Raw genomic sequence first — 55,460 nt, 5'->3', positions numbered from 1 at the left:
CGCGGATGTCGTCCAGGACGAGGTGCGGATCGACATCGCCGACAACGGCGTGGGCGTGCCGCATGACATGCAGGGCCGCATCTTCGATCTGTTCACTCAGTCGAAGGGGCCTGACGATCGCTCGCGCGAAGGTCTCGGCATCGGCCTGGCTCTCGTAAAGCAGTTGGTCGAGATGCATGACGGAGCCGTCGAACTGGCCAGCGACGGCCCCGGTCGAGGCAGTTGTTTCACCCTGCGTTTTCCGCTCGCCGCCTGACCGCGTTCACGCGTCCGATGCGCTCTTCGCCGCGTCGCGAAAGCGCCATTTCATAACCAGGACCGCCGACGCCATCACGAGGGCGGAGGCGTTGGCGACGGTCACAGGCCAGGCCGAGGTCATCACGCCGTAGATCGTCCACAGGATGAAGCAACTGACGGTCAGGGAATAGGTTTTGAGGCTCACCGCCGAGGCGTCCCTCTCCTTCCAGATCTTGTACGCCTGCGGGGCAAAGCTCGTAATCGAGCAGATTGCTGCAGCCGAGCCGATAAGGGTTGCAACATCGCCAGTCATGATGGGCCAACGTCATGTTAGCGACGCTGTTCCCAAGGTGCATGTTCGCCGCTGAGGTCAATGTAGTGACGATCGCCTCAGCGCCGCCGACAACGATCCTAATGGATCGGAGCCTTTTCCGATTGCGCCGGGGTGGGTCGATGGGTCGATAAAAGCCATCTACGCTTGCGCCTGTAGCGAGAACAGGGACTGACGCGGCCGATCTCGCGCCGCCGTCCCACCGCGACCGCCCGCTTACTCTGGAGGCGACTCCAGGTAGGCCTTGTCGAACTCGGCCAGGGCGGCCAGCCCGCCCCAATCCTTCAGATGAACAAGAGCCCCCTTCCACTCCACGAGACCTTCTCGTCGAAGCTCCGCCACGACGCGGTTCACATGGACGGTCGAAAGCCCAAGGATATCCGCTATCTCCGCCTGGGTCATAGGCAACTGGAAGCAGCAGTCTTTCGCGCGGCCCACCAGTTCCAGTCGGCAGTAGAGTTCACACAGGAACCAGGCCAGGCGCTCCTTTGCGCTCTGGGCGCCGAGCGCAAGAATCCACTCGCGGCTCACGGCGCCGTCGACCAGGGTGTCCAGCCACAGGCTTCTGACCAGGTCGCCGTCGGCGTCGATCAACCGATCAAGGCGAGCATGGGGAATTGAGGCCGCCCGACAGTCCGTCAGGGCCACGACGCCCTGCCGCTGACGCTTCTTCAACAAAGAGCCGAGATTGACGAAATCGCCTGGGAGACAAATCTCGGTGAATTGGCGCCGCCCATTCCGCAACACGCGGTAGCGAGCCGCAAACCCGTTCAAAAGCAGGAGGCAGGAGGAGGCCTTGACGCCCTGTACGATGAGGTCGTCCCTCGCAGGGATGAGCGCCAAGGGATTGAACGCTTCACTGAGCTTGCGGAGGGTTGCTGGAGACACGCTCCTGCGCCGCGTCAGCTTGATCGTGATCAGATCGTGGAGTTCGTCGCCGGACCACATCCCCTCTTCGCCTTCCCGCTCCACACTTCGCGCATTTCCATCGCCGCCGCTCATGCGACGCGGCGTCGATAACGTCCTCGACGCCCAGGCGTTGCTTTAACGGTTCCCCTTCGCATGGGTCGGATCGCCTGGCGCCATGCCGAGAGACGCCGATCAGCAGAGTCATCCTAGGTTCAGGCTCGGGCGTATAGGTTTCCGTCATGGCCCTCTACGATTTCCTCGTCGCCGGTCTGGAGGTGGATCAGGTCCACGAAGCCGAGGCTTCGACGGACGCCGAGGCGCGTCGTCAAGGGTTTCGCTTCGCCGGCGATCTGATCAAGGAGCGCGAGATCCTGAGCCGGGAATCCGTCGCCTTCGAAGTGAGAGTGAAGACGAAGGACGGCCGCCAGATCTGCGCGGTCAATGTGAGGCTGGATTAGGATTCCCGAAATGGGCCTCGGACGATCGGCCGGTTGCTCTAACAGGACATGACGGTTGGCATGGTATCGGACGACGTTTGTGTTACACATTAACAATGCCTTCTTCCCGATCGACCGCCTCGCCGTCCTTCTTCAACCAGGAGATGGCGGACGCCTACGACCATCGGAACCGCGCCCTCGTTCCGATCTCCAATTGCCTCCACTTCCTGACGGGCCTGGTCCTGGCCGAATGTCCGAGCGAAGCGCGAGTGCTGTGCGTCGGCGTGGGAACGGGCGCTGAAATCCTCTCCCTGGCCCAAGCGCGTCCAGGATGGTTTTTCGTCGGGGTCGATCCCTCCGCCGAGATGCTGAATGTCGGCCGGGACCGGTTAAAGGAAGCGGGCGTTCTGGAGCGATGCGAGCTTATCCAGGGCTACGCCGAGGACGCGCCCCCCGGCCCATTCGACGCCGCGGTCAGCCTGTTGGTCGCCCATTTCATCAGACGGGAACAACGGCCGGCCTTCTACAGCGCCATTCATGATCGACTGAAGCGGGGCGGTCGCTTCGTCAGCGCCGAAATCAGCGCCGATCTCGAAGATGCGGCGTTTCCAGACATGTTGAAGGACTGGAAGCAGGTCCAGACCCTGATGGGCGCGACCCCCGAATCGTCGGCCAGGCTGGAGAGCATGCTGCGCGACGCGCTGGGGGTTCTGCCGGCGGCAGAGACCGAGGCCCTTTGGCGGGCAGCAGGGTTTGCGACGCCCGTGTCCTTCTTCCAGGCCTTCATGATCCGAGGCTGGCACGCAATGAAGGCGTAGGCCGGACGCGATCCGGGCCGGGACGCTGGCCGGCCTTTGCTGACGCAGTCGCAATGGCCGGCCGTCGGTTGGAAGCCCCCAAACTTATGGAACAGCCTGCCGGGCTGGACTACAGCGCCCCTTGAACCGTCTCCGCGGCCATCCAAATAGCGACCGCCTTCACTCTTCACTGGAGATGCTTCGATGCGAACCGTCGTTGTAGAACCCTTTGGCGACGTCTGGGCCGTCCGCGTGGATGACGTCGAGCCTCAGCTGTTTGCGCGCGGGCGCGCCGCGGAAGACGTCGCCAAGACCGTGGCGGAGCGGCTGGCGGCCGCCGGCGACCACGTCGAGATCCATCTGTTCCTACGGAACGGCCAAAAGGCGGCGCGATTTGTTTGCCTACCTCCCCTTTCAGCCGAGGACTCTCCTCTGCTGATCGGAGGAAGCCTGCTGGCCCAGGCGGCGGCGAACGTCGACGATACCGACCAGCGCGTAAACGCCTGACGGCCAAGGCGGAGTGCAGCAGGGAGAAGGGGGCGCCAGAAGAGCGCTGCGGACTCGCCCTTCCCTATGCTGCCCAGGAGGGATTTATCCAGGTCGCCGAGCCGGTCCGTCGATGCGGCCGGTCGAGGGCTGGACAGCCATGCAAATTGTAAAATAGTAACATCGTTCACGACGGGAGGCGGAACGTGCCGGGGCGGCCCAGACGAACGGGACGGATGACAGAGGCGGTCCTGATCGCCCTGTGTCTTGCGATCTTCGGCATCCTTTACTGGATTGCGACCGGATAACGTGAAGCGGGCCGGCTTCGGCTGTCATTCCGCAGTTGGTCGAAGAGCCGCCCCCGTGGAACCCATCGCCCTCGGGACGGCTAAGGATTGTCTTCCGCGCGGAAGTCTGCGGCCCGGAGCGCACCCCTCCTGAGCACCGCTCCGGGCCGCAACCCCTGACGAGAAAGGCGCGACCGAGAGGAACCAGGCCGGGCTTAAGCAGTTTGCCGGGCATCCCCTTCTTCCTGGCGCCGGGAGATCGTCTTTGCGCAAACAAAAATCTCCCATCCCCCGCTGGTGGCGTCTAGCCGGGTGGGAGGGGGCGCTGCTGCTCGGAACGCTTTCGTTCATAGGGATCGTCGGGTGCGCCTACATGGGCTGGATGGGCTGAGACGGAACCCCGGATGGTCCTCGGGCTTTAAGGAGGCGCATTCCGGCGCTGGCGTGCGATGCGGCCCGGCGCGCAGCCACGCACCCCCTGCGGCGCACCGGGCCGCAACCAATTCCGGCGCAGCTTGTTGGCTTCGCATGACTGGATTTGGCGGACACCTGCTCGCGGCGCTCGATCGCCTATTCAAACGCCTGACCGGGAACGAGCGCCTCCTCTAGGCGGCCTCCGTCCCTCGACTGCGGCGGCGTGCGGGCTGAAATATCAAAAGCGCTGCCGTTAATCATCACAGGTTAAACGCGCAAAGCGCTTGGAGATCTAAGCTCGCCCAGTCGCTCGCCTCCTGAGCGGGCCTGCTCCAGTCCCTCGCGCACCTCCTGAAAGAGCGGGGCTGGACCGACGGTAGAGGAACGCGACTTGCCCAGACGTCCCCAATGGCGACCCAGCTTCGGCGAATGGTCGGTGGTGATTGCGATTTTGGCCCTACTCGCGATCGCCGCTTCCTCGGCCTTCGAGTGATCGGACAGACTCATTGACGTCGGCCGCCAGGTCGTCGGCCGTGCGGCGAGGTTGCTTTCAGGTGGCCATGACGACAAGGAGACCACCCCATGGCGGAACGTCGATTTTCGCAATGGCGCAACCTCGGCCTGGCGGCCCCGGTGATCTTTGCCGCTAGTCGAGCGCGGCGGCCTTCGCCTGTCCAGCTGGCATCCGAGTGTCGTCTGCGGGGCTTCGCCGTCGCGGGCGTCGCCACCGGCTCCCTGATAAGGTTTCTGGCCGTGCTGTCGGCCTTGCAACGCCTGCGTCCCGTCTGCTGCTAGCCCGGGCCGATCTTCCGTAGAGAGAAGCTTGGGAGGTCGTGGCGCCGACAGCGACGGCGACACCATCAATGTGATCGCTGGCCCGGCCGGCGGATGTGGCTCCCGCCCGTGCGAGCGTTTCTTCTGTAGGCAAATGAAGACCCCTCGCCGGCGCCTGGGGCCTCCAACGAGGGGCTTCGCGGTTCAACAGAGGGCAGCTCCAGGGGTTAGAGAGCTGCGATGGGCCAACTCACGGGAATGAGAACGGTTCCGAACGCCAAGGACATGCCCTCCGAAGCGAGAGCACGCCTGAGGCGCGTCTGCAGGAAACTTCAAGCGCCAAAGGCCGCTCTCCGAACACCCGCCAAACCGGAGGCCCTGCAATCCGGGCTCGCTCCCCTCTCGAAGCCGAGCTGTCAGGCTCGTTAGGCCCGCCTGAGTCCCAATGCGGCAGATCGGTTTTCTTATGCTCGCCTAACAAGTCCAGCATGCTGAGGCGCGCCTTCGTGTCCCGCCGGTCGTCGACGGAGCCGTCATATCCGGCCACCGCCGATGGCGACGTCCAAAGCGCGCGGCCCGCTGTAGAGCTGTCCTCCGGACAGTTCGCTCTTTCAGCCCGCCGACGCGTTTGTTCAAGTCGTGGATACCTCGGAGAGCGCCGATGACCTGCGGGACCGCCTACCACCCTCTCTTTCGTTTCGCCCTGTTCGGGCACCACTCCGCCTTCTGCGCGGAGATCGCGGCGGCCACGGACGACGACGCATACAGGGAAGCTCTGCGCTTCATGGGCGAGCTGTTGAAAGAGGGCGACACCGTGAGGGACGACGGCTTTTCGTATCGGGTCACGGTGACCGCGATCGACGGCCGCCGAATCTGCGACATCACAAGCTGCGGCGCAAACCACGCGAGCCGAGATTGACCGCGTCGGACGCGTACGCCCGAGCGCCCGCTCGGATGCAACGCCGCAGGCGCTGGAGCCTTATCTAGAAGGCCTAGCGTCGGATCGACGACGGCCGGTTTCAAAGCTTGAGCGCCTCCTCGTTTGGTTAGGACCGTCAGGAAATCCGCATGTTCTTCCCCACCCGCCGGCCCAGGTCGTCCGCGCCGCCGCTCCCGGCCGGCCGTCGCAAGCCAAGCCATCCGGCCGCCCGGCTCGAAGGCGACCTGATGGAAGGAGCGCATGATCACAGCGATCGCCGCCCTGGACCTAGCCCCGCCGACATGGGGATTGGGCAGCGGCGCGCGGCCCTGGTCGCCCTTCTCGACCTGCTGGCGGCCGCCGGGTACGATTTCGTGAGCCCGACCCCCGCCACCCACAGACGGGTGGCGTCCCGGCGGGAGCGCGCCCGCGCCGCCAACCTGCGAGACATCTTCGGCTGGGGGCGCCCCTTCGACCCGAACGACCTCGACCCTACCCTCCTTGCCACGATGTCGAGCGGCGGGCTCCTCGTCGACGAGGGCGCGTCGCTTCGATCCGCTGTCAGGGTCAGTGCGCTTGACGGGCGCCTGCACCTGCACTCCGCCCGGAGCGACGCCCCCGACGCCGTCTTCCTTGGACCGGACAGCTACCGCTTCGTCCGCTTCCTGACCTCCGCGCTATGCGGTACGCAGCCGCGCTCGATCCTCGACGTCGGCGCCGGCGCCGGCGCCGGCGCGCTGGCGCTGGCCGCACGCTTGCCGCATTCCAGGGTCGTGGCCGGGGACGTGAACCCCTTCGCCCTTGCTCTCCTCGCCGCCAATGCCGCCCACGCCCGCCTGTCGATTGAACTTGTCGCGGGCTCTGGGCCCGAGGCCGCAGCCGGCGAGTTCGATCTCATCATCGCCAACCCGCCCTATCTGGCCGACGGCGAGCACCGGACCTATCGCGATGGAGGCGGCGCCTTGGGCATGGACCTCGCCTTGGCGTGGGTCTCTGTTGGACTGCATCGCCTGCGTCCGCGGGGGCGCTTCGTGCTCTACACGGGCAGCCCGATCATCGAAGGCCGAGATCTGCTGCGCATCGAGCTCAAGCGGCTCGCCGCCGAGGCAGGCGCGAGCATGACTTATGAGGAGATCGACCCGGATGTCTTCGGGGGGATGCTGGCGCACGAAGGCTATCGAGAGGTCGAAAGGATCGCGGCCATCGGCGCTGTCCTGTCTCGCCAGGCCGCGCCGCGAAGGTTATTCGCCACCCGGGGCCTTCGCCCTTAGACCGCTTGGGCTTCGGTGAAGGCGGCGTTCCTTATGCCAGCCTTCGGTCGCATCCGCGTGAGGAGGAACGGGATTCCGGAGCGCCGGTTAAACCTCTGAAGGCCTTAATAGAGGGCGTGGCTAGAGAGTATGTGCACAGGTCCATGACGCAGATCGACGTAAGTTCGCCAGAGCCCCAGCTCTGCCTCCGATGCGCGGGATCAGGCATCTTCGACACGGGCGTCTGCCACATGTGCGACGGGTCCGGGAAGGCGCAGATCGACACCGACCTTTCAGCCGCCGCCGAGCAAAAGTCGAATCCCAGATCGCAGCCGAATTCTTCCGCTCGCCTCGCGGCCCAGCGCTGATGGACGACGGCCTTTACAAGATCGGCTTCAGGACACGGCTGGGATCGGGCTATGGGGTAGTCGTGCTCCAGGGCGGGCGCATCATCGGCGGCGACAGCAGCTCGTTCTATGTCGGCTCCTATGTCATTCACGGAGCGAGGTTCAAGGCCAGCCTGCAGCTCGATCGGCATACCATCATCCCTGTCCTGCGATCCGTGTTCGGCGTCGAGCGTGCGCGTATCGAGCTGGAAGGCGATATCCTCGGCCAGGACGCGCTCATGTCGGGGTCTTCGCCCGATGCGCCCGAAGTGAGTTTCGAGGCCGTGATGAGCAGACTGGCCTAGACGGCGCGCCGTCGTTTACGGCCAGATCAACAACGACCGCCTCCGCCGATCGAGGCTGCGCCTTCGCAATCGCCTTCCATCACCAGGCGACCGACCACTTCTGCTCCGCCCTGCAGGGCCATGAGCTTGTCTTCAGCGTCCTCCCAGTCCTCCGCTTCCAACTGAAGAGAAAAGCAACGCTCGCCCTGCTGGTAGTCCACGAGAAACATCGGCATCGCCTATCCTACCACCAACCAGGCTGAGGGACGTTCTCGAGCCGCGAGACGGCGAGCGACGCTCCAGGCGAAGGCCCGTTTCGCCGCAGCTTTATCATCATAGCGGCGCGGCTTGTCCGTCCCCTCTCCGGTCAGGCGATACCACGCCTCCCGTAGTCTTGAGCCGGGCTGGATGCGTTCAAGTCTGACGCCCACGCGGGAGCGTAACAGGCGTTTTCTTTTCATTTCTCCGTCCTCCTGCCCCCGCGCGAGGCGGCGAAGGCGGCGCAAAGCGCCCGCGCCGCCTCCCCTGCGCGCCTTATCGATATCGAGCGCGCTCCGCAGCGATCTCGTCGGTTGTATAGGGCGCCCCGGCGGGGTCAAAGCGCGTCCAGCCCGTCTGGCGGTAGGCGGCCCCTCGAGCGGCGGCGTCCCAGCCGCGGCTCTCGTCCAGGATCGCCTGCGCCCGGGCCCGCTCCGTTTCATTGACGCGAACGCTGACAAGGGTTCCGCCCCGACGCACGCCTTCGGCGTAGACGTGGGCGTCATCGTCATCATGACCCGCCTCCTTAAGCGCGCCGAGAATTCCGCCGACCGCCCCGCCCGCAGCGGCGCCCGCGGCCCCCGCAACCGCCGCCGACGCGAGCCAGCCTGCTGCCACCACGGGGCCCAGGCCCGGCACCGCCAGCATGCCCAGGCCTGCGAGAACGCCGGCGCCCACGCCGAGCGCGCCGCCGGTCGCCGCCCCCTTGCCCGCGCCTTCTGCGACGTCGTTCTCGCCGTCGCCGTTCATGTCACCGGGCGACCGCCCGTGATGTCGGTGGCTCTCGTGCCAGTTGTCGGCGTTATTGGAGATGACGCTGATGTCAGCCGCTCCAAAGCCAGCGGCTTCGAGGGCGGACACGGCGTCCATCGCTTCGGTGTGAGTATCGTAGAGTCGCGTGATAGTGGACATGGAAATCTCCTTCAGCATCAGGAAGCGGGCGACGCGCTGACGACGCCTTTGTAGTCTACGGAAACCCTCGACTCGACGCCGTCCTTGACGGCGGTCGCCGTCCAGACGCCGTCTTCGCCCTGGCTCAAACCGCCGACCTGGGCGTAGCCCTGTTTCTCAATGGCGCTTCTCGCCTGCCCCTCGGTAAAGGAATTTGCGCCCGGCGTGATCGTCCCCTCTGCAGCGTTCTCCGTCGTGTCGACGGCGGGGTTCCGAGGTGTCTCCGACGCGGACACCACAGGCCCTTCGACAGGGGATTGGGCGTCGCGGTTATCTCCGCACGCTCCAAGCAGAACGACGGCTCCGATCAGACCTATGGAAGCTCTCATGGGTTTCTCCTTTGATGAGGTGTTGTGGGAAGCCGCCCGGATTCAAAGCGTTCCGCCGCGTCGAAGACTTTCCCGCGGACCGTAAGGTTCCGGGTCATCCAGCCCGCTCCGAGGTCCGCGCTTCGCACGCCTCCACGGCCGAAACGCCATCTCGCCTCGACGCCAGTCGATACAAGGCATGCTCGTCGTCGAAGACTTCAGCGGAAGAAAAGGTCCGGCTGACGGCGAGCCGCCGCCGCGCCTCGGCCATGGCGGCCGCGGCGTCCTCCACCGTGACGCATTCGACGCGCAGGACGCCCGTCCCCGATCCACTGTAGCGAATGGTGAAGTGAGGCATGTCGCGGCTCCTCTGTGACGGTGAAGCAAGAGCCCGCCGCGCGACCTGTTCCTTGGGTCGCCTAGGGGACCCATGCGGAAGCAGGCTGGCGCTCGAGAGCCGAATCCTCTTTCGCGCTGGCATCCCCGTTTCGAGACACGGCCGGGACACGGCCTCAGCAAAGTCGATCGGAGCTGGCTCCCACGATCTCGAATCCAAGCCCTGGAAGAGCAGCATCACCTTTGCAACTCGGCGCGACACCTATCCCTGCCGCAATTCGCGTTGATGGGTATAGGCGAGGCGAACACCGGCGAGACAGTCATGGCGCCAGGTTCTGGAACGCCTCCTCGCCCCCTCAACTTCTCTCCTGGGAATAAGAGGACAGAGCCATGACCGAGACCCCACGTGATCCGCCTGAACATCTCAACAATGAGGACGGCGACCTGACGCCGGTCAAAGCCGACACAGTATCGAGGGGTGATCCAGCCGAACGGCTTCGCGGCGTCGGCCAGGAGAACATCTCCGCCCGTCCGGCCAAGCCGAAATCATCGGACCCGCCCCCTGCCCCGCCGGAGTTGGACGACGACGCCACACAGATGAAGAAGATCGAGGACGCCGCCGGTACGGAGCCTTCACCGCCTGGCGTCGCCGAGCCGGAGGGCGCACGCGAACTGCCCAGGCCGCCGCTTGCGGATCCGACCTGATGGCTCCGCGGCTTAAGCTGTTCGAATGGTCGGACGGCTTCCACACCTTCACCGTGGCGGCCAGCTCGCGACCGAAGGCGTTAGCCGCTTGGGGCAGCGGTCAGGATCTCTTCGCCACCGGCCTGGCCAAGGAAATCGACGACAGCCCCGACGCTGAGGCCGCCAAGGCTTCGCCCGGCACGGTGGTTGAGCGCAGGCTCGACGTGATGCTGCCAGCGAGCGTTCCGAAGAAGGGCGCGGCGAAGAAGACGAAGCAGCCCAGCGCCGCCGATCGGAAACGCGTGGAGGAAGCCCAATTAGCCCTGGACGACCTCGACACCATGCACGGTCAGGCCGCACGGCGGCTGGATGAAGAGCTGCAAGCCCTCAGAGCGCGCAGGGAAGAGGAACGGGCGGCCTATGAAGCGCAGCGCGAGAAACTACAGGCTCGCCTGGAGAGGGCTCGCGCTAAGCTCTAGCCCTCATCGTCATCGTCTTCGTCGTCCTCGGCCTCGAAATCCGCGAACACGAGCTGCATCTCAACCCTCACCTCGTCCATGGTCTGCTGGACCCAGGCGTGAAGGGCGCGGACGGTCTTCTCGGCTGATACGGCGTCCGGCGAGAACAGGCGCTCCATGACGTCCGTCAGAGCCTGGTTCCGGCCCATGAGCACGCCAGCCCGATAGATGGGGTCGTCTGAGGGGTCGATGTCGTCGTCTTCGTCCATGTGCGACCTTCTGGCGCGCTAACACTCTTGTGAGTTGCGCGCTCGCGTAACGGTTGTGATCCTCTCGCCCGGAGATAGTCTCCATCGGGAGAGTTATATGTCCGTAAAAGCTCTAGGCGTCGCGATGGCTGCGCTCACGATGAATGTTGTGGCCGCGGGTGCGGCGCCCATGCCGCCAGCCGTCGCTGCCGCGCAATCGGGTGAAGATCAGTATTGCCTCGGCTTCGATAACTGCTGGCCCATCGCCTACTCCTACGAAGTCTACTCAGACTCCAGCATGACCACCCTAATCCATGCCGCGTCGGACAGTTGCAATGGGGGGCCGTTCGTAACGTCTCCCTGGCTTCCGGCGGGATATGTCGTCAAGACGCGCATGTACGTTTGCGCCGGCTTCGGCCCGTACCTGCCGCCTGACTGGTAACCCTGCGCGGCGCTTCGCCGTCAACAAATCCCTTCAATGGGATCAGCGGCCCGGCTTGAGGACAGTCCCCCGGTTCTCGCTGGGCCGCTTCGATTCGCGAAGTAGCTCGGCAGTAGGAACCAGTGAACCTCCCACCGCTTGGTTTCAGGCAACAAACAGGGAGATGACTATGACCGACGTTCAACCGAACGATCCGAACCGCAATCCCCGCGAAGCGCCCGACCTGGACGGCGATGAAGTCGAAGCCGGCCGCCGGGCTCGCAAGAGCGGAGCCAATCAAGACCCGCTGGCGAACAACAATCCGGCCGACCGGAGCCCATCGCCTTCGACCGGCGGCGACGGCGCCGCGGGTGCCGGCGGGCCGAAGGGCTTTGGCACAGGCGCCTGATCAGCAAGAATGGGTGGCTGGCCGAATCTCCGGAGCGGCGCCCATTCGACCGATTGATTGTCGGTGGCGGGGCTCTTGCGCCGCCGCACAGCTTGAGCGCCGCCCTGACCGCCTCTCTCCCGATCGGCGCGGGTGCGATCTCGCATTTCACCAGAGAGGCGCGCAACCATCGGGCTCACGCTGTGCAAATCTGACGCCGTCAGGCTGGTCGGCTAGGCCGCCGCGCGCGTGTCGCACCTGCGACCGCGGCAACGCCAAGACCTGCAACGACAAGATCCTCGACGATCCCGCTGCGGGTCTGGCCAATGCGCCGCAGCGCGGCCTTTCGGCCGGCCAGCGTCAGATAGGACAGCGGTATGGCGACGCCCACAGCCAGGGCGGCGCCGCGCCGCTCGCGCCCCCTCGGCGCCAGGGCGCCGCCGGCGATCCCGGCGCTCGCGATCCGCGCAAGCAGGCCGAGGAATACCGTACGATCCGGCGCGGACTTCATCTTGTCGCCTAGCAGTTCGCCAACGCCCATCGCCAGCGCACCGAACCTGAATAACGGACGATCGAGCAGAACGAGTCTGCCCGGCGTGGCGCGGCGGCCTAGCCGCGCTGCGGCGATGACGGCCATGGGCGTCATCGAACGCGCGCTGGCGGCGGCGCCGATCAGGGCCGAGGGAAGCAGATCGAGGAAGCGCATGAAGGCTCAACCCTCTCCGACCGGGCGGGTTGCGTCGGCCGTCTCACGGAGCCTCCATCCATCCTCGCACAGTTCCGGCGAGGACCGCCACGGCGCCGAAAAGCGCAATGAGCTAATCTGAGATCGCCACTGCGCCCGCGTTGAGCGTCAACACGGTCCCGCGTGAAGAGAACACGATTAAGTTGGCGAGCGGTCAGGAGCCTCCTCTCGTTCCTTATAGAAGAATCGCACCATCTCAAACAAAGCTCCTACTTCTCGATTTGGCAGGAAGCAGATCGTTCGAAACGCCTCCGCGAATCGGAGCCACTCGGGGGATTGAAATCCTTCCCCCATAAAAACTTCGTCGGAAAGCGGCAGATAGTGCCCAGCTTGGGCGATTCGGTTTTTCGTCGTTGATAACGGTGTTGCGGCGAATGCGCTGAAGGTGTTCAGAAGCGCCGCTGCAACGTCAACCGCACTGCGCGACCGATGGGGTCTTGTAGATCCCGGCCATAGCCAGGCGCTGGCGCACCATCCCCTAGGCGTGCTTGAGGCCTTTCATCGAACAGATTTGAAACCTCCAGGCTCACTTGTAGGCCCCCAGCCCTTCGGCGCATCGCTTCAGCATCAACGGCGGATGTCGCGCGAGTAGAGGGCATCTGAAAACTCAGCTTCAAATCCATTGATGCGAATGGCTTCAACAGCAAGTCCGTCGGCCCATCGGCGCCACTCAACCGTCGCGTGCGATAACCGTCTTGCCATCGCGCTGAAGCGTCTAGCGCCCAACGCCCGCGTCGTGCATCGATCAGCAAACGCGCGTCCTGCCTCGACACTCCGCCCCCGTCTCCCTTCAGTCGATTCAGCTCAGGGAGTCCGTTCGCCAGCGACAACGTGTTGCGCAAACGATAGCTATGACTCAGCGACACCCGCAGAATCGTCGCTTCGTCGCCAACAGCCCCAGAGGGGCGCGGCAGATTGAAGTTCAAACTGCTGGTCAGGCCTTCCGTCAGGTTGGCGCCGAAGTTAAGCGGGCGATAATCAACAGAGATCAGCCGCCCATCCAGATCTCGACGGAATCGCTCTGGAAAGGCCGCTTCGACATCCTCTGTCAGGTCTGGCAGGGAGCCGACCCCGTTCGTCGTCCTGTCGCGTTGATAGCCCAGGTTGGCGGATAGACTCCACCGCGTGAACGGTCCAAGCGACGTCGTCAGCGAAAGACGCTCCGAGCGCGGCTGTCGCAAGTCGGGGTTTCCTCCCATGATCGGTACGATCTCCACCGCTTGGCCGTTGCGGAAGTCGAACACTACTCGCGGCGTGTCATGATACAGGGGCTCGGACCTCAGATTGTTCGAAATGCCGTCGTTCGCAGCGGACCAGAGGCCATTAAGGCGCACCTTCTGACGCGGAACCCAGGTCAAGGCCGCGCTCATCTCATCGCCGGATCCTGCGCCCGTGTCCCGAACGCCGCCGCCTACCGTCGCCAGCAGATCGCCTAAGCCCCGCAACACGCCTTCACGCGCGCCCGCCTTGGCCAGCGGAACGGCCAAAGAGCCCCTCGCCTCCCGAGTCTGAAAGCGGCTTGTTGCGCGGCCCTGTTCGCGCTCGACCGTCGAGCGACTATCCATGAAATTGCCGTTGAAATTGGCGACCAGGGGACCGGCGGGCAGTTCCATCAACGTCCGCCCGACGGATCCGCTCAGGCCCATCATGCGGTTTTCACCACGTGTATCGCCAAAGCCGCTCTCGCGCGCTCGCGACGCCTGGCCAGTCGCATTCACCTGGACCCGCCACCCCTTCGCCTCGCCGCTGAGTCCGAAAGCTCCGCCCAGGCTGTTATTTCGCCTCAGACTCGCAACGATCTCGTCGCCGAAGCGAACGCGCGACGAGCTTTCCCTAGCCTGACCGTTCAAACTGACCACAGACGACCATTCGCCGAGCGGACGCGTCGCAGTCAGGTTCACCGCAGCCAGATCGACGCCGGGGCGCAGGGTGACCGCGTCACCCGCAAGCCTCTCGCCTTCCCCTCGATCGCGTTCATCGGCCCGCAGAGCGGTGTCGCGCAAAACGCGCGCGCCCATCTGCAAGGTCCGTTCGCCATTAATCGACGAGCGGCGCAGATCAATTGCCAGCGACGACATTCCGCTCTGTGTCGGCCGCTGTCCGGATACCTGACCGTCATGGCTTCGAAACTGCCGCTGCAAGACCAGGTTCACCACCCTTTGCCCCGGCGCGCCTCCATAAAGGGCCCCCGCCTCGGCAGGCAGCACCTCGGCCCGAATAAGGGCGTCCGGTGGGAAACCGGTGAAGGCGCCGGGATTGGCGACGCGCTTGCCGTTGATGACAACCATAGGCGCTTCGCCGACGCCATATGCTTGACCCAGCCGCTGCAGAACCTCGCTGATGTCCCAAGCGCCCAAGGCGTCGATCTCTACGCCGTCCAGCTCGACCTCGGGCGGGACCAAGGCTGCGCCGCGGCGACCGCGAACTTCCACGTCATCGACCCTGACCGGTTCTTCTAGAGTTTGGCGCGCGGCTTGATCGGCTGCAGCTCTCGCTACGGTGGCGCGGCCCTGCTCCGTCTGCGCGACCTCCGTCTGCCCCACGACGGCTAGACTGACCAAGGGCAGCCACAACAGCATTCAATACTCCGTCGTACGCAGCACCTCGCCTGAAGGCTAATTCATATCAGGCGTCGGGTTCAGATAGATACGTTGTTGCTGAACTATCAGCGTCTAAACAAAAGAAACGCCGGGAGCTCTTGCGAACCCCCGGCGTCGGAAACGATGCAGTCATGGAAAAGACGACCGCACCATCAGGCATGATCAGGAAATTGTCAGGCCCGGCGAGCTCGTCAGCGTGCCCGTGATTTTACACGGGTTCGGCGAACCAGGAATAGTGGAAGTAGGGAAATACACGCTACTGGTTCCATTGTTCCAGTTCGTCGTGATGACGCCATTGCAGCTGCCCAGGATCGAGCTGGCGCCGATGTTGGTGATGGTGATCGAACCACCTCCGTTGGGCGTGATCGTCCAGGGGAAGCCCGACGGCGAGACCAGCAGGCCGCACTGCCAGTCGCCTGGGCTGAAGCTGCCGCCGGTGATAGTGGCCGAACTACCGTCAGCAGCCACAGTCCCGTTCAGCGACACGTTACAGTTGATGGTCGTCGACTGCTCAAGGGTCAAGGCGCCTGACAAGACAAAAGACGTACCGGCTGGACTGATCGATTGCGCCATGGCCGGAGCGGCGAAGCCCGCGATGGCCAGAACGGCGGCTGAAGCAATAGAAGCAGCTTTAAACATGTCATCTCCTCCCAAATATTTCACCAGTTAATGGTGACGAAGACACAAGACAATTGAAACAGATGTAAGTCAAATTATAAATATGATTAATTTTATATTATTCACTTTAAATTCTATAAATCACAACAACAAGCGCCGCCACCTTATTAAAGATGGCGGCGTAGGATTTAAACTTAGAATCTCTTACTTACGCTTACAGCTATCAATCTAGGATCAAGCGTGAAAACATTCGTCGTCAAACCAGTATCATCACTATTCGTGAAGGCATCCGTGATTGGCGCGTCGTCAAACAGATTCTTGACGTACGCTTGGAAAACCAAGCCGCTCGACATATTTTCCAGCGTAACGTTGACATTAACATTATCCCATGCCTTCAGGCGATCATATTGCGTATTATAGACGCGAGAATAACTGCTTCCCTGATAGTAGTAATCGCCGCGCAGCGTCAGATCCCAATCTCCAAGGAAGAATGTGTACTGGGCGCCGATGTTGGCGGTGATGTTCGGCGCATTGGGCAGCTCATTGCCGCTGAGATCCGCCTCAAAACCACGCCCCCCGTTCGGCGCATCCTTGAATGGATCGTAGGTGATGCCGAACAGACGCCAGAAGGGAACGCTGGAGGTGTAGTTGGGATCAAACGTCCCCGTGCGAAGCGAACCGCCGCACAGCGCCTGAAGCGCGAGCGTCTTCGTAATCTCTGGAAACGCCGTACCTAAGATTTTTTCGACATGCTTGGTCGGCGCGATGCAGTTCGACGGCACCTGCAGCCAGGGCCGCAACACCATCCAGTCAGGATTGCCCTGGGTTCGATTCATAACGTCGATGGAACCTTCACCATCGCCGATCTTGGTGTCCAGATAGCCGATGTTCGCATCCAAGCGCAGGTTAGGCGTCGGCTGGAACACCGTTTCCAGCTCCAATCCCATCATGCGCGCATCAAAGTTCTCGTTCAGCGAGATACGATCGACGATCTGCGACACCTGATAGTCGGTGTAGTCGTAATAGAAGGCGGTCAGATTCAACCGCACTTTTCCATCATGGAAGGAGTTCTTCGTTCCGATCTCAAAAGCGTTGACGTATTCCGGCTCAAACAACTCGGCCAACGGCTGATACTGGATGACCGACGGATTGATGTCGACGCGAGGCGGGTTAGCGCCGCCGCCCTTATAGCCCCGAGCGTAGGAGGCGTAGATCAGGGTGTCGTCCGTAAAGGGCGTCACCGGCTTCCAGTCCAGCACCAGTCGCCCGGTCAGGGCGCCCCACTGCTGCTTGACGTCCGGCAGCGCCGGATAGCCACGGCTGACATAACCGCCCGACGACGGTCCCGGATTGCCGCGATCCGCACCCAGAAGGAGTTGGCTCGGATAGGGCGTGCTGATCTTGCGATCATCGGTGTAACGCAACCCCGCCGTCAGCCGCAGGTCAGACGTCAGATCCCAATACCCCTCGCCGAAGACCGCCCAGGAACGTGTATGAACAACATTCTTGCTACGGAAGTAGTTGTGCCCGTCGCCAGCCAACTGACTGATAGGCGTCGGATCGACATAGACACATTCTTTTGGAGTTTGAGGCGTACAAGGCTGCGTAACACGCCCCTGATTTACAGGAGCACCTACAACATTATTGTAATAATATTCAGCCAAGAAAGTAAAAACGTTATTAAAAACGTAGTAATCATCATTGGATTTAAAATCCAAATAATTAGCACCGATATTAAAATTAAATCTTCCATCAAGATTTGATTGAAGTCTTAGCTCTTGAGTCCATTGACGATTGTCAGACTTACTCAAGTCTGCAGAAATCATCCTATTGGATGTACCTAGTTGTGGATCTGTATAGTAACCACCAGGCAAAGGAGAGTTAACTATAGGCTGCCCATTAATATCAAAAAGATTGTCAGTGCTGTTGAATATAGGATTTGAAACAAATCTATTATAGTCTTGAGTTGAATAGTAACCATCCTTCGAGTACGCGGTTTGAGATATCAGCTTCAGTTTATCGCTGAAGTCATACTCTACATTAAATTGCGAAACATCGTTCTTGACCCGAAAGATTGGGTCATAACTGGTCGCTACTTCTCGCAAGTTCCGTGACTGGGTCAAACCTGCATAAGGGTCCGTTCCAAGCGGCACGCCCACCACCAGCCTTCTCGAAGCATCATAGCCAAATGACGTGGCGGCGAGAAAAATATGGGCGAACGCGCCGCCGTTCGGCGCGCCATAGGCCGCGTCATCATAGAGCGAGCCGGGCAGACATCCCTGGCTCAGACGGTTCCGGATCAGGTCGGAAGTAATATTGACCGCACCCACGCGCGTCGGCCCCGGATCCCGCGTACACAACTGCTTGCCCGTGCGGGAACGCTGATCGTCTTCCTCGAAATGCTCCCAGATAAAGCTGGTGCGGAAGCGGTCCGTCGGTTCCCAAAGGGCTGAAAAGCGCGTCGACCACATGTCGCGGTCGTTCACCTGGGTGTCGTTGAAGCTGTTGTAGTCGAACCCGTCGCGCTTGGTCGCCGATCCGGCTAGACGAACGGCGAAGGTGTCGGTGATCGGTACATTGACCATGGCCGACATGCGCCGGGTGTCATAGTTGCCCGCCTCGCCCTTGACGAAACCCTCGAAGTCAAAGCCCGGCAGGTTTGGGATCATGTTGACCACGCCGCCGGTAGCGTTGCGACCATACAGCGTACCTTGTGGCCCGCGCAGCACCTCGACGCGGTTCACATCCAGATACTCCTGCTCGAACAGACGGTTTCGGATCAACGGCGTGTTGTTGAAACTGACCGCCACGGCCGGGTCGCTACTGGCCGAAATCGCCTTAGTCCCGACCCCGCGGATCGAGAAGTTGTACATGGAGAAGTTGGCCTTGGAGAAACTGACGTTCGGGATCGCCCGCATCAATTCCGACCCGCCCTCGATCTTCATGGCGTCAAGGTTTTCCGCCGACAGCGCCGTCACGGCGATCGGCACGTCCTGAATCGATTGTTCACGCTTCTGGGCCGTAACAATGATGTCGCCGACGGTGGTTGCTTCCTGTGACGGCGCGACGTCCTGAGCCAGAGCGGGGCCGGCCGCTACAGCAAGAACAACGGCAGACGCGGTGACAGCCAGACGCGCGCGATTACAGGCCGCTGAAGCCATGAAACTTATCTCCCCAGACATCGAGCGCCCTTCCCCAGGCGCGCCGACACGTTTCCCCCGTCCCGATTTATCATCTCACGGTTGGACGGTGCGACCGCAGGACTAAGGCCACACGATCCATCTATTCACTGATCTGTCAATACACTACTTACATCATTGTTCGATGACGTAGCGGAAGCTTTTGCAGCTGCGTCGCTTATCTTGCGCAATGCAGCGCAGACCCAGGTATCACATTGTTCAAACTATTTTCCTTTCGCTAACATTATTGTTAGTAATGATGAGAGCGTATTATTTTTGGGGTGCAGGCCGATGAACACGGACATCGTTATAGTCGGCGGAGGATTGGCAGGGCTGGTCGCCGCACACGAGTTGACCCGCTCGGGCAAGTACGTCGCCCTGGTTGATCAAGAGAATGCCGCCAACCTAGGCGGTCAGGCATTCTGGTCCTTCGGCGGCCTGTTCCTGGTGAACTCGCCCGAGCAACGGCGGCTGGGCGTGCGTGACAGCTTCGACCTGGCGTGGCGCGACTGGCAAGGCAGCGCCGGCTGGGATCGCCTGGGCGCCCCCTTGGCTGAAGATGAGTGGGCTGTGCAATGGGGCCGCGCATACGTGGAATTCGCAGCCGGAGAAAAACGCAACTGGCTCAGTCGACACGACATCAAACTGACGCCCATGGTCGGCTGGGCCGAACGCGGCGCGGGCAAGGCGCTCGGTCACGGCAATTCCGTTCCGCGCTTCCATGTCGCCTGGGGCACGGGAACCGGCGTATCCGAACCGTTCGCCTGTCGTGCGCGAGAGGCGGCCAAGTCTGGTCGACTGGTCTTCTATCATCGCCATCGCGTCGATCATTTGCTGGTCGAGGCCGGACGCGTGAAGGGGGTGTCCGGCGTGACTCTGGCGCCCGACGACGCGGCGCGAGGCGCCCCCTCCAATCGTCAGGTCATCGGCGACTTCACCCTGAAAGCCGACGCCGTGATCCTGGCGACCGGCGGCATCGGCGGCAACCATGAGATGGTCCGGCGCTATTGGCCCGAGCGGCTGGGCGCGCCGCCGGCACGCATGATCACCGGCGTGCCCGCCCATGTGGATGGGCGGATGCTGGACATCGCGGCCAGGGCTGGCGCGCGACTCGTGAACCGGGACCGCATGTGGCACTATGTGGAGGGTGTGCGGAACTGGGCGCCGATCTGGCCCGACCATGCGATCCGCATCCTGCCGGGACCGTCGCCTCTGTGGTTCGACGCCCTGGGGCGGCGCCTGCCCTTCCCGGCCCTGCCCGGCTACGACACCATCGCCACGCTGAAATATCTGCGGACCACTCCTGATCTGGCTGAGCATGACCACTCCTGGTTCATCGTCACCGAGACCATGCTGGCCAAGGAGTTCGCCCTGTCGGGCTCGGAGCAGAACCAGGACATCACCAACCGCAACCTGCTGGGCGTCTTGCGTTCGCGCCTGGGCAAAGCCGCGCCTCGAGAAGTCGTCGCCTTCCGCGACAAGGGCGCCGACTTCGTGGTCGCCGACGATCTGGAGGCATTAGTCGGGAAGATGAACGGCCTGACCGACAGACCGCTGCTGGACGCCGCCCTGATCCGCGCCCAGATCGAGGACCGCGACGCCCAGACGGCCAATCCCTACGCCAAGGATGCGCAAGTTCAGGGCATTCACAACAGCCGGCGCTATCGCGGCGACCGCTGGGCGCGCACCTCGATGCCGCACAGGGTGCTGGACCCGACGGCCGGGCCGCTGATCGGGGTCAAGCTGCACATCCTGACGCGCAAGTCTCTGGGCGGACTGCAGACGGATCTCTCCAGCCGCGTGCTAACGCCGGACGGAACGCCGCTGGAAGGACTCTACGCCGCAGGCGAAGCTGCGGGCTTCGGCGGCGGCGGATTGCATGGTTACAATGCGCTGGAGGGCACCTTCCTGGGCGGCTGCATATTCTCGGGACGGGCGGCGGGGCGCGCGCTGGCGGGCCAGGCCTAAGAGGGACAATCGCGCCGCCATCTGGCGCACGGGGAGAAACGACGCATGGATTCCGCAATGGCCACCATCGGCCTGCCCGTCGCGCTGGGCATCATCATGTTCGGCCTGGGCCTCGGACTGACGCCCGCAGACTTCGCCCGCGTGGCCCAGAGGCCCAAGGCAGCCGGCGTGGCCCTGGCCTGCCAGTTGCTGTTGCTTCCGGTCATTTGCTTCGGGCTGGTGCTGCTGTTCCGCCTGCCGCCCGTCCTGGCGGTCGGCATGATGCTGCTGGCCGCCTCCCCCGGCGGGACGACGGCCAATCTCTACAGCCATTTGTTCCGGGGTGATGTGGCGCTGAACATCAGCCTGACGGCCATCAACTCGGTCATCGCCGTGGTGACCTTGCCGGTCGTGGTCAATCTGGCGATCGCCTTCTTTCAGCCGGGCGACCTGCATGTCGGCCTGCAGTTCAGGAAGACGATCGAGGTCTTCATGATCGTGCTGGCTCCGGTGGCGCTGGGGATGCTGGTGCGCGGATGGCGGCCCGCCTTCGCGGCCGCCATGGACAAGCCGGTGCGCATCGCCTCCATTCTGATCCTAGTGCTGGTCATCGTCGGCGCCGCCGCCTCCAGCTTCGATGTGTTGATGAGCCAGATCGGCAACCTAGCGGGCATCACCGTGGCCTTCTGCCTCCTCAGCCTGGGCGTCGGCTACGGCGTGCCGCGCCTGCTCAGGATCGAGCGCCCGCAAGCCGTCGCCAGCGCCTTCGAAGTCGGGCTGCATAACGCCACCCTGGCCATCGTCATCGCCCAATCCGTGCTGAACAGTTCTGAGATGACGCTGCCCGGCGCCGTTTATGGCGTACTGATGTTCCCGCTGGCGGCGGCCTTCGGCTTCCTGATCACGCGCGGGAAGACCGAACCCGCCTAATCCCGCAGTTCACGGCGCAGCACCTTGCCGACATTGGTCTTGGGCAAAGGCTCGTCGCGGAAGATGATGATGCGAGGGACTTTATAGGCCGTCAGCCGCTCGCGGCAGTGGGCGACGATCATCGCCTCCGTCAGTTCGGGCGAGCGCGGCACGATGACGACCTTGATCCGCTCGCCCTGAACCGGATCAGGAACGCCGACAGCGGCTACCTCGTCCACCAGGGGGTGGGCCGCCACCACATCCTCGACCTCGTTCGGATAGACGTTGAAGCCGGACACCAGGATCATGTCTTTGATCCGGTCGACTAGCCGCACCCGGCCGTCCGCCTGCATAACGCCCACGTCGCCTGTCGCCAGCCAGCCATCAAGCGTCAGAACCTTGGCCGTCTCCTCCGGTCGGTTCCAATAGCCGCGCATGACCTGGGGGCCGCGCACGTATAGTTCGCCCGGCTCGTCGATCCCGCACCAACTTCCGTCGTCACGACGCATCCGCACCTCGGTAGAAGGCACAGGAAGCCCGACCGTGCCGTCGAAGCCCATCGTCTCCGGCCGCTCGATATCCACATAGCCGATGCAGACCACCGGCGAGGTTTCGGTCAGGCCATAGCCTTCGATCAGCGGCGCGCCGGTCACGCTCTGCCAAGCCTCGGCCACCGACGCCTGAGTCGCCATGCCCCCGGCCACGGTCAGGCGCAGATCCGAGAAGTCGCGATCACGGAAGGCCTCATTCTTGAGCAACCCGGCGAACAGGGTGTTGAGGCCGGTAAAGGCCGCGAACCGCTCCTTCCTCAGCACCCACTCTACCCGCTTCGCATCGCGCGGATTAGCGATCAGGATGTTGCGTCCGCCCACGCCCACGAACATCAGCAGGTTCGCCGTCAGGGAGAAGATATGATAGAGCGGCAGCATGGTGACATTGCCCACCACCTGATCCTCAGGGATCTGGGCCATGATCCAGGCGCGCCCCTGCAGAACATTGGCGATGATGTTCCGATGGGTCAGCATGGCTCCTTTGGCCACGCCAGACGTACCCCCCGTATATTGCAGGAAGGCGAGGTCTTCCGCCTTCGTCTTGACCGGCTTCAGCGACAGTCGCCGCGCCCGACGCATCACGGCGGGCCAGCGTTCAGCCTGCGGGACGCACCACTTAGGCACCAGCTTTTCGACATGGCGCAGCAGGGCGGTGATCGCCGTCCCCTTCACCGGCCCCATCATGTCGCCCATGGCCGTGACGACGACATGGCGGATGTCCGTCCCCACGATCGCCTGTTCAAGAGTGGCGGCGAACATTTCCATCACGACGATGGCGACCGCGCCGCTGTCCTTGAGCTGATGCTGCAACTCGCGCGGCGTGTAGAGCGGGTTGACGTTGACCACCACCGCCCCGGCGAACAGCACGCCGAACAGCGCCACCGGATACTGCAGGCAATTCGGCATCATCAACGCCACCCGGTCGCCGGGCCGCACGCCCTTGGCCTGCAACCAAGCCGCAAAAGCTCGCGCTTCCGAAAGCGTCCGCCCATAGGTCACGCCCGAACCCATGCTGACGAAGCCGACGCGGTCCGCATATTTTCGGGCGTCCGCCGCGAACAATTCGCCGACCGAGGACCACTGCGCCAATTCGTCGTCGATCGTCGCCGGCACGTCGGGTCGATAGGCGCGCGTCCAGAATCGCTCAGCCCACAGGCGATCGGCGTCGGTCTGCGTCACATCCAGCGCCACGCTCATTTCTCGATCACGGCGACGACGCCCTGCCCCCCGGCTGCGCAGATTGAAATTAGGCCGCGCCCCTTGCCCGCCCGGTTCAGCATGTGCGCCAGATTGCCCAGGATACGCCCGCCCGTCGCCGCGAACGGATGCCCCGCCGCCAGGGACGAGCCGTGGATGTTCAACCGCTCCCGGTCGATGGGGCCCGGCGCCCGATCTAGTCCCAGCCGGGTGCGCGCATAGTCGTCGCTTTCCCAAGCCTTGAGGGTGCAGAGCACCTGGGCGGCGAAGGCCTCGTGGATTTCATAGAAGTCGAAATCCTGAAGCGTCAGTTCCAGCTTAGCCAGCATTCGCGGCACGGCGTAGGCAGGCGCCATCAGCAGGCCTTCCTCGCCGCTGACGAAATCCACGGCCGCCGTCTCGCCTGCCCTTATCCAGGCCAGGATCGGCAGTCCCCGCGCCTTCGCCCATTCCTCGCTGGCCAACAGCACTGTCGAGGCGCCGTCCGTCAGCGGGGTGGAATTGGCGGCCGTCAGCGTGCCGTTCTCACGATCAAAGACCGGCTTCATCGCCGTGACCTTGGCCGGGTCAATATCAGGCCGCAGATTGTTGTCGCGCTTCAACCCGTTGAAGGGAGAGACCATCTCGTCGAACAGCCCCGCCTCATAGGCCGCCGACATATTGCGATGGCTGCGGATCGCCAGGGCGTCCTGCTCCTCGCGCGGGATGGCCCAGTGCTTGGCCATCAGCTCGCAATGCTCGCCCATCGACAGGCCCGTGCGCGACTCGGCGTTGCGCGGCGGCTCAGGCCGGAAGGGCGCAGTCAATCCCGCTCGCGACAGGGCCCCCAACCGGCCCAACATCGTTTTCTCACGGTTGGCGGCCAACAAGGCGCGGCGGAAACCTTCATTCAGAGCGATCGGCGCATCCGAAGTGGTGTCCACTCCGCCCGCAATCCCGACCTCGATCTGGCCCAGGGCGATCTTGTTGGCGACCAGTATGGCCGCCTCCAGGCCGGTGCCGCAGGCCTGCTGCACGTCATAGGCGGGCGTGTCGTGGCCCAGCGTCGTCCCCAGCACGCTTTCGCGCGTCAGAGCGATGTCCCGCGAGAGCTTAAGCACAGCGCCCGCCGCCACCTCGCCCAGCCGCAGGCCATGAAGGTCATAGCGGTCGATCAGGCCCTGCAGGGCTGCTGTCAACATGTCCTGGTTCGACGCCTCGGCGTAGGCGGTGTTTGACCGGGCGAAGGGAATACGATTGGCGCCGATGATGGCGACACGGCGTGGCGAGGACAGGGTCAGCATCAGACGATGATCTCCAATGGGGCCAGGGCGCTCAGGCGTCCTCGCATATGAAGGCGCTCGCCCGTCGGATCGCGCACCTCGAAATCGCGATGGTTCGGCGCCGTGAACAACGCCGCCGCGCCGGGCAGCAGCAGCGGAGTGCGGAAGGAAACCTCGATCTCGGCCGCCTCCAGCCCATCGGGCGGCGTCAGGGCGGCCAGCGCCCGCGCCTGGGTCCACATGCCATGGGCGATGGCGCGCGGAAAGCCGAACAGCCGCGCCCCAAGGGCAGAGGTATGAATAGGGTTGGCGTCCCCGGACACCCGCGCATATCGACGCCCCAGATCGCCAGGAAGCGACCAAGACTGATGCTGCGTCATTTTGGCCGCCGCTTCCATCTCCGGCGCCGCAGCGCCGCACCCAGCGCCGCCGCGCTTCAAATAAAGGCTCTCGGCCTCCCAGACGACCACGCCGTCCCGCCCCATCGTGGTCAGGATGCTGAACGCCTGCCCGCGCTCATGCGACATCAGGCGACCGAAGCGGACATGCGGACTCAACGCCTCGCCCGGCCTCAGCCTCGCATATTGGCGAATGCGGTTATGCAGGTGCACCAAACCCGCCAAGGGAAACGGAAAGTCCGAGCGCATCATCAGACGCAAATGCATCGGAAAGGCCAGGATGTGCGGCCAGGTCAGGGGCACGCCCTGAGCGGTCACGAAACCGCACAGCCGTCCGTAGGCTCCGATCGCATCGGCATCCAGACGCAGCGGCTGCGCCGCTAGTTCCGCCTTCGGTAGGTCGCAGCCCCCCGTTTCACCACGCAACACGCCCCGTATCGCGCCGCCCGCCAATTGCAGCATGGAGACCGGGGCGGCCGCCTCTGCTCCCCTCATCTTTTCGCCCTCCGCATCCGTCAGGCCCCAAGCAGGCTCTGACCGCAGACGCGCACCACTGCGCCGTTCACGCCGCCGTTGTCCGCCTCCGCCAGCCACAAGGCGGTCTCGGCCACGTCGATCGGCTGGCCGCCCTGCCCCATACTGTTCATCCGTCGTCCCGCTTCACGAATGGCGAAGGGGATGGCGGCGGTCATGCGAGTCTCGATAAAGCCTGGTGCAATGGCGTTGACGGTGATCGCGTCGCCCGCCTCGGCCGCCAGCCGCCGCACCGCGCCGATCCACGCCGCCTTGGACAGGGCGTAGTTGGACTGGCCCTTGTTCCCCGCGATGCCGCTGAGCGAGGACACCGCTAAGATCCGCCCGTTAGGTCGAATCAGCCGAGCGCCCAATAAGGCGCGTGTCAGAGTTAGCGGCGCACCCAGGTTGACGGCCATGACGCTATCCCACTCGGGCGCCGACATTCTGGCCAGCGTGCGATCACGCGTAATCCCTGCGTTGTGGATCACCGCATCATAGCCGTCCGCCACCCGCGCCGCCTCAACCAGACGTTCCGCCGCATCGGCCGCAGTAATGTCGACGCTTAACGCCTCGGCCCCGATCTGGGCGGCTAAAGCATGCAAGTCAGCCTGCGCGCCAGGCGCGTCAAGCGCGGTCACTGCACAGCCTTCGGCTGCGAACAGCCGCGCCATGGCCGCACCGATCCCGCGCGACGCGCCGGTGATCAGGACTCGCCTCCGGTCAGCGGAAATCGACGTAGACGCCGCCGCGCCGATCGTAATCACCTGGCCCGAAACATAGGCCGAGCGCGGCGACAGGAAGAAGCCCAAGCTGGACGCCGCGGCCTCTTCCGCGTCCGACGCGATCCGCAGAAGTTGCGCCGTCCCGCCCTCGCGCGCCTCCTTGGCCAGGGAGCGGACAAAGCCCTCCACTCCCCGCTGAACCGCCTCCCCCTCGGCGTCCGTCATGCTTTCGGGCGGTCGGCCGATCACCACCATGCGACCGCAAGGTCCAAGGCGGCGCACCGCCTCATGAAAGAAGCGATAGAGGTCCGCGGCGCCGGACGTCTGGTCGATGTCGGAGGCGTCGAAGATCAACCCGCCATAGCGCGCGCCTTCATCAGGCGTCGTATGAAGATCGACGCCCCACTGGCCCGCCAGTCGATGCAGAAGCGATGACAACCGCCCGCCGCCGCCCAGCAGCAGGGGGCCGACAGGCGACGCTCCGGCCTCAGCCCTGCGGCGCAACGGCAAGGGGCGCGGCAAACCCAGAGCACCGGTCAACCAGCCGCCCATACCGCTGTTGGCGAAGTCCAGATAACGATCCGACATCAGGCGGCCTGCCGCCCCTTGCCCGTCGTCCCGGGACGATCCGACGCCGCCTCACGACCGGCCAGCCCCTCCGCCAGGCCGAAGTCCTGCGGAAAGTCGTCGACCATGATCGCCTGGATCGCCACCTCGGCATAGCGCGCGATCAGCACGCTTTCATCGGCGTCGATCAAGCCTTGCATCTCGGCCTCTCGCGCCCAGTCCGCCAGTCGTGTGAGATCCTGCGGCGCGCGAGACAAGCGCCCGGTCCTGATCGCCGATTTCAGCCGCGCTTCGACAGCCTCCACCTGCGGATACAGGTCGAAGGCCACGAGGACGGCGGCGATGGGATCGACCTCCAGGCTGGCGCTCCACGATCCAGCCACCAGCCGATCTCGCGCAGGGCCATGGCGCTGGATCAAACCCGCGACCTCGGCGGCGCACTTGTCGCTGGGCGTCGGCGACTTCAGGCCGAACGGCGCCCCCGCCAGTTTCAGGAACAGGGCCGCGCCCCGGCTCGGGTGATTGGCCAGCAGGTCACGCCAGGCCGTCGTCGCACGGTTCAATGCGTCCTGCACCGCCCAATGAATGAAAGGCAGGTCTTCGGCCGGACGCCCCTCGTCCTCAAAACGCTTCAGCGCCGCCGACAGGATGAAAAGCTGGGACAGCATATCGCCCAGTCGCCCCGTCAGAGCGCCCTTGCGCTTCAAGGTGCCGCCGACCGTCGCCATCGAGACGTCCGAGGCCAACGCCAGCAGGGTCGAAAGCCGCGTCGCCTGTCTGTAATAACGACGCAATTCAGGTGCGGCGTCGCGCGGCGCCGTGATCAGCGCGCCGCCGGTCAGGCTGAACCCGACCGCCCGCGCCATATTGCCCAGCACGAAGCCGACATAGCCGAACAGGGCGCGATCAAACGCCTTCAAGTCCTGCACCTCGGCTGTCCGCATCATCGGCAGGACATAGGGATGGCAACGGATCGCGCCTTGGCCGTAGATGATCAAGGTGCGCGTCATGATGTTGGCGCCCTCGACTGTGATGGCGACCGGAATCTGCTGATAGGCGCGGGCCAGGAAGTTGCCAGGGCCCATGCAGACGCCCTTGCCTCCGATCACGTCCATGCCGTCATTGACGATAATGCGAGCGCGTTCGGTCACATGATATTTGGCGATGGCCGAGACGACCGAAGGCTTCTCGCCCTGATCCAGCGCCGCCGCCGCCAACCGCCGCACGGAGTCCGTAGCGTAAAGATGCCCCGCCATCCGAGCCAGGGCCTCCTGCACGCCCTCAAAGGCGCCGATCGGCTGGTTGAACTGGCGACGGATGGCGACATAGGCGCCGACCATGCCCACGGCCAGCTTGGACATCCCCACGTTCGAGGACGGCAGGGAGATGGCCCGACCCGCCGCCAGACACTCCATCAGCATCCGCCAGCCGGCGCCGACCTGCTCACGCCCGCCGATAACCATCTCCATCGGCACGAAGACATCATCGCCCTCGATCGGACCGTTCTGGAAGACAGCGTTCAGGGGCCAATGGCGCCGCCCGATCCGCACGCCCGGATGCTCGCGCGGGATCAGGACGCAGGTGATCCCCGGTTCATCGCCCTGATCCAGCAGGCCGTCGGGATCAACCGCACGGAAGGCCAGGCCGATCACCGTCGCGATGGGCGCCAGGGTGATGTAGCGCTTGCGCCAGGTGATGCGGAAGCCCAACGTCTCTCGCCCCTTCCACATGGCCTTGCAGACCACGCCGGTGTCGGTGATCGAAGCGGCGTCTGAACCCGCAAAGGGGTTAGTCAGGGCAAAGCAAGGAATCTCTTCCCCGCGCGCCAGTCGCGGCAGATAGTGGTTCTTCTGCTCTTCCGTGCCGTAGTGCAGCAGCAGTTCGGCCGGTCCGAGAGAGTTCGGCACCATCACCGACACCGCCGCCGCCGAACAGCGCGTCGACAGCTTCTGAATCACCTGGCTGTGGGCGTAGGCCGAAAAGCCCAGACCGCCGTAGGCCCTTGGGATGATCATGCCCAAGAACCCCTTGTCCCGCGCATAGGCCCACGCCTCAGGCGACAGATCCTGCCAGACGGCGGTGCTGTCCCAGTCGTTGGACAGGTCGCACAGCCGTTCGGTCTCTACGTCGAGAAAGGTCTGCTCTTCATCCGTAAGGCGTGGCGCAGGCGTCGCCAGCAGACGCTTCCAGTCCGGCCGTCCCGAGAACAACTCGGCGTCCCACCAGACGTTGCCGGACTCGATCGCCGCCTGCTCGGTCGCGCTCATACGCGGCATAATGCGACGAAACACGCTCATCACCGGGCGAGACAGCAAGGTGCGGCGTACAGGCCGGATAAGCAGCAACACCAGCAGGGCCGCGACAGCCGCGCCCGACACGATCCAAATCCACATGAACGATCCTTCCGCCCCAGCGACAGGCGAAGTCGCTCAGACTGTCTTCCATTGTCCTGAAAGGAGGAAACGCGGCCGCCCCGCCCGCGCTCCCTCGCTCGCGCCTCAGCCCTTGCCGCCCAGGTAGGCGTTTCGAACCGCCGCAGGCACGCGTTCGTAGACGTCCGGCCTGCGAATACGCAGGCGAAGCCGCGCCTGATCCAACGGTTCTGCGAGCAAGGCTTCGTAGTCCTGTCCCGGAAGCCAGGCCGCACGGCGCCCGTCGCGCCAGGCCTGAAACACCGCCCGGGCGCATGGATAGCCGGTGCGCGCTCGCGCGAACTGCACAGCGATCGCCGCCGCGATCAGGCCAAAGCCGGAGCTCCGCGTCTGCGGCAGAGAAAAGGCCACAACGCAGGCTTCGCCCAGAGCGTCGGTGTGATAGCCCGTCAACACGTGCCAGATGTCGTGCACGTCTCGCAGGCGTCGCCCGTACCAGGCGCGCGGATGCGCGGCTTCGATCTCGCTGTCCGTCACCTTGCGGCTTTCTTCAGCGAGGCCATAAGCGGAGAAATCCTGCGAGACGATGAAATCTAGATAGGCCGCCCCGACGCTGCCTGCCGGCATGGTCTTCAACCACTCCCGATCCTGCAGTCGGTCCGCCAATTCCAAACGGCGATACGCCTGAACGCCGCCTTCGGAGGAGTTCAGCAACTTCGCATAGCCCCAGTCCACAGAACGTCCCGCCAAGGCGTTCATGATCTCGAACACCTGTTCGGTGTCATCCTTGTCCGCCACCAGCCGACGTATCGCGCGCGCTGCACGAACGGGCTGAACTCTACGTTTCAGCGTACGAGAGGCTTCGCGAAAGCCCGTTATGGCTCCACTATCATCAAGCGCCGTCGCGACCATGGCTTGCAGTCTCCTTGGACGACTCGTAAGACACGTTACCTACATGGATGTCATTTACATAAATGTCAATTAAAATCGCTGATAAGCCGCGCCGCAGACGGCGATCGCCCGAGGAAGCCCGCCGCGAAGCCTTGGCGTCAGCGCGCGACCTCCTGCTCTCCGGCGGACCGAACGCCGTGACCCTGGCTGCGGTCGCGGGAGAAATAGGCGTCACCCACGCCAATCTGATCCACCATTTCGGCTCAGCCGCCGGACTGCAGTCGGCGCTCATGGGCTCAATGGTCGCCGATCTCAACGACGCCTTGGACGCCGCAGTCGCCAGGCTTCGGACAGACGAAGGCGCTCCATTGGAGCTCATCAACGCCGTCTTCGACGCCTTTTCGACCGGCGGCGCAGGCCGACTGGCGGCCTGGATCGCATTGTCTGGAGACCTGTCCCATCTCGAACCCGTTCGAGAGGCCGTTCAGAATTTGGTTGTCGCCATCCAGGAAAAGATCGGCCTGGGCGGCGATCGATCAGACGAGATCATCGGCTCGGCCGTTCTCTTCATTGCGCTCAGCGCATTCGGCGAAGCGATGATCGGCGACCCTTTACGGGAGATGCTGGGTCAATCGGACGATGCCAGCCGCCGCGTCGTGGCCAGCTTGCTGCCTGCCTTCCTCACCATGCATCCACGCACGTGAGATCAAAAGAAAGCCCGACGCAATGAGCATCGGGCCGAAAGTCGTTTGGTGATGGTGGGTGTCCTCGAAGAAAGAAGACTGCCCCTTGATCAACCGGTTTGGTTAATGCCGCATTAACGACGATCAGGCCTGAAATTCATGCGCCTGCATCAGGAAACCAGGTCGTCTGGCGCGCAGCGCCTGACAACTGGCGTGTGACCCGCCACCCTTCTCCTGCTCGCTCAACCCGATCAGGGGACGCGCCAGGGCCCGGATAGCGGAATATCCGCCCCTCTACCTCGATATCGCTCGCGCGATCTCCCACAGCAGGAACGACAACGCTCCAACGACCATGCGAATCCGCCACGCCCTGGGCCGTTCCTCCTCCGGCTTGGACCGCGACTTTTCGGCCAGGGTCAGCGCGGCCCGAGGCGATCAGACCGCGACCGTCGCCGTCCAAGGCGTCCAAGGTCGGTCCTGGCGTCAGGCGCAGGCTGGCGCCGCCGTCGGTCAACAAGGCGGCCAGACGCCCGCCTTCCCCGACCACCAGCAGACGTTGCGGTCCCGGCGTCGTCGCCTGCCCGATCTGGATCTCAGGCGTCAGAATCTGCCCGACCGCGGCAGGACCGACATGCAGCTCGAATCGCCCCTGCGCATCCGCGGCGGCGGCCACAGCAGAACCATCAGCGCCGCTGAGGATCACGCGCGCGCCAGGCGCGGCTTCTCCTCGCACCAAGACGCCTCCAGACGCCTGGGACAACACGCTGGTGATGCGCGGCGTCGCCATCCAGTCGCCGTCCTGCACTTCGGCCGTATCGGCTTCCGCATCGCTCTTGGGAGCGCCGCACGCCGAAAGCGCCGTCGCCAATCCCAGCGCCAGGCTCAAACTCAGTCGCAGGCCGATCCTTCGTTCCATCCTGTCCCGCATCGCTATAAGGCTGTGTGTCCAGATAGACGGCTCCGTTCGCTTGGCCCAGCCCCTTCAACCCGGCCCGCTTGGCGCTCCCCGCCTGTCTTCACTTGCCGCCCGAGGTCACCAAAGGTTCCATGTCCCTGCCCTCCGTCAACATCGCCCCGTTCGAGGGCCAATCCGTCTGCCTGTTCTGCGGCTCTTCCGACGGGACCGACCCGCGCTACATCCAGGCGGCCGCGGAGTTCGGCAAGGCTGTAGCCGAGGCGGGTTGGCGCTTCGTCTATGGCGGCGGCGGCGTGGGCCTGATGGGCGCTTCGGCTCGCGCAGCGCATGAAGCCGGCGGCCGCGTCGTCGGCATCATGCCCGCCTTCCTGCGCAGCCGTGAACGCCTGTTCGACGATGTGGAGACGATCGTCGTCACCTCCATGCACGAGCGCAAGCAGCTGATGTACGACGAATCCGACGTCTTCGTCGTCGCGCCCGGCGGCGTCGGCACGCTGGAAGAGGTCGTGGAGCTGCTGTCGTGGAAGCGGCTGGACCTGCACGCCAAACCCGTCATCTTCCTGAATCTGGACGGTTTCTGGGACGGCTTCTTCACCCTGATCGAACATACGGTCGAAAAGGGCATGACGCCGGCCAGCTTCCTGGAGGCCTATGTCAGCGTCGATTCGGTCGAGGGCGCGATCGAAGCCATGAAATCAGCTCAGGACACGCCCCACTTGCAACATGATCGTCGGTAAGTAAACGTGCGTCAGTAACGCCGGTCCGTCAGGCGAGAAGCTGGATTGACAGTTTTCTTAAAAAACGGCCTATGGCGATGCTGGGCGTGCGCCCCACCCTTATCGGAGACTGTTCATGCGTGCTCTTCTCGCCGCCGTCGCCCTGTTCGCGGCCGCCCCTGCCCTCGCCCAGGCCCCGGCCACCAGCGCCACCCTGGCTGACGCCGCCAAGGCCCCGACCGGCCGTGTGATCGTCGACGGCGCCACCTGGCGCTGCGAAGGCGACGCCTGCACCGCCACCGGCGGCTCCAACCAGCCCGCGACGCGCGCGTGCCGCCGCGTGGTCGCCAAGCTGGGTCCGGTGACCAGCTTCTCCTACAAGGGCCAGGCCCTGAGCGCAGAAGAGATCGCCGCCTGCAACGCGGGCTGATCCAGCTTCAACCCTGAACGAAAAAAGGCCGCCTTCACGACGAAGGCGGCCTTTCTTGTATCCGTTGGACGGACCGTCAGGCGGTTTCGCCCTTCAGGCGCTCGATCATGCGTTCGCGCCCGATCAGCGGGATCATGGCCGCCATGTCCGGTCCATGCGCCTGGCCCGTCAGAATCAGACGGAGCGGCATGAACAGACCCTTGCCCTTGGCGCCGGTCTTGTCCTTCACCGCCGAGGTCCAGGCCGACCAGGCGTCGGCGTCGATGGTTTCGGGCAGCAGTTCCAGAGCAGCGGCGGCGAAGGCGGCGTCCTCGATCACCGGCGTCACCGGTCCCGTGACGACCTTCGCCATCTCAACAACATCGCCGAACTTGCTGAGGTTGCCCTTCACCGTGTTCCAGAAGGCCTCGCCCAGATCGACGCCCAGGGCTTCCAGGCGCGGCTTGGCGGCGGCGTAGTCGATGGCGTGCACCGCCTGGGCGTTCAGGCGATCCAGATCGGCCGTGTCATAGCGGGCGGGCGAACGCCCCATCTTGGAGAAGGCGAAGGCCTCGCCCAGTTCCTGCAGCGAAGCGGCGACCTCCAGATTGTCCGAAGTGCCGATCTTGCCCAGATGGCTGGTGATGGCGATCGGCTCATAGCCATCGGCGCGCATGTCCATGATGGCCAGCGAGCCCAGACGCTTGGACAGGGCCGTGCCGTCAGCGCCGACCAGCAGCGGCATGTGAGCGAATCCGGGAACCCTGGCCCCCAGCGCCTCGAAGATCTCGATCTGGGCGCCGGTGTTGGTGACGTGGTCCTCGCCTCGGATGATGTGGGTGATCTCCATGTCGATGTCGTCGACGACCGACGGCAGCGTATAGAGGAACAGGCCGTCCTCGCGGATAAGCACCGGGTCGGACATGGAGGCGGTGTCCACCTCGGCGTGACCACGCGCCAGGTCTTCCCAGGCGACGCGCTTGCCTTCCAGCTTGAAGCGCCAGTGCGGACGGCGGCCCTCGGCCTCTAGCGCGGCCTTTTCAGCATCTGTTAGCGACAAGGCGGCGCGGTCATAGATGGGCGGCAGGCCGCGCGACAGCTGCACCTTGCGGCGGCGGTCCAGTTCATCGGCCGTCTCATAGCAGGGGTAGAGGCGGCCATCGGCCTTCAAGCGGGCGGCGGCCTCTTCATAACGGTCGAACCGCTTGGACTGGTTGTAGCGCTCGTCCCAGGTCAGGCCGAGCCACTTCAGGTCGATCTCGATGTTGTCTTCCGACTCCTGCGTCGAACGGACCAGGTCAGTGTCGTCGATGCGCAGCACGAAGGCGCCGCCCTGCCCCTTGGCGAACAGCCAGTTCACCAGAGCCGTGCGGACATTGCCGACGTGCAGCTTACCCGTGGGAGACGGAGCGAAACGAACCTTGACGGACATGAGGATCCTGCGAGCCTGAAAGCGAAGGCGGCCGGGCGGCCCGCCGCGAACCATGATGATCCGGGCAGAGCGTCCAGTCTCTGAAAACGTCGAAAAGGCGTCGCACCTGTGCAGGCGCGACGCCGTTCCGATAAGGGTCTAGGTCGATCACGGCCCCCTCGAAGTCAAGAGAGGCGCGTGCGGAAACCTGATCAGGACTGAGCGGGCTTCTGGTCTAGGATTTCGATCAGCGACCAGCGGATCGAAGACGCGTCGGCCGGGGGATTGGCGACCGGCGTACCGCGAACGCGCAGGCGGTATTCCACGCCCGGCTTATGCTCGAAGCCTTCGTAACCGAAATAGTGCAGCTCCCAGGGCGCGCTCTCGGTCTCACGCACCTGCAGGCAGGTCGTCCGCGCCACGCCCGCCGTGCATGGGCGCACTTCAGAGGCCACGTAGACAACCTTCTCTACGACGCCGCCCAGGCCCGCAGGACGCGTGGGGTCGACAGCAGATGTCTGAGCGCAGGCCCCAAGCGCCAACAAAGCGACAGCCGGAAGAGAGGCGAACGTACGGGTCATGAAACATCCTTGCATAAATTAAGAGCAACGACGGCAGATCAACGCCGTCGCAGCGCCTATCGCAGCGCAAAATGGCTCAAGCTTGGAGCAAACCCGAACTTTTCGTCATTTGACGAAAGTTTGCATCGCTTCAGTCGTCGCGGTGGACCCGCTCACGACGTTCGTGCCGCTCCTGAGCCTCCACCGACAAGGTCGCCGTCGGGCGAGCCTCCAGACGACCCAGCCCGATCGGCTCGCCGGTATCCTCACAGTAGCCGTAGGTGCCGTCCTCGATCCGGCGCAGCGCATCATCGATCTTCGAGATCAGCTTGCGTTGCCGGTCGCGAGTCCGAAGCTCCAGCGCGCGATCGGATTCCGATGAGGCCCGATCCACCAAGTCAGGATGGTTCTCGGTCTCGGCTTTCAGATTGGTGACAGTGCCCTTCGACTCGCGAAGAATGTCGTCTTTCCAGGACAAAAGCTTGTTCTTGAAATAGGCGACCTGCCGTTCGTTCATGAACGGTTCGTCGTCGGTCGGCCGATAAACAGCCGTATCCCCGGACACTACAGAGGCCAATGCGGTCATCGCACTCACACTCGTTCTCTATCGCGCCCCCCTGCGGCGCATGGGCCGTATAGGCAAGCGCAAGAGTCGCGGCAATGGCGCTCGCGAGTCCGTGATATGGCTAAGCTGCGCTTCCGTAGAGGCAGTGTGACGAATTATCCTCACAAAGCCCCGGAAATCCGGGGTTCAGCCGAAGTTTCAACGCCTTCAGGAGCGCGATCGACTCATTTCCGCTTTCGCCAATTCTACCGAAGCGCGCAGATCGATCTGATCCAGCACAGCCTTCAGGCCCGGCTCAGCCTCTGCATCGCGCTCTTCGCGCAGGTCGCGGGCCAAACGCCCAAGGGCTGCCGCTCCGTCCTGACCGCCCAACAGCGCCAGCTTCAGCTCGTCCAGTCGATCCAGCAGGCCCGAGCCCCGGCGAATGGCGCGACGGCGGCGCTCCATCGGGTCTTCCACGCCCTGCAACGCCATCAGAGCAGCAGCGCTCGCGACGCCTGACGCGGATGAGGTCGCGCCGGCCTGAGCCGCAGAGACCGCGCCTCCGGTCGTCGGCAGGGCGAAACCGCCCGCGCCACGCGCAGCGGGTCGCGCAGCCGGCGTCGAAGCGGCGCCCAAGGGTCCAGTGACCTTCATGCAAGACGTCTCCTTCTACGTTTTGCACCCTGCACTCAGGGGCTGAAGCCTTGGTTAACAGCCCGGCAAAACCTGCCGTCAGGCGCCGGGTCGAAAATCGATCAATGTTGAATTTACTCGCATTTTTCTCCGGCACGATCCTCGCATGGTTAATGATGAACGCTCACGCAGGGACGTCTGTCGTATGCAGAAGTTGCTTACCGCCCTTATCGGCCCGGCCATCGCGGCCCTGGTTCTCGCCGCCCAGCCGGGCGTGGCTGAGGCCCAGTCGCGCATCAAGGACATCGTCTCCATCGAGGGCGTCCGCTCGAACCAGCTGGTCGGCTACGGCTTGGTGGTCGGCCTGAACGGCACCGGCGACAGCGTCCGCAACTCGCCCTTCACCCGCCAGTCGCTGGAGGGGATGATGGAGCGCCAGGGCGTCAACATCCGCGGCGCCAACCTGAACACCAAGAACGTGGCCGCCGTCATGGTCACGGCCGAGCTGCCGCCCTTCGCCACGCCCGGCTCACGGCTGGACGTCAGCGTTTCGGCCATGGGCGACGCCAAGAGCCTGCTGGGCGGCACGCTGCTGGTCACGGCTCTGCAGGGCGCTGACGGTGAAATCTACGCCGTGTCGCAAGGCTCGGTTCAGACCGGCGCCGTTTCGGCCTCGGGCGGCTCCGGCTCCTCGATCACCCGCGGCGTTCCCACGGCGGGCCGCATCGCCTCGGGCGGCGTGGTCGAGCGCGAGACCGGATTCGACCTCGGCTCCATGCCGGTGGTGCGCCTGAACCTGCGCAATCCGGATTTCACCACGGCCCAGCGCATCGCCGCCGCCATCAACCAGACCTACCCCCAGACCGCCTTCGCCGAGAACGGCACCGTGGTCGCCATCCGCGCGCCCCAGAACTTCGGCATGGCCGGCTTCCTCAGCCGGGTCGAGAACCTGCCGGTCCAGATCGATTCCCCAGCCAAGGTCATTATCGACGAGGTCAACGGCGTCATCGTCATGGGCGAGGCCGTGCGCATCTCCACCGTCGCCGTCGCGCAGGGCAATCTGACCGTCTCGGTGCAGGAGACGCCCCTGGTCAGCCAGCCCGAGCCCTTCAGCCGCGGCGGCCAGACGGTGGTCGTGCCCCAGTCTGACATCAGCATTTCCGAAGAGACCGGCCGTCAGATGCGGATCGTGGGCGGCTCGACCTCCTTGTCCACCCTGGTCAACGGCCTGAACGCCCTGGGCGTCAGCCCGCGCGACATGATCAGCATCCTGCAGGCCATCAAGGCCGCCGGCGCCCTTCAAGCCGAAATCGAGGTGATCTGATGAGCCCCCTCGCCGTCTCCCCCGATCTGTTGCGCGCCAACCTTCCAGCCGACGCATCTCCTTCAAAGGATCGCGAAGCCATGCGCCGCACGGCCGAAGCCTTCGAGGCCAGCTTCCTGTCGCAGATGATGAAGCCCATGTTCGAGGGCCTGAGCACCGAGGCGCCCTTCGGCGGCGGCGCGGGCGAAGCCGCCTGGCGCGGCTTCCTGGTCGACGCCATGGCCCAGCAGACGGTGAAGGCGGGCGGCGTCGGCCTGGCCGACAGCGTTCTGGCCCAGATGATCAAGATGCAGGAGCAAGGCGCATGACCGCCGACGTCGAAACCGCCGCCCTGCGCGTGCAGCATCTGACGCGCCTGACCCGCGATCTGACCGAGCGACTGTCGTTGGAAATGGAGGCTCTGCGCGCCCATCGCGCTCAGGATCTGAGCGAGGGCATGGCCCAGACGCAGGAGATGGCCAACCTCTATCGTCGCGAGTCGGCGCAGGTGAAAGCCAATCCCGCCGCCATCGCCATCGCCCCGGAGGCTGACCGCCGCGCCCTGATCGAGGCGACCGAGGCCTTTGAAACGGTGCTGGCTGAACACGCCGTCACCGTGGAAGCGGCGCGCCAGGTTTCCGAAGGTCTGGTCCGCACCATCGCGGCCGAGGTGGCGGGCGCCCGCGCGCAGGGCGTGGGCTACGGCGCTTCGGGCCAGGCCATGCAGGGCGACGGGCGGGCCGTAGCCTTGAATCGCACCGCCTGACCCCAGCCGTCGCTATTCCTTAACAGCCTGCGTCTTATGGCTTCGGCATGAACCTGACCCCGCGCCTCCTGGGCCTGGCCTTCGCCGCCGCCGACGCCCTGATCGAAGTCGATCAGCACGGCGTGGTGCGTTTCGCCCTAGGTTCCGGCGCCGTCGCGGGCCAGCAGACGGCCGCCTGGGTCGGCCATCCCCTCAGCGATCGCCTGTCGATCAACAGCGCAACCGTTCTTCAGAACCTGCTGGCAGAGCTGCGTCCAGGCCAGCGCAGCCCGGCTGCCGAAGTCCTGGTCGACTGCGGCGACGGCCGCATGCGTCGGGCCACCCTGCGCGCCTTCGCCCTGCCTGACATCGCCCCGGCGCAATCCTGCGCCCTGTCCTATGAAGGCGAGCCCTTCGTCGTCGAGGACGCGCCCCTGCCCGCCGGCGCCCCGACCAGAGACGCCGAGGGCTTCCTCAATCATGCCCGCGTCAGTCTGGCCGGCGGCGAGGCCGGCGCCCTGCAGCGGTTGGCGCTGGCCTTCATCGACGTGAACGGCCTGCAGGGCGTCGATCCCGCCACGCTGGAACGCGTCCACAGCCGCATCGGCGCATGTCTGAACGCCGCCTCGCACGACGGCGCCAGCGCGGGTCAGCTGACGTCTGATCGCTACGCCCTGATCCGCAACCTGGACGATACGCGCGACCTTGCGGCGGAAATGCAGAAGGCCGGTCAGGCCGAGGGTCTGGCCCTGTCCGCCGTCGCGACGCAGAGCACTCTGGGCGGCGACGCGGCTTCGGCCCTGCGCGCCATGCGGTTCGCCATCGAGGGTTGCCTGAAGGAAGGCGGGCTGGATCAGCCCGAACTGTCCTTCGCAGATTCCCTGCAACGCACGCTGAAGGACGCCGACCGTTTTCGCAGCATCGTGCGCGACCGCGAGTTCGCCCTCTATTATCAGCCCATCGTCGACCTGAAGACGCGGGCCGTGCACCATTTCGAAGCCCTGGCCCGCTTCGGCAAGGGATCCGGCCCAGCCGCCGCCATCCGCATGGCCGAGGAACTGGCCCTGATCGACGGCTTCGACCTGGCCGTGGCGGAGAAGGCGGTGCGCCGCCTGCGCGAGCCGGGCGGCGGCCTGCTGAAGATCGCCGTCAACGTCTCGGGCGCGTCCCTGGCGAACGACGCCTATGTCGCCGCCCTGTTGAAGATGACCGCCTCGGCGCCCGACGACCGACGTCGCCTGATGGTCGAGGTGACGGAGACCGCCGCCCTAGCCGACCTGGCCGCCGCCGACCGGCGCCTGGGCGCTCTGCGCAACGCCGGGATCAAGGTCTGCATCGACGATTTCGGCGCAGGTTCGGCCTCATTCGACTATCTGCGCGGCCTGTCGGTGGATGCGGTGAAGATCGACGGCGCCCTGGTGCGCGATATCGACATCGACGCCCGCACCCGCACCCTGGTCGCCCATCTGGTCGAGCTGTGCGGCTCGCTGGAGCTGGAGACCATCGCCGAGATGATCGAGACGGATCAGGTCGCCGACGCCCTGCACGATCTGGGCGTCACCCATGGCCAGGGCTGGCTGTTCGGTCGGGCCGAGGCCGAGCCGCGCACTACACTGAACACCCCCGCGATCCGCGGCCGCCGTCAGGGCGTGGTCGAGGGCTGGAGCTGACCGTTCTTCAGCACGATCGTCCGTTTGACGCCCAGATTTTCCAGAAAATCAGCGTCGTGGCTGACCACGACCAAGGCGCCGTCATAGCCTGACAGGGCAGCCTCGACCGCCTCGACGGAATCGATATCCAGGTGGTTGGTGGGTTCGTCCAGCACCAGCAGCTGCGGCGGCTCCGCGCCCGTCATGATGCAAGCCAGCGCCGCGCGCAGACGCTCTCCGCCCGACAGTTCGCCTACACGTCGGTCCGCCTGCACATTGCGGAACAGAAAGCGCGCCAGAGCCGCCCGCGCGGCGTTCGGCGAGCCCTGCGGGTTCAACCTCAGCCAGGCGTCCACCAGGGTTTCGTCGGACTTCAGCATGGCCGCCTGTTGATCCAGCAGAGCCGCGCGGACCGGCCGCTCGACCGTCCCCGACGAAGGCTCTGACAAGCCGGCTATCAGTTTCAGGAGCGTCGTCTTGCCCGCCCCGTTGGGCCCGATCACAGCGACACGCTCAGGCCCGGTCAGACGCAGCGAAAGCGGCCCCAGCAAGCGGGGTCCGTCATTGGCCGTCGAGACCGCATCACTCAGGTTCAGCACCGTGCGCCCGCCAGGCAGGCCCGTCGACGGCATGGCCAGGGCCATCTGGCGTACGCGTTCGACACGCTCGCGCGCCTCGGCCAATTCCGCCTCGACCGCCTGACGCTTGCGCTCGGCCAGGCGCTGGCCGCGCGCGCCGCTCTCCTCGGCCCGCTGGGCCTGAGCGTCGAGCAGTATCTTCGGATCAGAGCTGTTGGCGCGCGCCGATTTGCCCGCGCGGTCGCGCCGAGCCTGACGCTCCTGCGCCGCCTGATTTTCGCGCTGCACGCGGCCGATGGCGCGCTCGGCCTGCTCCAGATCGCGTTCGGCGGCGGCCCGTTCGGCGTCGCGGCGCTCGACATACAGATCCCAACCGCCGCCATGCACCCGCGCGCCCAGACTGGACAGCTCCACGATGCGATCCACGCGGCGCAGAAGGGCGCGGTCGTGGCTGACCAACACCACCCCGCCCGGCCATCCGGCCACAACATCGGCGATCATGGCGCGGGCCTCGGCGTCCAGATGGTTGGTCGGTTCGTCCAGCACCAGCAGGTCCGGCGCGGCCAGCTTCAGGCCCGCCAGCCGCAGCCGCGTCTGTTCGCCGCCGCTCAAGTCCGCCGTGCGCCGATCCAGCGCCAGATCGGCCAGACCGACCTCGGCCAGAGCCGCCTGCATCCGCTCCTCCAGCGTCCAGTCCGCCTCGGCCATGTCATCCAGCGAGCCATCCCCCGCCAGCACGCGATGCAGGACGGCCAGAGGCTCGGCCACGCCCAGCGTATCCGCCACAGTCTCGTCATCAGCCGGAGTCTGGGCCTGCGCCAGCCAGCCGACCGTTCCAGGACGCGCGACCGCGCCCTCGGCAGGCTCAGCCAGACCGGCGACAAGGCGCAGCAGCGTGGTCTTGCCCACGCCGTTGCGGCCCACGACGGCCGTGCGTTCTCGCCCGAAGGCGAGCGTCAGATTGTCGAAGAGGCCTCTACCGTCAGGCGTGCGGGCCGCGACGCTGTTGAGCGTCACGAGCGCGGATGCGGACCGGTTTGGGCTTGGGTTGAGCGAGGACATAGGCGAACACGAGCAGCGGCACGGAAAGGGCGAAACCGATTTCCAGGGTGCTGATCATGATCGTCGCGCCTCCTCACTGATGCGTTGGCTGAGTGAAGGATGGGGACGGACGTTTCGTAGCGCAACCCCCAATTTGCGGCGCAGCTTTCGCAATGCAGCGACGGGACGCCTTGGACAATCGGCGTCATGGCCTTCCGCGACGCCGCTTCCTATCTTGCTGATATGAGCACGCCCGACCGCCCCGTCGCCTTCCGCATCGACCGTCCCGCGCCGGACCGAGCCGAAGCCGCCGCCCGTCGCGAAGCCGCCGTCGCCCGCATCCGCGCCGAAACGGGCATCGACGAGACCATGATCGACGCCTTGGTCGAAGGCTTCTACGCCAAGGTGCGCGAGGATGATTTCATCGGCCCGATCTTCGCCGCCCGCATCGACGACTGGGGCCCGCATCTGGAGCAGATGAAGCTGTTCTGGTCGTCTGTCGCCCTGTCGACCGGCGTCTATCAGGGGAGGCCCATGCCCAAACACCTGCCCCTGCCGATCGACGCGCGTCATTTCGATCACTGGCTAGGCTTGTTCGAGGCGACCGCCCGCGAACTATGCCCGCCCCTCGCCGCCGAACATTTCATCGTCCGCGCCCGCCGCATCGCCGAAAGCCTCGAACTGGGCGTCGCCAACGCCCACGGCGTCCTGGTCGGCCCCGGCGAACGCTATCGCCGCCCAGAAACGCCGTGGGCGCCTGAAGCAGACTAAAAGTTCTCATATTGTTCTTGCTGTTTCCGGCGAATTGATCCCCATATAGCGTCGTCGCCCCGGACCGTTCCGGGGTCTTCCGCGTTCCCGGATTCCATGACCGAAAAGCACAACTTCATCCGCGTTCGCGGCGCCCGCGAGCACAACCTCAAGGGCGTCGATCTCGACATTCCGCGCGAGCAGCTGGTGGTCATGACCGGCCTGTCCGGGTCGGGCAAATCCTCGCTGGCGTTCGACACCATCTACGCCGAGGGCCAGCGCCGCTACGTCGAGAGCCTGTCGGCCTATGCGCGCCAGTTCCTGGAACTGATGGGCAAGCCGGACGTGGACCTGATCGAGGGCCTATCGCCGGCCATCTCCATCGAACAGAAGACGACATCGAAGAACCCGCGCTCGACCGTCGGCACCGTCACCGAGATCCACGACTACATGCGCCTGTTGTGGGCGCGCGTGGGCGTGCCCTATTCGCCCGCCACCGGCCTGCCGATCGAAAGCCAGACCGTCAGCCAGATGGTCGACAAGCTGACCGCCCTGCCCGACGGCGAGCGTATCCTGCTGCTGGCGCCGGTCGTTCGCGGCCGCAAGGGCGAGTACAAGAAGGAAATGGCCGAGTGGCAGCGTCAGGGCTTCCAGCGGCTGAAGATCGACGGTGAATTCTACGCCATCGAGGACGCTCCCGCGCTCGACAAAAAGTTCAAGCACGACATCGATATCGTCGTCGATCGCATTGTAACCAAAGAAGGCCTTGAAGGCCGCTACGCCGACAGCATCCAGACCGCACTCGGTCTGGCTGAGGGCATAGCCACGGCGGAATGGGCTAGCGCGCCTGAAGGCGAAGAGCCGCGCCGGATCGTCTTTTCCGAGAAGTTCGCCTGCCCCGTCTCAGGCTTCACCATCAGCGAGATCGAGCCCAGGCTGTTCTCGTTCAACAACCCCTTCGGCGCCTGTCCGGCCTGTGACGGCCTGGGGGTCAAGCTGGCCTTCGACGCCGACCTGGTGATCCCCGACCGCGACAAGACCCTGCACAAGGGCGCGGTGGCGCCGTGGGCGCGCGGCCCGTCGCCCCTCTATACCCAGACGCTGCAATCGCTGGCGCTGCACTACGGCTTCTCGATGGACAAGGCGTGGCGCGACCTGCCGGAAAAGGCGCAGAGCGTCATTCTGCGCGGCTCGGGCGGCGAGAAGATCAAGTTCGTCTATGACGACAACGCCCGCAAATACGAGGTCTCCAAGCCATTCGAGGGCGTGCTGCCGAACCTGGAGCGCCGCTGGCGCGAGACCGACAGCGCCTGGGTGCGCGAGGAACTGGGCCGCTATCAGTCCGAAACCCCGTGCGAGGTCTGCGGCGGCAAGCGCCTGAAACCCGAGGCTCTGGCGGTCAAGGTCGGGGGCGAGGACATCGCCGACATCTCCAATCTGTCCATCTCCAAGGCCTACCTGTGGTTCTCAACCCTGGAAGAAGGCCTGACCGAAAAGCAGATCGAGATCGCCCGACGCATCCTGAAGGAGATCACCGACCGGCTGCGTTTCCTGAACAACGTCGGGCTGGACTATCTGAACCTGTCGCGTTCGTCCGGCACCCTGTCGGGCGGCGAGAGCCAGCGCATCCGTCTGGCCTCGCAGATCGGCTCGGGCCTGACCGGCGTCCTCTATGTGCTGGACGAGCCGTCCATCGGCCTGCACCAGCGCGACAACACCCGTCTGCTGGACAGCCTGAAAGGGCTGCGCGACCTCGGCAATTCGGTGCTGGTGGTCGAACACGACGAAGAGGCGATCCTGACGGCCGACTACGTCATCGACATGGGCCCGGCCGCCGGCGTCCACGGCGGCACGGTCTGCGCCGAAGGCACGCCCGCTCAGGTCATGGCCAATCCCAACTCCCTGACCGGCCAGTACCTGACCGGCGCGCGAGAGATCGAGCTGCCGCCCGAAGGCCGCCGCCCCATCGACCGCAAGCGGATGCTGAAAGTCTCGGGCGCCACGGGCAACAACCTCAAGAACGTCACGGGCGAGATCCCGGTCGGCGTCTTCACCTGCATCACCGGCGTCTCTGGCGGCGGGAAGTCGACCTTCACCATCGAGACGCTCTACAAGGCCGCCGCACGGCGCCTGAACAATGCGTCCGACGCCCCCGCCCCTTTCGACCGGATCGAGGGGCTGGAGCATTTCGACAAGGTCATCGACATCGACCAGTCGCCCATCGGCCGCACTCCGCGCTCGAACCCCGCCACCTACACCGGCGCCTTTGGACCCATCCGCGACTGGTATGCGGGCCTGCCCGAGGCCAAGGCGCGCGGCTACGGCCCCGGCCGCTTCAGCTTCAACGTCAAGGGCGGCCGCTGCGAGGCCTGCCAGGGCGACGGCGTCATCAAGATCGAGATGCACTTCCTGCCCGACGTCTACGTCACCTGCGACGTCTGCAAGGGCAAGCGCTACAACCGCGAAACGCTGGAAATCGTCTTCAAAGGCAAGAGCATATCCGACGTTCTGGACATGACGGTTGAAGAGGCGGCGCGCTTCTTCACCGCCGTGCCCTCGATCCGCGACAAGATGCTGACGCTGGAGCGCGTGGGTCTGGGCTACGTCAAGGTCGGCCAGCCCGCCACCACCCTGTCCGGCGGCGAGGCCCAGCGCGTCAAGCTCTCGAAGGAGCTGTCCAAACGCGCCACCGGCAAGACGCTCTACATTCTGGACGAGCCGACGACCGGCTTGCACTTCGAGGACACGCGCAAGCTGCTGGAGGTGCTTCAGGAGCTGGTCGAGAACGGCAACACCATCGTGGTGATCGAGCACAACCTCGACGTCATCAAGGTGGCCGACCACCTGCTGGACTTCGGCCCCGAAGGCGGCGACGGCGGGGGCGAGATCGTCGCCGTCGGCACGCCGGAACAGGTCGCGGCGAACCCCGCCAGTTGGACCGGCCGCTACCTCAAGGAGGTGCTGGACAGGCACGAGGAACGCCGCAAGGGCCGCATCGCCGCCCTGACCGCCGAACCCGCGCCCGCCAAGCGCGCCAAAGCCCGCAAGAGCGCCTGACCCAAAAAGAACGCCGCGCCCCTATCGGAGCGCGGCGTTTTCATTTCCGCCGACGCCGTCGGATCAGACGCGCGGCACGCCCTTGATGCCCAGATAGGCGGCCGAGAACGGCGCATAGATGATGGCCGCCTGGGCCGCCGACAGCAGGGCGTTGACCACGCCCCACACCAGCAGCGCCGGCCAGAACTTCACGAGCAGCGTGGCGATATTGGTCATCTCCGCCCCCGCCAGGCTCTCCAGACCGCCGAAGATCAGGTTCAGCGGCGCGATGACGATGGAGCCCAAAAGCCCCACCAGCATCGACATGACGCCTGCCAGCACCGCCATGCCGAGCAGCGGCCAGAAGCGGCCCCTGGTCATGGCCCAGCTTTCCTTGATGGCGATCTTCTGCTCCGCAAAGGTCATCGGCGCGACCAGGCTGAGGCGCACGGCCAGCCAGACGGCGACCGCCGCGCCCCCGAGCCCCGCCAGCACCGCCGGCAGGATCAGGAAGGGCGCGCCCATGCTGGCCGCTAGCCCCACGAAAATGCTGACCAACGCCGTTCCTCCCATCACGACACCGAACATCAACAGCGCCACAAGCAGCGTAGCCCCCAGGATACGCAACTCATCGCGGCCCAGGCGCAGATAGCCGAACCGCTTTTCCTCAGGCCGGATGACGGAACGCGCCACCGCCGCCGTCAGCACGGCGCTGAACAGAAGCGACAGCGGCAGGGCCAGCCCCATCATGGCGCCATAGGCCTGCCCCAGGCTGGTCAGGTCGCTCATCGACGGTTCGGCGCTCTGCTCGATCTGCTCGGCCAGGTTGATGATGTTGATCAGGCTGCCGCCCGCCACCGCGAAGAAGACCGCGAAGAAGACAATATAGGCCGCGGCCCAGGCCAGAAGGGCCATCGGCGCCCGACGGGCCAGACGGAAGCCCTCAAAGGCGGATTCGGTGGCGTTGAAACTCATGCTGGCTCCTCGATTCTCGCTCAGCTTAACGCAGCTGCGCCGGTTTCGTCCTGTTTCTGCGTCGCCAGCATCTGGCGACAGGCCGAAGCGCCGGGCGCGATCCAAATGGCGACGATGACGCCGTAATAAGCCGCAATGGCGATAAAGGCCGCAACGCCCGCCACTGCGACAACGAGCGGGTTGAAGGCCGGAAGCTCGCTCGACGCGCTCTGGGCCCAGGCCGCCAGTTGAGGCCAGAAGGGAATGCTGACGCCCAGGGCGATCAGTCCCGCCACGATCAGAAACAGCACATGGACCAAAAACGTGACGGCAAGCGTCGCGACGAAAAGGCCCAACAGCATCCCGACGCGGCCCTTCGTCATCTTCCACCCAGCCACGAAGGCGAAATCCTGAGACGCGATGCTGAGCGGCATGATCATGGAAGTCCGCAACCCCGCCCAGACGATGCCGACGATTCCCGCCAGCCCCACCGCCACGCCCAGCACCACAGCCGCTGTTTCGGACACCATCCAGAAGGCCGCCCCAAAGGCGAAGGCCAGTAGAAGGACGACCAGCATCACGCCATAGCAGCCCGCCATGACGGCCAGGCCGGCCACGGCCACCCTCGCCTCATCCATGCCGACTCGAAGATCGAAAAAGCGACCCGGCGCGCGCTCGGGCCACAGCACCGCGCGGCAGATGGCGGCTATGATCAGTACGTAACCGATCAGTTGCACCACATTGATCAGCATGGACCAGGCCTGCATCCGCATCATGGCTGCGAGCGCCTGCGGGCTGGGGTCTGCATCCTCGGCGATCGCTTCGGGACCGATCGTCATGAACAGGTCGATCATGACAATGACGGACAACAGGACGGGCAAGGCCAGGATGACGCCCCAGGCCAGTACATCGCCAGGGCGACGCCGGATCAGGTGAAAACCGTCCGACAGCGCCACATCAATCTGGAATCCATGGGTCATGAACAGCCTCCGTCGCCGCTTATAAGGACCAACGCCGCCCTCCGACAGCCTTGACCGCACGCCGCTGCATGACAGGCGACGTCCACGAGGCTATTAGGCCGCCATGTCGAACGCGTCTTCCACTCCCCGCCCCATCCACGTCATCGGCGGAGGCCTCGCCGGATCCGAAGCGACCTGGCAGATCGCCCAGGCGGGCGTGCCCGTCATCCTGCACGAAATGCGCCGGGACGAGCCGGAGCAGGTGCGGACCGACGCCCACCACACCACGGGCCTGGCCGAGCTGGTCTGCTCCAACTCCTTCCGGTCGGACGATTGGGAGTACAACGCCGTCGGCCTGTTGCACGCCGAGATGCGGGCGCTGGACAGCCTGATCATGGCGTCCGGCGACGCCAATCAGGTGCCTGCGGGCGGCGCCCTGGCGGTTGACCGCATCGGCTTTTCGGATGCTGTCACGGCCAAGCTGGAAGCCCATCCCCTCGTGACCATCGTGCGAGAAGAGATCGCGGGCATTCCACCGGAAGACTGGGACAACGTCATCGTCGCCACCGGCCCGCTGACCTCGCCCGCCCTGGCCGACGCCATCCTGAAGGCCACGGGCGAGGAATCGCTCAGCTTCTTCGACGCCATCGCGCCGATCCTGCATGCCGACAGCATCGACTTCGACGTCGCCTGGCGCCAGTCGCGCTATGACAAGGAAGGCCCCGGCGGCGACAAGGCGGCCTACGTCAACTGCCCGATGGACAAGGCCCAGTACGAAGCCTTCATCGACGCCCTGCTGGACGGCCCCAAGGCCGACTTCAAGGAGTGGGAAAACGTCCCCTATTTTGACGGCTGCCTGCCGATCGAGGTCATGGCCGAGCGCGGCCGCGAGACCCTGCGCCACGGCCCGATGAAGCCGGTCGGCCTGACCAATCAACACAACCCGACGGTCAAACCCTACGCCATCGTCCAACTGCGTCAGGACAATGCGCTGGGCACCCTGTTCAACATGGTCGGCTTCCAGACCAAGCTGAAGTACGGCGCCCAGACCGACGTCTTCCGCATGATTCCTGGTCTGGAGAACGCCCAGTTCGCGCGTCTGGGGGGCCTGCACCGCAACACCTTCCTGAACAGCCCCAAGCTGCTGGACAAGCAGATGCGGCTGAAGGCCCTTCCGCGCCTGCGTTTCGCCGGCCAGGTGACAGGGGTCGAGGGCTATGTCGAGAGCGCGGCCATGGGCCTGCTGACCGGCCGTCTGGCCGCCGCCCAGGCGCTGGGCCGCGATCTGACGCCGCCGCCGCCGGAAACGGCCATGGGCGCCCTGGTCGAACACATCACCGGCGGCCACCTTGAAGGCTCCAAGTTCCAACCGATGAACATCAACTACGGCCTGCTGCCGCCGCTGGAGGCGCCCAAGGTCGATGAGGACGGCAAGCGCATTCACCCCAAGGAACGCGGCCGCGCCAAGAAACGCCTGCAGAGCATCCGCGCGCTGGACGCCCTGAAAGCCTGGCGGGACGCGGCGGCTTAACGCAGCTTCGCGCCGCCGGGCCTGAAGGTCAGGGTCATCAGGGCCATGGCGACGAGCCCCAGCCCCATCAGCATCCAAGCCTGGCTGAGGTCCGACAGGCGGTCGCGCAGCAGCCCGGCCGCCAGCGGCGACAGGCTGGCGATGATGTAGCCTCCGCCCTGGACGAAGGCGAGCAGATCGCCCGATCGCACCGGGTCGTCGATCTGGTCCATGGCCAGGATCAGGGTCAGCGGAAACACCGCCCCGATACCCAGCCCCAGCAGCAGCATGACCGGAACCGCCAGGCTGACCGGCGTCAGCACCAGTCCGGCCAGCCCAACCAGCGCCAGAGCCACCGCCATCAGCATCGGCCCGCGCCGGTCAGGAAAACGGGCGATGAACAGAGACACCAGCACGCCGGCCAACACCTCAGCGCCCGTCATGCCGCTGAGCAGAAAGCCCGCCGTCGCGCGCGTCTGCCCCATGTCGACGTAATAGGGCGGCAACCAGGCCAGCACGAGCGTATAGGCCGAAGTGCCCAGCCCCAGGATCGGGACCAACGCCCAGGCGCTCGGCTGCTTCCAGAACGGAACCTCGGAGTGGGTTCCTTCGGCTATGGCCGCGCGGTTCGGTTCTTCAGCCGCCGGGGCGCGCGAGGCGACGATCCAGACAACGGCCGCCAGAAAGGCCGGGACCGCCCACAACGCCAGGGCTCCAGCCCAGCCGACCGCCTCGGCCAGTCCCGCCGCCGTCGCCGCCGCCACGGCGGCGCCGCCCATGATGCCGGTCGTATAGACGCCCATGACCGTGCCGAAACGCATCGGAAAGGCCCGTTTGACGACCACGGGCGCCAGGGCCTGAATCAGGGCCACCCCGACGCCGACCACCACGGCGCTGGCGATCAGGCCAGCTGTCCCGTCAAAGACCGCACGCGCCAGGCAGGCCAAGCCGATCAGGACGGCGCCCAACAGGACGCCCTTGCGCTCGCCCAGCCGTCGCCGCAGCGGACGGATCGACAAGGCGCCGACGCCGATCATCGCCACCGGCAAGGTGGTCAGCAGGCTGGCTGTGGTCGAACCCATGCCGGTCGCCGCTTCGATCAGATCCAGCAGAGGCCCGACCGCCGCCATCGCCGGGCGCAGATTCAGCGCCAGGGCGAAGATGGCCGCGATCAACAGCAGACCCGCGCCGCGCGAAGGTTGCGGGGCGTTCGACTGATCCATCCGAGGTGACTCCGGCTGCGGAAGACGATAATGTCTCGCCATCAATTATCTTGATGTCAAGACAATGACCGATCGCGCTTCCCGCGCCGCCGCCCAATGGGCGGTCGCGCGCCCCGACCTCGACCTGCTGGCCATGGAGACGCTGGGGCGTCTGCACGAGGCCTCCATTCTGGTGACGCGTGAGCGGCAGGCGCCGCTCTACGCTCGCCACGGGCTTCAGCATGGCGAATTCGATGTTCTGGCCACCCTGCGGCGCGCGCCTTCGCCGGACGGCCTGACGCCGACGGCGCTTTATGAGGCGACGATGATGTCGTCGGGCGGCATGACGGCGCGGCTGGACCGGCTGCAGAAGTCAGGTCTGATCGAGCGCATGCCCCACCCCAGCGACCGCCGCGCCTCCCTGGTCAGGCTGACAGCCAAGGGATTCGACCTAATCGACATGCTCATGCCGCTGCACATGGCCGAAAGCCAGGCCATGCTGGCCGATCTGTCGCGCGACGAGCAGGCCGCGTTGAGCGCCCTGCTCGCCCGGTTGATCGGCGCGCTGGAGCCTTAGGCTCGCTTCATCCGGCGGTTCCAGGGCATCACCGCCAACAAGCGCGCCATGCCGCAGAAGCCGGTCGCGCCCGCCACGAACAGGCCCGCGCCGACGAAGGCGCTGATCCCCCAGAAACCGGGGTGGACCATGACGCCCAGCGTCCCGCCCAACAGGATCAGGCCGCCCGCCGCCATCTGCACCTGACGCATCAGCTCCAGCGGCTGCTTGCGGTCGGCGACGACCGGCAGGCCCGCCTTCTTCCATCCATCCAGGCCGCCTGCCAGCACGTGGGCCGGACCATCGATCCGAGCAGCCAGCCGGTCACAGTTCCCGGCCGTGCGGTTGCCGCTGCGGCACATGAAGATCACGTCGCCGCCGGGCTTGAGGCCCAGATCGGCGCTTTCAAAAGCCGACAGGGGCGCGGCGACGGCGCCGGCAATATGTTCGCGCGCGTGCTCGTCCGGCTCACGAACATCGATCAGAACGGCCTGACCGGCCTTCAGACGGGCGGCGACATCGGCGGGCGTCAGAGAGATCAGCGTATTCATCGTTTTTTCCTTAGGAGAGAGGCGGCGCTCAACGCGCCTCGGGCGGGCAGAAAATCTCGGCCAACACCCCGATCACCTTCAGGGCGGCGGGATCGGCTATGCGGTAAAAGACGGCGGTGCCGCTCTTGCGCGTGCTGACCAGACCATCTTCGCGCAGACGCGCCAGATGCTGCGACAGAGCCGATTGCGACAGACCGACCTGCAGATCGGACACCTGCCGTTCGCCCTCGCCGATCTGGCACAGGATCATCAGCCGATGTTCGTTTGACAGGGCCTTCAGCAGGCGGGACGCATCGCCCGCGCTGGCTTGAAAGCGCTCCAATCCCATACGTTCGAGATCAACCATGGCGCTGATATATGCCATGCATCTAAATTAGCAATAACTAATATATTGAGATCTAGCGCAATGCGTCAGACACGCCCGCGCAAGACGGCCCAGAACAGGCGCAACCGCTTGAAGGGTTCAGGTTCATCCGCGCGCATCAACGCCGCGGCGGCCACGGCAGGGAAAGCTGCGGCGGGCAACGCCCTGAGCACTTGGTTGGCCTCAGCACGCGCGGCTTGGGCCTCATCCGTTCGTCCGGTCTGGGCTAGGCCTCGCAGCCGTCCGGCGACGGTTGCCGGCGCCTCATGCCCCTCGCCTGCCAGAATACGCACCGCCGCCTGCATGGGGCCGACATAGAAGGCGTCCAGATCATGTGGTTCGCCATGCACGCGGCCGATATGCGCCTCGATCAGAGCGTCGAACGGCGCCCGCTCCAGGCCATGACGCGTCACCGCCGCCGTCAGGGCCTCCAGCACCGGATGGCCTACGCGGGGCGTGTCGGTGAAGACGCCCTCCATCTGCTCGCCCCACCAGGCGTAGCGCATCTCGGCCAGCAGCGGCTGGGTCACGCGCGTCGGAATGGCCAACAGTTCCGCCTCGAAGGCGTAGAGGGCGATCAGATCGGCGCGCGCCTGTTCATCCGCGACGAAGCGGCTGGCCAGCCAGCGGTCGAAGTCGGCGGCGCGAACCTGAGCATCAAGATCAACAGTCATGGCGACAGGCCCTTCGACCATTGACGCGCCCGCATCAAGCCCCAGAACGCACACGGCCCGCCTCCCTTGCGGAAGACGGGCCGTGGTTCAGTTTCCGGCGACGCCCTTACGGACGGCTGGCCATGCCCAGCTTGACCGGAGTCGTATCGGCCTTGCCGCCGCCGCTGCGATCCACGCCCCACAGCAGGATGATCGGCGCGCCCACATAGATGGACGAGAAGGTGCCGATCACGACGCCGAAGGCCAGGGTGATCGAGAAGCCGCGCAGGGCCTCGCCGCCGAAGACGGCCAGGACGATCAGCACGATCACGGTCGTCAGGCCGGTGATGATGGTTCGCGACAGGGTCTCGTTGATCGACAGGTCGATCACCTCGCGCAGAGGCATGACCTTGTACTTGCGCAGGTTCTCCCGCAGGCGGTCGAACACGACGACGGTGTCGTTCATCGAATAGCCGATGACCGTCAGCAGGGCCGCGACCAGGTTCAGGCTGAACTCCATCCGCAAGGCGACGATCAGGCCGAAGGTCAACGCCACGTCGTGCAGCAGGCCCGCCACGGCGCCGATGCCGAACTGCCAGGGGAAGCGGAAGGCGATGTAGAGGAACATCAGCACCACGGCCACCAGCAGGGCCATCACCCCATTGCCCAGCAGTTCGCCCGAAACCTTGGAGCCCACGACGCTGACGCCCGAATAGGCGACGTCGCCGACCGCTTCGCTGATCGCGCCCTCGACCTTCTGAACGACGGCCGTCTGGTCTTCGTTATCGGGCACCTGGAAGCGGACGATGGCGGTCGAACCGTCGTCCAGGTTGTTGTCGCGTCGCGCAATGCCCTGCACCTGGACATCGCCCAGATCCAGGCCGCTGACGGCGCCGCGAAGCTTGTCCAGCTCCAGCGTCTGACCTGCGGGCTTGGCGACTTCCATCGAGGCGCCGCCCCGGAAGTCGATGCCCAGGTTCAGGCCGGGATAGAAGCAGCCGATGATCGCCGCCACCGTCAGGATCGCCGACAGCACGGCGAAGCCCTTGGCGTATTTGACGAACTGGAAGTTCGTCTTGTGCGGCAGCAGTTTGATAAGAGGCCAACCCTTCATCGACATCACTCCGCGATCGGCAGTTTCTTCGGCTTGGCGATCTTGAGCCAATAGCCGAGCAGGACTTGGGCCGTCAGCACCGAAGAGAAGACGGAGGTGAAGACGCCGATGGTCAGGGTCCAGGCGAAGCCGCGCACGGGACCGGCGCCGAACATGAACATGATCAACGCGGCCACCAGGGTGGTCAGGTTGGCGTCGATGATGGTGCCCATGGCGCGGTTGAAGCCCGCGTCCATCGAGGCCACCACGGAACGTCCTTGACGCGCCTCGTCGCGCATCCGTTCATAGATCAGCACGTTGGCGTCAACGGCCACGGCGAAGGTCAGGATCAGACCGGCGATCCCCGGCAGCGTCAGCGTGGCCTGGGTCAGCGACATGGCCGCGACGATCAGGATTCCGTTCAGGATCAGGCCGATCACCGAAATGCCGCCGAACAGGAAGCCGTAGGCCAGGATCATGAAGATCACGATGACCGCGAAGCCCAGGGCGGTCGACAACGCGCCCGCAGCCACGGCGTCGGCGCCCAGCTCGGCGGTGACGACGCGACGTTCCTCGACTTTCAGCGGCGCCGGAAGGGCGCCGCCGTTCAGCAGATTCACCAACTCAGACGCCGAAGCGATGGTGAAGTTGCCGGTGATCTGACCTCGCCCGCCGGTGATCGGCGACTGGATGGTCGGGGCCGAAATGACCTTGCCGTCCAGGATGATGGCGAAGGGCTTGCCGAGGTTCTGGGCCGTCGCCTCGCCGAAACGACGCGAGCCCTGGCTGTCGAACTGGAAGTCGATGGCCGGGCGGTTGTTCTGATCGGCGCCGACGCCGGCGCGGGTCAGGTTCTCGCCCGAGACCAGGATGCGGCGCTTGACCAGATAGGGAGTGCCAAGATCGTCGACCAACAATTCTGCGTCGGGCGGCACGCGACCGGCCAGGGCGTCGTTCAGCCCCGTCGGCGAGGTGTCGACCATCTGGAAGGTCAGTTGAGCCGTACGACCCACCAGACGCTCCAGCTCCGCCGGATCGCTCTGGCCCGGCGCCTGGATGACGATGCGGTCCGCACCCTGGCGGGTGATGGCAATTTCCTTGGTCCCCGAGCTGTCCAGACGACGGCGCACGACTTCAATCGATTGATCGACGGCGGTCGCGCCCATGCTGGCCAGAGCCGCGTCGGTGAAGGCGTAGCGGATACGGCCGCCGCCCAGCTTGGTCGCCACGCGGTCCGGCTGACCGGTCGGGCCGACGCCCTGCTGGGCCATGGTGCGTAGGGTGTTGAAGGCCGTGTCATAGGCCGCGCCCTCGGCGACAGTCACGACGACGCCGCCTGCTTCGCGCTGCATGCCCATGATGTTGACCTGGTCTTCCCGCAGGGAAACCCGAACGTCTTCCATCAGGTTGGAGATGCGCTTGGTGCGCATCTCGGGCACATCGACCTCGAGCAGGAGGTAGGAGCCCCCCTGAAGGTCCAGGCCCAGGTTCAGGCCGTTGCTGGGCAGCCAGCTCGGCAGAGCTTCGCGCTGCGCCGGCGACAGCACGCTCGGATAGGCCAGGAACAACCCGAGGACGAGCGACAGCGCGACCAGGGTGATTTTCCAGCGTGAAAGCTGAATCATGTCTCGGTTCTCTTCAGGGCCGGCGCGCGCCGCGCCGAGGCGAGGCTATCAGCCCTTGTCGTTGGCCGCGATGGCGGTGCGGTTGCGGACTTCAGCGATCATCGCCTTGACCACGCGGACGTTCACGCCCTGCGAGATCTCGACCATGGCCTCGGCGTCCTCGACGCGGGTGACCTTGCCGACCATGCCGTTGGACAGGACGACTTCGTCGCCGCGCTTGACGCCGGCGATCAGAGCCTGATGCGCCTTCATCCGCTTTTGCTGCGGGCGGATCATCAGGAAGTAGAACAGGATGAAGATCGCGACGATCGGCGCGATCTGGATGACAAGGGCCATCAGGCCGCCGTCTTGGGTTGCAGTCATTGGAAACTCCCCGACGCGGGCCGCGCCTTCATCGGGGGCCCTTCGAAAAACAAGGCGCGGAACCTAGGGCGCGCCGGGCCGATTTGCAACGCGACGCAATGACAAGAGCATCCAGGCGTCGCCGCCCGGACACGCCTTTTCACGCAATCAGCGCGGAAGGACCGTCAGCGGGTCCAGAGCGACCGGATCATCGCCGCGCATCTGACGCACTTCATAGTGGATCGATGGACGTCCATCGCCCGCCGTCAGACCCACCGTGCCGATGGCTTGACCGGCCCGAACCTGCGCCCCGTCGCGCACCGTGGCCGAGCCCAGATGCCCATAAACCGTGCGCCATCCGTCGCGGTGGACGATCAGGACCGTCAGCCCCTGCCCCACGATATCGTCGCCGACGTAGGCCACCGTGCCGTCAGCCGAGGCCTTGACCTCGGTGCCGGCCGAAGCGCCGATGTTGATGCCGTTGTTGCGCTCGCCCATGCCCACCGGGCCGAAACGGCGCAGAATATCCCCCCGCACCGGCCATTGCAGGGCCAGCGGTTGACCGACCGCCGTCGACGGCGGGCGCGACGGCGCAGCCGCGACAGGCGGCGCGGCGGGCGTGCGCGACGGCGGCGGC

The 55,460-nt window shown here is 65.1% G+C and carries 57 protein-coding genes; 23 read left to right on the top strand and 34 right to left on the bottom strand.

The window, feature by feature from the left end; translation table 11 throughout:
- On the top strand, nt 1-256 hold a 256-nt coding region (locus ACU5AP_RS13200; protein ID WP_446681338.1), incomplete at its 5' end, for a sensor histidine kinase.
- A gap of 6 nt (nt 257-262) precedes the next feature.
- Here the strand turns inward: ACU5AP_RS13200 and ACU5AP_RS13195 are convergent.
- Entirely contained in the window at nt 263-550 is a 288-nt protein-coding gene (locus ACU5AP_RS13195) for a SemiSWEET family sugar transporter (RefSeq protein WP_200165245.1), read from the bottom strand.
- 234 nt (nt 551-784) lie between these two features.
- Nucleotides 785-1,570, bottom strand: coding sequence for a Crp/Fnr family transcriptional regulator (locus ACU5AP_RS13190; protein WP_446681337.1), 786 nt, complete (start codon nt 1,568-1,570; stop codon nt 785-787).
- Nucleotides 1,571-1,716: 146 nt separating this feature from the next.
- On the opposite strand from ACU5AP_RS13190, the gene ACU5AP_RS13185 reads away from it, so the two are divergent.
- The 6 genes from ACU5AP_RS13185 to ACU5AP_RS13160 all read left to right on the top strand — a co-directional run bounded on the left by ACU5AP_RS13185 (nt 1,717) and on the right by ACU5AP_RS13160 (nt 7,532).
- Entirely contained in the window at nt 1,717-1,935 is a 219-nt protein-coding gene (locus ACU5AP_RS13185; RefSeq protein WP_269298481.1) for a hypothetical protein, read from the top strand.
- Nucleotides 1,936-2,078: 143 nt separating this feature from the next.
- A complete protein-coding gene (locus tag ACU5AP_RS13180; protein ID WP_269298479.1) occupies nt 2,079-2,732 on the top strand; it encodes a class I SAM-dependent methyltransferase in 654 nt (217 codons plus the stop codon).
- A 183-nt stretch (nt 2,733-2,915) separates the two neighbouring features.
- Complete coding sequence (locus tag ACU5AP_RS13175; RefSeq protein WP_253108001.1) at nt 2,916-3,218, top strand: hypothetical protein; 303 nt, start codon at nt 2,916-2,918, stop codon at nt 3,216-3,218.
- Nucleotides 3,219-5,333: 2,115 nt separating this feature from the next.
- The gene (locus ACU5AP_RS13170) at nt 5,334-5,591 is read left to right on the top strand and encodes a DUF6894 family protein (protein WP_446681336.1); all 258 of its coding nucleotides are present in this window, start codon (nt 5,334-5,336) and stop codon (nt 5,589-5,591) included.
- A 149-nt stretch (nt 5,592-5,740) separates the two neighbouring features.
- Nucleotides 5,741-6,862, top strand: coding sequence for a methyltransferase (locus ACU5AP_RS13165; protein WP_446681335.1), 1,122 nt, complete (start codon nt 5,741-5,743; stop codon nt 6,860-6,862).
- Between the two features lie 346 nt (nt 6,863-7,208).
- Entirely contained in the window at nt 7,209-7,532 is a 324-nt protein-coding gene (locus ACU5AP_RS13160; RefSeq protein WP_200165252.1) for a GrlR family regulatory protein, read from the top strand.
- A gap of 26 nt (nt 7,533-7,558) precedes the next feature.
- Here ACU5AP_RS13160 and ACU5AP_RS13155 read toward each other — a convergent pair whose 3' ends face one another.
- The 4 genes from ACU5AP_RS13155 to ACU5AP_RS13140 form a co-directional block, all read right to left on the bottom strand.
- On the bottom strand, nt 7,559-7,747 hold the full coding sequence (locus ACU5AP_RS13155; RefSeq protein WP_200165253.1) for a hypothetical protein: 189 nt from the start codon (nt 7,745-7,747) through the stop codon (nt 7,559-7,561).
- Between the two features lie 298 nt (nt 7,748-8,045).
- Nucleotides 8,046-8,681: a hypothetical protein gene (locus ACU5AP_RS13150; protein ID WP_253108004.1), complete on the bottom strand. Its 636-nt coding sequence runs from the start codon at nt 8,679-8,681 to the stop codon at nt 8,046-8,048.
- Nucleotides 8,682-8,698: 17 nt separating this feature from the next.
- On the bottom strand, nt 8,699-9,049 hold the full coding sequence (locus tag ACU5AP_RS13145) for a hypothetical protein (protein WP_253108006.1): 351 nt from the start codon (nt 9,047-9,049) through the stop codon (nt 8,699-8,701).
- A gap of 94 nt (nt 9,050-9,143) precedes the next feature.
- Nucleotides 9,144-9,386, bottom strand: coding sequence for a hypothetical protein (locus ACU5AP_RS13140; protein ID WP_253108007.1), 243 nt, complete (start codon nt 9,384-9,386; stop codon nt 9,144-9,146).
- 368 nt (nt 9,387-9,754) lie between these two features.
- Between ACU5AP_RS13140 and ACU5AP_RS13135 the strand changes: the two genes are divergently transcribed.
- A complete protein-coding gene (locus tag ACU5AP_RS13135; RefSeq protein ID WP_253108008.1) occupies nt 9,755-10,069 on the top strand; it encodes a hypothetical protein in 315 nt (104 codons plus the stop codon).
- Nucleotides 10,069-10,527, top strand: coding sequence for a hypothetical protein (locus ACU5AP_RS13130; protein WP_253108009.1), 459 nt, complete (start codon nt 10,069-10,071; stop codon nt 10,525-10,527). The genes ACU5AP_RS13135 and ACU5AP_RS13130 overlap by 1 nt, the downstream gene beginning before the upstream one ends.
- Here ACU5AP_RS13130 and ACU5AP_RS13125 read toward each other — a convergent pair.
- Nucleotides 10,524-10,775: a hypothetical protein gene (locus ACU5AP_RS13125; protein WP_292060531.1), complete on the bottom strand. Its 252-nt coding sequence runs from the start codon at nt 10,773-10,775 to the stop codon at nt 10,524-10,526. The two genes, ACU5AP_RS13130 and ACU5AP_RS13125, sit on opposite strands and share 4 nt — an antisense overlap.
- 590 nt (nt 10,776-11,365) lie before the next feature.
- On the opposite strand from ACU5AP_RS13125, the gene ACU5AP_RS13120 reads away from it, so the two are divergent.
- The gene (locus ACU5AP_RS13120; RefSeq protein WP_292060533.1) at nt 11,366-11,584 is read left to right on the top strand and encodes a hypothetical protein; all 219 of its coding nucleotides are present in this window, start codon (nt 11,366-11,368) and stop codon (nt 11,582-11,584) included.
- Nucleotides 11,585-11,783: 199 nt separating this feature from the next.
- Here the strand turns inward: ACU5AP_RS13120 and ACU5AP_RS13115 are convergent, their stop codons facing one another.
- The 4 genes from ACU5AP_RS13115 to ACU5AP_RS13100 all read right to left on the bottom strand — a co-directional run bounded on the left by ACU5AP_RS13115 (nt 11,784) and on the right by ACU5AP_RS13100 (nt 18,687).
- Complete coding sequence (locus ACU5AP_RS13115; protein ID WP_446681334.1) at nt 11,784-12,269, bottom strand: hypothetical protein; 486 nt, start codon at nt 12,267-12,269, stop codon at nt 11,784-11,786.
- Nucleotides 12,270-12,697: 428 nt separating this feature from the next.
- On the bottom strand, nt 12,698-14,887 hold the full coding sequence (locus tag ACU5AP_RS13110) for a TonB-dependent receptor (protein WP_446681333.1): 2,190 nt from the start codon (nt 14,885-14,887) through the stop codon (nt 12,698-12,700).
- Nucleotides 14,888-15,070: 183 nt separating this feature from the next.
- Nucleotides 15,071-15,547 (bottom strand): hypothetical protein, encoded by a 477-nt coding sequence (locus ACU5AP_RS13105; RefSeq protein ID WP_003165228.1) that lies wholly within the window; start codon nt 15,545-15,547, stop codon nt 15,071-15,073.
- 173 nt (nt 15,548-15,720) lie between these two features.
- Complete coding sequence (locus ACU5AP_RS13100; protein ID WP_003165229.1) at nt 15,721-18,687, bottom strand: TonB-dependent receptor; 2,967 nt, start codon at nt 18,685-18,687, stop codon at nt 15,721-15,723.
- A 309-nt stretch (nt 18,688-18,996) separates the two neighbouring features.
- Between ACU5AP_RS13100 and ACU5AP_RS13095 the strand changes: the two genes are divergently transcribed.
- Nucleotides 18,997-20,673, top strand: coding sequence for an FAD-binding dehydrogenase (locus tag ACU5AP_RS13095; RefSeq protein ID WP_128720146.1), 1,677 nt, complete (start codon nt 18,997-18,999; stop codon nt 20,671-20,673).
- A gap of 45 nt (nt 20,674-20,718) precedes the next feature.
- Nucleotides 20,719-21,582, top strand: a complete 864-nt coding sequence (locus tag ACU5AP_RS13090) for a bile acid:sodium symporter family protein (protein ID WP_128720147.1) — start codon at nt 20,719-20,721, stop codon at nt 21,580-21,582.
- On the opposite strand, the gene ACU5AP_RS13085 is transcribed toward ACU5AP_RS13090, so the two are convergent.
- From ACU5AP_RS13085 to ACU5AP_RS13060, 6 genes are all read right to left on the bottom strand, one after another.
- Entirely contained in the window at nt 21,579-23,309 is a 1,731-nt protein-coding gene (locus ACU5AP_RS13085; RefSeq protein WP_128720148.1) for an AMP-binding protein, read from the bottom strand. The genes ACU5AP_RS13090 and ACU5AP_RS13085 overlap by 4 nt on opposite strands.
- Nucleotides 23,306-24,592 carry an acetyl-CoA C-acetyltransferase gene (locus tag ACU5AP_RS13080; RefSeq protein WP_128720149.1) on the bottom strand — a complete coding sequence of 429 codons (1,287 nt, stop codon included), beginning with the start codon at nt 24,590-24,592 and terminating at the stop codon, nt 23,306-23,308. The genes ACU5AP_RS13085 and ACU5AP_RS13080 overlap by 4 nt, the downstream gene beginning before the upstream one ends.
- Nucleotides 24,592-25,464: a MaoC family dehydratase gene (locus ACU5AP_RS13075; RefSeq protein WP_223850857.1), complete on the bottom strand. Its 873-nt coding sequence runs from the start codon at nt 25,462-25,464 to the stop codon at nt 24,592-24,594. Before ACU5AP_RS13075 ends, ACU5AP_RS13080 begins: the two co-directional genes overlap by 1 nt.
- A gap of 20 nt (nt 25,465-25,484) precedes the next feature.
- Nucleotides 25,485-26,795, bottom strand: a complete 1,311-nt coding sequence (locus ACU5AP_RS13070; protein ID WP_128720150.1) for a 3-oxoacyl-ACP reductase — start codon at nt 26,793-26,795, stop codon at nt 25,485-25,487.
- The gene (locus ACU5AP_RS13065; protein WP_128720151.1) at nt 26,795-29,167 is read right to left on the bottom strand and encodes an acyl-CoA dehydrogenase; all 2,373 of its coding nucleotides are present in this window, start codon (nt 29,165-29,167) and stop codon (nt 26,795-26,797) included. The genes ACU5AP_RS13070 and ACU5AP_RS13065 overlap by 1 nt, the downstream gene beginning before the upstream one ends.
- A gap of 105 nt (nt 29,168-29,272) precedes the next feature.
- The gene (locus ACU5AP_RS13060; RefSeq protein ID WP_052748087.1) at nt 29,273-30,058 is read right to left on the bottom strand and encodes a Coq4 family protein; all 786 of its coding nucleotides are present in this window, start codon (nt 30,056-30,058) and stop codon (nt 29,273-29,275) included.
- A 62-nt stretch (nt 30,059-30,120) separates the two neighbouring features.
- Between ACU5AP_RS13060 and ACU5AP_RS13055 the strand changes: the two genes are divergently transcribed.
- Nucleotides 30,121-30,741, top strand: a complete 621-nt coding sequence (locus ACU5AP_RS13055; protein WP_128720152.1) for a TetR/AcrR family transcriptional regulator — start codon at nt 30,121-30,123, stop codon at nt 30,739-30,741.
- A 136-nt stretch (nt 30,742-30,877) separates the two neighbouring features.
- Here ACU5AP_RS13055 and ACU5AP_RS13050 read toward each other — a convergent pair whose 3' ends face one another.
- Nucleotides 30,878-31,636: a hypothetical protein gene (locus ACU5AP_RS13050; protein ID WP_128720153.1), complete on the bottom strand. Its 759-nt coding sequence runs from the start codon at nt 31,634-31,636 to the stop codon at nt 30,878-30,880.
- A 131-nt stretch (nt 31,637-31,767) separates the two neighbouring features.
- Between ACU5AP_RS13050 and ACU5AP_RS13045 the strand changes: the two genes are divergently transcribed.
- Entirely contained in the window at nt 31,768-32,373 is a 606-nt protein-coding gene (locus tag ACU5AP_RS13045; RefSeq protein ID WP_076222622.1) for an LOG family protein, read from the top strand.
- 115 nt (nt 32,374-32,488) lie between these two features.
- On the top strand, nt 32,489-32,782 hold the full coding sequence (locus ACU5AP_RS13040) for a CC_3452 family protein (RefSeq protein ID WP_128720154.1): 294 nt from the start codon (nt 32,489-32,491) through the stop codon (nt 32,780-32,782).
- A gap of 76 nt (nt 32,783-32,858) precedes the next feature.
- On the opposite strand, the gene gltX is transcribed toward ACU5AP_RS13040, so the two are convergent.
- The 4 genes from gltX to ACU5AP_RS13020 form a co-directional block, all read right to left on the bottom strand.
- The gene (gene gltX / locus ACU5AP_RS13035; protein WP_128720155.1) at nt 32,859-34,193 is read right to left on the bottom strand and encodes a glutamate--tRNA ligase; all 1,335 of its coding nucleotides are present in this window, start codon (nt 34,191-34,193) and stop codon (nt 32,859-32,861) included.
- Nucleotides 34,194-34,384: 191 nt separating this feature from the next.
- Entirely contained in the window at nt 34,385-34,753 is a 369-nt protein-coding gene (locus ACU5AP_RS13030) for a DUF4377 domain-containing protein (protein ID WP_252865534.1), read from the bottom strand.
- Nucleotides 34,754-34,883: 130 nt separating this feature from the next.
- On the bottom strand, nt 34,884-35,318 hold the full coding sequence (gene dksA, locus ACU5AP_RS13025; RefSeq protein ID WP_076222624.1) for an RNA polymerase-binding protein DksA: 435 nt from the start codon (nt 35,316-35,318) through the stop codon (nt 34,884-34,886).
- A 186-nt stretch (nt 35,319-35,504) separates the two neighbouring features.
- Nucleotides 35,505-35,933 carry a flagellar assembly protein FliX gene (locus ACU5AP_RS13020; RefSeq protein ID WP_128720157.1) on the bottom strand — a complete coding sequence of 143 codons (429 nt, stop codon included), beginning with the start codon at nt 35,931-35,933 and terminating at the stop codon, nt 35,505-35,507.
- Between the two features lie 184 nt (nt 35,934-36,117).
- Between ACU5AP_RS13020 and ACU5AP_RS13015 the strand changes: the two genes are divergently transcribed.
- From ACU5AP_RS13015 to ACU5AP_RS13000, 4 genes are all read left to right on the top strand, one after another.
- Entirely contained in the window at nt 36,118-37,236 is a 1,119-nt protein-coding gene (locus ACU5AP_RS13015; RefSeq protein ID WP_040345589.1) for a flagellar basal body P-ring protein FlgI, read from the top strand.
- 80 nt (nt 37,237-37,316) lie between these two features.
- Nucleotides 37,317-37,544: a rod-binding protein gene (locus ACU5AP_RS13010; RefSeq protein WP_232463989.1), complete on the top strand. Its 228-nt coding sequence runs from the start codon at nt 37,317-37,319 to the stop codon at nt 37,542-37,544.
- Nucleotides 37,541-37,981, top strand: a complete 441-nt coding sequence (locus ACU5AP_RS13005) for a hypothetical protein (protein WP_003165245.1) — start codon at nt 37,541-37,543, stop codon at nt 37,979-37,981. Before ACU5AP_RS13010 ends, ACU5AP_RS13005 begins: the two co-directional genes overlap by 4 nt.
- A gap of 47 nt (nt 37,982-38,028) precedes the next feature.
- On the top strand, nt 38,029-39,630 hold the full coding sequence (locus ACU5AP_RS13000) for an EAL domain-containing protein (RefSeq protein ID WP_040345591.1): 1,602 nt from the start codon (nt 38,029-38,031) through the stop codon (nt 39,628-39,630).
- Here the strand turns inward: ACU5AP_RS13000 and ACU5AP_RS12995 are convergent.
- The gene (locus ACU5AP_RS12995; protein WP_446681332.1) at nt 39,603-41,204 is read right to left on the bottom strand and encodes an ABC-F family ATP-binding cassette domain-containing protein; all 1,602 of its coding nucleotides are present in this window, start codon (nt 41,202-41,204) and stop codon (nt 39,603-39,605) included. The genes ACU5AP_RS13000 and ACU5AP_RS12995 overlap by 28 nt on opposite strands.
- Nucleotides 41,170-41,307, bottom strand: a complete 138-nt coding sequence (locus ACU5AP_RS12990) for a hypothetical protein (RefSeq protein WP_003165247.1) — start codon at nt 41,305-41,307, stop codon at nt 41,170-41,172. The genes ACU5AP_RS12995 and ACU5AP_RS12990 overlap by 35 nt, the downstream gene beginning before the upstream one ends.
- 128 nt (nt 41,308-41,435) lie before the next feature.
- Between ACU5AP_RS12990 and ACU5AP_RS12985 the strand changes: the two genes are divergently transcribed.
- A complete protein-coding gene (locus ACU5AP_RS12985; protein ID WP_446681331.1) occupies nt 41,436-41,999 on the top strand; it encodes a group III truncated hemoglobin in 564 nt (187 codons plus the stop codon).
- 96 nt (nt 42,000-42,095) lie between these two features.
- The gene (gene uvrA, locus ACU5AP_RS12980) at nt 42,096-45,035 is read left to right on the top strand and encodes an excinuclease ABC subunit UvrA (protein ID WP_128720159.1); all 2,940 of its coding nucleotides are present in this window, start codon (nt 42,096-42,098) and stop codon (nt 45,033-45,035) included.
- A gap of 63 nt (nt 45,036-45,098) precedes the next feature.
- Here the strand turns inward: uvrA and ACU5AP_RS12975 are convergent, their stop codons facing one another.
- A complete protein-coding gene (locus ACU5AP_RS12975) occupies nt 45,099-45,989 on the bottom strand; it encodes a hypothetical protein (protein WP_128720160.1) in 891 nt (296 codons plus the stop codon).
- Nucleotides 45,990-46,009: 20 nt separating this feature from the next.
- Nucleotides 46,010-46,948, bottom strand: coding sequence for a hypothetical protein (locus tag ACU5AP_RS12970; RefSeq protein WP_128720161.1), 939 nt, complete (start codon nt 46,946-46,948; stop codon nt 46,010-46,012).
- A 103-nt stretch (nt 46,949-47,051) separates the two neighbouring features.
- Here ACU5AP_RS12970 and trmFO point away from each other — a divergent pair, with 103 nt between their 5' ends.
- Complete coding sequence (trmFO, locus tag ACU5AP_RS12965) at nt 47,052-48,458, top strand: methylenetetrahydrofolate--tRNA-(uracil(54)-C(5))-methyltransferase (FADH(2)-oxidizing) TrmFO (protein WP_128720162.1); 1,407 nt, start codon at nt 47,052-47,054, stop codon at nt 48,456-48,458.
- Here trmFO and ACU5AP_RS12960 read toward each other — a convergent pair.
- The gene (locus tag ACU5AP_RS12960) at nt 48,455-49,660 is read right to left on the bottom strand and encodes an MFS transporter (protein ID WP_446681330.1); all 1,206 of its coding nucleotides are present in this window, start codon (nt 49,658-49,660) and stop codon (nt 48,455-48,457) included. The two genes, trmFO and ACU5AP_RS12960, sit on opposite strands and share 4 nt — an antisense overlap.
- A gap of 64 nt (nt 49,661-49,724) precedes the next feature.
- Here ACU5AP_RS12960 and ACU5AP_RS12955 point away from each other — a divergent pair, with 64 nt between their 5' ends.
- On the top strand, nt 49,725-50,216 hold the full coding sequence (locus ACU5AP_RS12955) for a MarR family winged helix-turn-helix transcriptional regulator (RefSeq protein WP_128720164.1): 492 nt from the start codon (nt 49,725-49,727) through the stop codon (nt 50,214-50,216).
- Here the strand turns inward: ACU5AP_RS12955 and ACU5AP_RS12950 are convergent.
- The 7 genes from ACU5AP_RS12950 to ACU5AP_RS12920 form a co-directional block, all read right to left on the bottom strand.
- Nucleotides 50,213-50,746, bottom strand: coding sequence for a rhodanese family protein (locus tag ACU5AP_RS12950; RefSeq protein WP_128720165.1), 534 nt, complete (start codon nt 50,744-50,746; stop codon nt 50,213-50,215). The genes ACU5AP_RS12955 and ACU5AP_RS12950 overlap by 4 nt on opposite strands.
- 28 nt (nt 50,747-50,774) lie before the next feature.
- Complete coding sequence (locus ACU5AP_RS12945) at nt 50,775-51,092, bottom strand: ArsR/SmtB family transcription factor (RefSeq protein WP_003165255.1); 318 nt, start codon at nt 51,090-51,092, stop codon at nt 50,775-50,777.
- Nucleotides 51,093-51,157: 65 nt separating this feature from the next.
- On the bottom strand, nt 51,158-51,784 hold the full coding sequence (locus ACU5AP_RS12940; protein ID WP_128720167.1) for a squalene/phytoene synthase family protein: 627 nt from the start codon (nt 51,782-51,784) through the stop codon (nt 51,158-51,160).
- 106 nt (nt 51,785-51,890) lie between these two features.
- Nucleotides 51,891-52,883, bottom strand: coding sequence for a protein translocase subunit SecF (gene secF / locus ACU5AP_RS12935; protein ID WP_088409785.1), 993 nt, complete (start codon nt 52,881-52,883; stop codon nt 51,891-51,893).
- On the bottom strand, nt 52,883-54,481 hold the full coding sequence (gene secD, locus ACU5AP_RS12930) for a protein translocase subunit SecD (RefSeq protein ID WP_128720168.1): 1,599 nt from the start codon (nt 54,479-54,481) through the stop codon (nt 52,883-52,885). The genes secF and secD overlap by 1 nt, the downstream gene beginning before the upstream one ends.
- A gap of 48 nt (nt 54,482-54,529) precedes the next feature.
- Entirely contained in the window at nt 54,530-54,844 is a 315-nt protein-coding gene (yajC, locus tag ACU5AP_RS12925) for a preprotein translocase subunit YajC (protein ID WP_003165259.1), read from the bottom strand.
- 147 nt (nt 54,845-54,991) lie between these two features.
- The coding region (locus tag ACU5AP_RS12920; protein ID WP_446681329.1) for a murein hydrolase activator EnvC family protein at nt 54,992-55,460 on the bottom strand (469 nt) is incomplete at its 5' end.

The organism is Brevundimonas sp. RM1, assembly GCF_052907225.1.
This window is presented reverse-complemented; position numbering and strand designations above follow the sequence as displayed.

Coding starts and splice junctions, on each gene's coding strand:
- ACU5AP_RS13095 (WP_128720146.1), top strand. CDS start 18,997: ATGAACACGGACATCGTTATAGTCGGCGGAGGATTGGCAGGGCTGGTC.
- ACU5AP_RS13105 (WP_003165228.1), bottom strand. CDS start 15,547: ATGTTTAAAGCTGCTTCTATTGCTTCAGCCGCCGTTCTGGCCATCGCG.
- ACU5AP_RS13065 (WP_128720151.1), bottom strand. CDS start 29,167: ATGTGGATTTGGATCGTGTCGGGCGCGGCTGTCGCGGCCCTGCTGGTG.
- ACU5AP_RS12950 (WP_128720165.1), bottom strand. CDS start 50,746: ATGAATACGCTGATCTCTCTGACGCCCGCCGATGTCGCCGCCCGTCTG.
- ACU5AP_RS13020 (WP_128720157.1), bottom strand. CDS start 35,933: ATGAAGGTCACTGGACCCTTGGGCGCCGCTTCGACGCCGGCTGCGCGA.
- secF (WP_088409785.1), bottom strand. CDS start 52,883: ATGTCGATGAAGGGTTGGCCTCTTATCAAACTGCTGCCGCACAAGACG.
- ACU5AP_RS13180 (WP_269298479.1), top strand. CDS start 2,079: ATGGCGGACGCCTACGACCATCGGAACCGCGCCCTCGTTCCGATCTCC.
- ACU5AP_RS13160 (WP_200165252.1), top strand. CDS start 7,209: ATGGACGACGGCCTTTACAAGATCGGCTTCAGGACACGGCTGGGATCG.
- dksA (WP_076222624.1), bottom strand. CDS start 35,318: ATGACCGCATTGGCCTCTGTAGTGTCCGGGGATACGGCTGTTTATCGG.
- ACU5AP_RS12970 (WP_128720161.1), bottom strand. CDS start 46,948: ATGACCCATGGATTCCAGATTGATGTGGCGCTGTCGGACGGTTTTCAC.
- ACU5AP_RS13075 (WP_223850857.1), bottom strand. CDS start 25,464: ATGAGGGGAGCAGAGGCGGCCGCCCCGGTCTCCATGCTGCAATTGGCG.
- ACU5AP_RS13090 (WP_128720147.1), top strand. CDS start 20,719: ATGGATTCCGCAATGGCCACCATCGGCCTGCCCGTCGCGCTGGGCATC.
- ACU5AP_RS12990 (WP_003165247.1), bottom strand. CDS start 41,307: ATGATCAGCACCCTGGAAATCGGTTTCGCCCTTTCCGTGCCGCTGCTC.
- ACU5AP_RS13070 (WP_128720150.1), bottom strand. CDS start 26,795: ATGTCGGATCGTTATCTGGACTTCGCCAACAGCGGTATGGGCGGCTGG.
- ACU5AP_RS12955 (WP_128720164.1), top strand. CDS start 49,725: ATGACCGATCGCGCTTCCCGCGCCGCCGCCCAATGGGCGGTCGCGCGC.
- ACU5AP_RS13050 (WP_128720153.1), bottom strand. CDS start 31,636: ATGGAACGAAGGATCGGCCTGCGACTGAGTTTGAGCCTGGCGCTGGGA.
- ACU5AP_RS13170 (WP_446681336.1), top strand. CDS start 5,334: ATGACCTGCGGGACCGCCTACCACCCTCTCTTTCGTTTCGCCCTGTTC.
- ACU5AP_RS13155 (WP_200165253.1), bottom strand. CDS start 7,747: ATGCCGATGTTTCTCGTGGACTACCAGCAGGGCGAGCGTTGCTTTTCT.
- secD (WP_128720168.1), bottom strand. CDS start 54,481: ATGATTCAGCTTTCACGCTGGAAAATCACCCTGGTCGCGCTGTCGCTC.
- ACU5AP_RS13005 (WP_003165245.1), top strand. CDS start 37,541: ATGACCGCCGACGTCGAAACCGCCGCCCTGCGCGTGCAGCATCTGACG.
- ACU5AP_RS13000 (WP_040345591.1), top strand. CDS start 38,029: ATGAACCTGACCCCGCGCCTCCTGGGCCTGGCCTTCGCCGCCGCCGAC.
- ACU5AP_RS13120 (WP_292060533.1), top strand. CDS start 11,366: ATGACCGACGTTCAACCGAACGATCCGAACCGCAATCCCCGCGAAGCG.
- ACU5AP_RS13115 (WP_446681334.1), bottom strand. CDS start 12,269: ATGCGCTTCCTCGATCTGCTTCCCTCGGCCCTGATCGGCGCCGCCGCC.
- ACU5AP_RS13110 (WP_446681333.1), bottom strand. CDS start 14,887: ATGCTGTTGTGGCTGCCCTTGGTCAGTCTAGCCGTCGTGGGGCAGACG.
- yajC (WP_003165259.1), bottom strand. CDS start 54,844: ATGACTGCAACCCAAGACGGCGGCCTGATGGCCCTTGTCATCCAGATC.
- ACU5AP_RS12945 (WP_003165255.1), bottom strand. CDS start 51,092: ATGGTTGATCTCGAACGTATGGGATTGGAGCGCTTTCAAGCCAGCGCG.
- ACU5AP_RS12975 (WP_128720160.1), bottom strand. CDS start 45,989: ATGAGTTTCAACGCCACCGAATCCGCCTTTGAGGGCTTCCGTCTGGCC.
- ACU5AP_RS13015 (WP_040345589.1), top strand. CDS start 36,118: ATGCAGAAGTTGCTTACCGCCCTTATCGGCCCGGCCATCGCGGCCCTG.
- ACU5AP_RS13045 (WP_076222622.1), top strand. CDS start 31,768: ATGTCCCTGCCCTCCGTCAACATCGCCCCGTTCGAGGGCCAATCCGTC.
- ACU5AP_RS13165 (WP_446681335.1), top strand. CDS start 5,741: ATGTTCTTCCCCACCCGCCGGCCCAGGTCGTCCGCGCCGCCGCTCCCG.
- ACU5AP_RS13080 (WP_128720149.1), bottom strand. CDS start 24,592: ATGCTGACCCTGTCCTCGCCACGCCGTGTCGCCATCATCGGCGCCAAT.
- ACU5AP_RS12985 (WP_446681331.1), top strand. CDS start 41,436: ATGGCCTTCCGCGACGCCGCTTCCTATCTTGCTGATATGAGCACGCCC.
- trmFO (WP_128720162.1), top strand. CDS start 47,052: ATGTCGAACGCGTCTTCCACTCCCCGCCCCATCCACGTCATCGGCGGA.
- ACU5AP_RS13150 (WP_253108004.1), bottom strand. CDS start 8,681: ATGTCCACTATCACGCGACTCTACGATACTCACACCGAAGCGATGGAC.
- ACU5AP_RS12960 (WP_446681330.1), bottom strand. CDS start 49,660: ATGGATCAGTCGAACGCCCCGCAACCTTCGCGCGGCGCGGGTCTGCTG.
- ACU5AP_RS13060 (WP_052748087.1), bottom strand. CDS start 30,058: ATGGTCGCGACGGCGCTTGATGATAGTGGAGCCATAACGGGCTTTCGC.
- ACU5AP_RS13185 (WP_269298481.1), top strand. CDS start 1,717: ATGGCCCTCTACGATTTCCTCGTCGCCGGTCTGGAGGTGGATCAGGTC.
- ACU5AP_RS12940 (WP_128720167.1), bottom strand. CDS start 51,784: ATGACTGTTGATCTTGATGCTCAGGTTCGCGCCGCCGACTTCGACCGC.
- ACU5AP_RS13085 (WP_128720148.1), bottom strand. CDS start 23,309: ATGAGCGTGGCGCTGGATGTGACGCAGACCGACGCCGATCGCCTGTGG.
- uvrA (WP_128720159.1), top strand. CDS start 42,096: ATGACCGAAAAGCACAACTTCATCCGCGTTCGCGGCGCCCGCGAGCAC.
- ACU5AP_RS13125 (WP_292060531.1), bottom strand. CDS start 10,775: ATGGACGAAGACGACGACATCGACCCCTCAGACGACCCCATCTATCGG.
- ACU5AP_RS13100 (WP_003165229.1), bottom strand. CDS start 18,687: ATGGCTTCAGCGGCCTGTAATCGCGCGCGTCTGGCTGTCACCGCGTCT.
- gltX (WP_128720155.1), bottom strand. CDS start 34,193: ATGTCCGTCAAGGTTCGTTTCGCTCCGTCTCCCACGGGTAAGCTGCAC.
- ACU5AP_RS13130 (WP_253108009.1), top strand. CDS start 10,069: ATGGCTCCGCGGCTTAAGCTGTTCGAATGGTCGGACGGCTTCCACACC.
- ACU5AP_RS13055 (WP_128720152.1), top strand. CDS start 30,121: ATGTCAATTAAAATCGCTGATAAGCCGCGCCGCAGACGGCGATCGCCC.
- ACU5AP_RS13190 (WP_446681337.1), bottom strand. CDS start 1,570: ATGAGCGGCGGCGATGGAAATGCGCGAAGTGTGGAGCGGGAAGGCGAA.
- ACU5AP_RS13175 (WP_253108001.1), top strand. CDS start 2,916: ATGCGAACCGTCGTTGTAGAACCCTTTGGCGACGTCTGGGCCGTCCGC.
- ACU5AP_RS13030 (WP_252865534.1), bottom strand. CDS start 34,753: ATGACCCGTACGTTCGCCTCTCTTCCGGCTGTCGCTTTGTTGGCGCTT.
- ACU5AP_RS13040 (WP_128720154.1), top strand. CDS start 32,489: ATGCGTGCTCTTCTCGCCGCCGTCGCCCTGTTCGCGGCCGCCCCTGCC.
- ACU5AP_RS13135 (WP_253108008.1), top strand. CDS start 9,755: ATGACCGAGACCCCACGTGATCCGCCTGAACATCTCAACAATGAGGAC.
- ACU5AP_RS13195 (WP_200165245.1), bottom strand. CDS start 550: ATGACTGGCGATGTTGCAACCCTTATCGGCTCGGCTGCAGCAATCTGC.
- ACU5AP_RS13010 (WP_232463989.1), top strand. CDS start 37,317: ATGCGCCGCACGGCCGAAGCCTTCGAGGCCAGCTTCCTGTCGCAGATG.
- ACU5AP_RS13145 (WP_253108006.1), bottom strand. CDS start 9,049: ATGAGAGCTTCCATAGGTCTGATCGGAGCCGTCGTTCTGCTTGGAGCG.
- ACU5AP_RS13140 (WP_253108007.1), bottom strand. CDS start 9,386: ATGCCTCACTTCACCATTCGCTACAGTGGATCGGGGACGGGCGTCCTG.